The organism is Thalassococcus sp. BH17M4-6, from assembly GCF_049323015.1.
GTDB lineage: Bacteria > Pseudomonadota > Alphaproteobacteria > Rhodobacterales > Rhodobacteraceae > Puniceibacterium.
On sequence record NZ_JBMPGU010000003.1, the window covers coordinates 163621 to 220169 of the forward strand.

General features: G+C 65.3%; 52 protein-coding genes (2 of these 52 only partly in view). 28 read left to right on the forward strand and 24 right to left on the reverse strand.

Features of this window, described 5'->3' with window-relative positions:
* From ACOXXX_RS05655 to ugpC, 7 genes are all read left to right on the forward strand, one after another.
* Positions 1-3768 carry the 3' portion of a CheR family methyltransferase gene (locus tag ACOXXX_RS05655; protein ID WP_422825580.1) on the forward strand. Its footprint begins 120 nt before the window's first position, so 3768 of the gene's 3888 nt are visible here — the last part of the coding sequence; the start codon falls outside the window, past its left edge; its stop codon occupies positions 3766-3768.
* Positions 3768-4121: a response regulator gene (locus ACOXXX_RS05660; RefSeq protein ID WP_422825581.1), complete on the forward strand. Its 354-nt coding sequence runs from the start codon at positions 3768-3770 to the stop codon at positions 4119-4121. Before ACOXXX_RS05655 ends, ACOXXX_RS05660 begins: the two co-directional genes overlap by 1 nt.
* Before the next feature lie 151 nt (positions 4122-4272).
* The gene (gene ugpB, locus ACOXXX_RS05665; protein WP_422825582.1) at positions 4273-5586 is read left to right on the forward strand and encodes a sn-glycerol-3-phosphate ABC transporter substrate-binding protein UgpB; all 1314 of its coding nucleotides are present in this window, start codon (positions 4273-4275) and stop codon (positions 5584-5586) included.
* Between the two features lie 70 nt (positions 5587-5656).
* Positions 5657-6061 carry a hypothetical protein gene (locus tag ACOXXX_RS05670; RefSeq protein ID WP_422825583.1) on the forward strand — a complete coding sequence of 135 codons (405 nt, stop codon included), beginning with the start codon at positions 5657-5659 and terminating at the stop codon, positions 6059-6061.
* 18 nt (positions 6062-6079) lie between these two features.
* Complete coding sequence (ugpA, locus tag ACOXXX_RS05675; protein WP_422825584.1) at positions 6080-6961, forward strand: sn-glycerol-3-phosphate ABC transporter permease UgpA; 882 nt, start codon at positions 6080-6082, stop codon at positions 6959-6961.
* A 20-nt stretch (positions 6962-6981) separates the two neighbouring features.
* Positions 6982-7818, forward strand: coding sequence for a sn-glycerol-3-phosphate ABC transporter permease UgpE (ugpE, locus tag ACOXXX_RS05680; protein WP_422825825.1), 837 nt, complete (start codon positions 6982-6984; stop codon positions 7816-7818).
* A 3-nt stretch (positions 7819-7821) separates the two neighbouring features.
* A complete protein-coding gene (gene ugpC, locus ACOXXX_RS05685) occupies positions 7822-8874 on the forward strand; it encodes a sn-glycerol-3-phosphate ABC transporter ATP-binding protein UgpC (RefSeq protein ID WP_422825585.1) in 1053 nt (350 codons plus the stop codon).
* 12 nt (positions 8875-8886) lie between these two features.
* Here the strand turns inward: ugpC and ACOXXX_RS05690 are convergent, their stop codons facing one another.
* From ACOXXX_RS05690 to ACOXXX_RS05710, 5 genes are read right to left on the reverse strand one after another with little or no spacing between them, the layout of a single operon-like run.
* A complete protein-coding gene (locus ACOXXX_RS05690; protein WP_422825586.1) occupies positions 8887-9762 on the reverse strand; it encodes a prephenate dehydrogenase/arogenate dehydrogenase family protein in 876 nt (291 codons plus the stop codon).
* Positions 9763-9766: 4 nt separating this feature from the next.
* Complete coding sequence (gene pabB / locus ACOXXX_RS05695; protein ID WP_422825587.1) at positions 9767-11806, reverse strand: aminodeoxychorismate synthase component I; 2040 nt, start codon at positions 11804-11806, stop codon at positions 9767-9769.
* Positions 11787-12134, reverse strand: a complete 348-nt coding sequence (locus tag ACOXXX_RS05700) for a chorismate mutase (RefSeq protein ID WP_422825588.1) — start codon at positions 12132-12134, stop codon at positions 11787-11789. Before ACOXXX_RS05700 ends, pabB begins: the two co-directional genes overlap by 20 nt.
* On the reverse strand, positions 12131-13024 hold the full coding sequence (locus ACOXXX_RS05705) for a N5-glutamine methyltransferase family protein (RefSeq protein WP_422825589.1): 894 nt from the start codon (positions 13022-13024) through the stop codon (positions 12131-12133). The genes ACOXXX_RS05700 and ACOXXX_RS05705 overlap by 4 nt, the downstream gene beginning before the upstream one ends.
* A complete protein-coding gene (locus ACOXXX_RS05710) occupies positions 13021-13773 on the reverse strand; it encodes a B3/4 domain-containing protein (RefSeq protein ID WP_422825590.1) in 753 nt (250 codons plus the stop codon). Before ACOXXX_RS05710 ends, ACOXXX_RS05705 begins: the two co-directional genes overlap by 4 nt.
* 325 nt (positions 13774-14098) lie before the next feature.
* Between ACOXXX_RS05710 and ACOXXX_RS05715 the strand changes: the two genes are divergently transcribed.
* Positions 14099-15439 (forward strand): SidA/IucD/PvdA family monooxygenase, encoded by a 1341-nt coding sequence (locus tag ACOXXX_RS05715; RefSeq protein WP_422825591.1) that lies wholly within the window; start codon positions 14099-14101, stop codon positions 15437-15439.
* Entirely contained in the window at positions 15418-16032 is a 615-nt protein-coding gene (locus ACOXXX_RS05720; protein WP_422825592.1) for a LysE family translocator, read from the forward strand. The genes ACOXXX_RS05715 and ACOXXX_RS05720 overlap by 22 nt, the downstream gene beginning before the upstream one ends.
* 381 nt (positions 16033-16413) lie before the next feature.
* Here the strand turns inward: ACOXXX_RS05720 and ACOXXX_RS05725 are convergent, their stop codons facing one another.
* The 5 genes from ACOXXX_RS05725 to ACOXXX_RS05745 all read right to left on the reverse strand — a co-directional run bounded on the left by ACOXXX_RS05725 (position 16414) and on the right by ACOXXX_RS05745 (position 21137).
* Positions 16414-17694, reverse strand: a complete 1281-nt coding sequence (locus ACOXXX_RS05725) for a TRAP transporter large permease (protein WP_422825593.1) — start codon at positions 17692-17694, stop codon at positions 16414-16416.
* Entirely contained in the window at positions 17691-18245 is a 555-nt protein-coding gene (locus tag ACOXXX_RS05730) for a TRAP transporter small permease subunit (RefSeq protein WP_422825594.1), read from the reverse strand. The genes ACOXXX_RS05725 and ACOXXX_RS05730 overlap by 4 nt, the downstream gene beginning before the upstream one ends.
* 25 nt (positions 18246-18270) lie before the next feature.
* Entirely contained in the window at positions 18271-19308 is a 1038-nt protein-coding gene (locus tag ACOXXX_RS05735) for a TRAP transporter substrate-binding protein (protein WP_422825595.1), read from the reverse strand.
* Between the two features lie 37 nt (positions 19309-19345).
* Positions 19346-20161, reverse strand: a complete 816-nt coding sequence (locus ACOXXX_RS05740; RefSeq protein WP_422825596.1) for a putative hydro-lyase — start codon at positions 20159-20161, stop codon at positions 19346-19348.
* A gap of 88 nt (positions 20162-20249) precedes the next feature.
* Positions 20250-21137, reverse strand: coding sequence for a LysR family transcriptional regulator (locus tag ACOXXX_RS05745; RefSeq protein WP_422825597.1), 888 nt, complete (start codon positions 21135-21137; stop codon positions 20250-20252).
* 124 nt (positions 21138-21261) lie between these two features.
* Here ACOXXX_RS05745 and lepA point away from each other — a divergent pair, with 124 nt between their 5' ends.
* On the forward strand, positions 21262-23064 hold the full coding sequence (lepA, locus tag ACOXXX_RS05750) for a translation elongation factor 4 (protein WP_422825598.1): 1803 nt from the start codon (positions 21262-21264) through the stop codon (positions 23062-23064).
* Positions 23065-23303: 239 nt separating this feature from the next.
* Here lepA and ACOXXX_RS05755 read toward each other — a convergent pair whose 3' ends face one another.
* Positions 23304-23726: a hypothetical protein gene (locus tag ACOXXX_RS05755; protein ID WP_422825599.1), complete on the reverse strand. Its 423-nt coding sequence runs from the start codon at positions 23724-23726 to the stop codon at positions 23304-23306.
* A 100-nt stretch (positions 23727-23826) separates the two neighbouring features.
* On the opposite strand from ACOXXX_RS05755, the gene ACOXXX_RS05760 reads away from it, so the two are divergent.
* Positions 23827-24138, forward strand: a complete 312-nt coding sequence (locus ACOXXX_RS05760; protein WP_422825600.1) for a hypothetical protein — start codon at positions 23827-23829, stop codon at positions 24136-24138.
* A 323-nt stretch (positions 24139-24461) separates the two neighbouring features.
* Here the strand turns inward: ACOXXX_RS05760 and ACOXXX_RS05765 are convergent, their stop codons facing one another.
* Positions 24462-24923, reverse strand: a complete 462-nt coding sequence (locus ACOXXX_RS05765) for a low molecular weight protein-tyrosine-phosphatase (RefSeq protein WP_422825601.1) — start codon at positions 24921-24923, stop codon at positions 24462-24464.
* Between the two features lie 24 nt (positions 24924-24947).
* On the opposite strand from ACOXXX_RS05765, the gene ACOXXX_RS05770 reads away from it, so the two are divergent.
* Positions 24948-25649, forward strand: a complete 702-nt coding sequence (locus ACOXXX_RS05770; protein WP_422825602.1) for an NAD-dependent deacylase — start codon at positions 24948-24950, stop codon at positions 25647-25649.
* A 7-nt stretch (positions 25650-25656) separates the two neighbouring features.
* Here ACOXXX_RS05770 and ACOXXX_RS05775 read toward each other — a convergent pair whose 3' ends face one another.
* From ACOXXX_RS05775 to meaB, 4 genes are all read right to left on the reverse strand, one after another.
* Positions 25657-26136: a copper chaperone PCu(A)C gene (locus tag ACOXXX_RS05775; RefSeq protein WP_422825603.1), complete on the reverse strand. Its 480-nt coding sequence runs from the start codon at positions 26134-26136 to the stop codon at positions 25657-25659.
* A 38-nt stretch (positions 26137-26174) separates the two neighbouring features.
* Positions 26175-26525 carry a hypothetical protein gene (locus tag ACOXXX_RS05780; RefSeq protein WP_422825604.1) on the reverse strand — a complete coding sequence of 117 codons (351 nt, stop codon included), beginning with the start codon at positions 26523-26525 and terminating at the stop codon, positions 26175-26177.
* Between the two features lie 102 nt (positions 26526-26627).
* Positions 26628-26918, reverse strand: coding sequence for a 50S ribosomal protein L28 (gene rpmB / locus ACOXXX_RS05785; protein ID WP_422825605.1), 291 nt, complete (start codon positions 26916-26918; stop codon positions 26628-26630).
* Between the two features lie 132 nt (positions 26919-27050).
* Positions 27051-28028: a methylmalonyl Co-A mutase-associated GTPase MeaB gene (gene meaB / locus ACOXXX_RS05790; protein WP_422825606.1), complete on the reverse strand. Its 978-nt coding sequence runs from the start codon at positions 28026-28028 to the stop codon at positions 27051-27053.
* Between the two features lie 124 nt (positions 28029-28152).
* On the opposite strand from meaB, the gene hrpB reads away from it, so the two are divergent.
* The gene (gene hrpB, locus ACOXXX_RS05795; RefSeq protein ID WP_422825607.1) at positions 28153-30591 is read left to right on the forward strand and encodes an ATP-dependent helicase HrpB; all 2439 of its coding nucleotides are present in this window, start codon (positions 28153-28155) and stop codon (positions 30589-30591) included.
* Positions 30592-30670: 79 nt separating this feature from the next.
* Here hrpB and argF read toward each other — a convergent pair whose 3' ends face one another.
* Positions 30671-31597, reverse strand: a complete 927-nt coding sequence (gene argF / locus ACOXXX_RS05800; protein WP_422825608.1) for an ornithine carbamoyltransferase — start codon at positions 31595-31597, stop codon at positions 30671-30673.
* 103 nt (positions 31598-31700) lie between these two features.
* Positions 31701-32870 (reverse strand): aspartate aminotransferase family protein, encoded by a 1170-nt coding sequence (locus tag ACOXXX_RS05805; RefSeq protein ID WP_422825609.1) that lies wholly within the window; start codon positions 32868-32870, stop codon positions 31701-31703.
* A 302-nt stretch (positions 32871-33172) separates the two neighbouring features.
* Here ACOXXX_RS05805 and ACOXXX_RS05810 point away from each other — a divergent pair, with 302 nt between their 5' ends.
* Together ACOXXX_RS05810 and ACOXXX_RS05815 are read left to right on the forward strand one after the other, a co-directional pair.
* Positions 33173-33649 (forward strand): GAF domain-containing protein, encoded by a 477-nt coding sequence (locus ACOXXX_RS05810; protein WP_422825610.1) that lies wholly within the window; start codon positions 33173-33175, stop codon positions 33647-33649.
* 63 nt (positions 33650-33712) lie between these two features.
* Entirely contained in the window at positions 33713-34693 is a 981-nt protein-coding gene (locus tag ACOXXX_RS05815) for a membrane dipeptidase (protein WP_422825611.1), read from the forward strand.
* 7 nt (positions 34694-34700) lie between these two features.
* Here the strand turns inward: ACOXXX_RS05815 and ACOXXX_RS05820 are convergent, their stop codons facing one another.
* Positions 34701-35900 carry a hypothetical protein gene (locus ACOXXX_RS05820; protein ID WP_422825612.1) on the reverse strand — a complete coding sequence of 400 codons (1200 nt, stop codon included), beginning with the start codon at positions 35898-35900 and terminating at the stop codon, positions 34701-34703.
* Positions 35901-36002: 102 nt separating this feature from the next.
* Between ACOXXX_RS05820 and ACOXXX_RS05825 the strand changes: the two genes are divergently transcribed.
* Together ACOXXX_RS05825 and ACOXXX_RS05830 are read left to right on the forward strand one after the other, a co-directional pair.
* Positions 36003-37658 (forward strand): hypothetical protein, encoded by a 1656-nt coding sequence (locus ACOXXX_RS05825; protein WP_422825613.1) that lies wholly within the window; start codon positions 36003-36005, stop codon positions 37656-37658.
* Positions 37655-38173, forward strand: coding sequence for a DUF3726 domain-containing protein (locus ACOXXX_RS05830; RefSeq protein WP_422825614.1), 519 nt, complete (start codon positions 37655-37657; stop codon positions 38171-38173). Before ACOXXX_RS05825 ends, ACOXXX_RS05830 begins: the two co-directional genes overlap by 4 nt.
* A gap of 14 nt (positions 38174-38187) precedes the next feature.
* Here ACOXXX_RS05830 and truA read toward each other — a convergent pair whose 3' ends face one another.
* Positions 38188-38955, reverse strand: coding sequence for a tRNA pseudouridine(38-40) synthase TruA (gene truA / locus ACOXXX_RS05835; RefSeq protein ID WP_422825615.1), 768 nt, complete (start codon positions 38953-38955; stop codon positions 38188-38190).
* Positions 38956-39064: 109 nt separating this feature from the next.
* Between truA and ACOXXX_RS05840 the strand changes: the two genes are divergently transcribed.
* From ACOXXX_RS05840 to ACOXXX_RS05860, 5 genes are all read left to right on the forward strand, one after another.
* Entirely contained in the window at positions 39065-40480 is a 1416-nt protein-coding gene (locus ACOXXX_RS05840; RefSeq protein WP_422825616.1) for a YcjX family protein, read from the forward strand.
* Complete coding sequence (locus ACOXXX_RS05845; RefSeq protein WP_422825617.1) at positions 40477-40932, forward strand: GNAT family N-acetyltransferase; 456 nt, start codon at positions 40477-40479, stop codon at positions 40930-40932. Before ACOXXX_RS05840 ends, ACOXXX_RS05845 begins: the two co-directional genes overlap by 4 nt.
* On the forward strand, positions 40929-41930 hold the full coding sequence (locus ACOXXX_RS05850; protein ID WP_422825618.1) for a YcjF family protein: 1002 nt from the start codon (positions 40929-40931) through the stop codon (positions 41928-41930). The genes ACOXXX_RS05845 and ACOXXX_RS05850 overlap by 4 nt, the downstream gene beginning before the upstream one ends.
* Before the next feature lie 93 nt (positions 41931-42023).
* Positions 42024-42746, forward strand: coding sequence for a VIT1/CCC1 transporter family protein (locus ACOXXX_RS05855; protein WP_422825619.1), 723 nt, complete (start codon positions 42024-42026; stop codon positions 42744-42746).
* Between the two features lie 204 nt (positions 42747-42950).
* Positions 42951-43220, forward strand: a complete 270-nt coding sequence (locus ACOXXX_RS05860; protein ID WP_422825826.1) for a CBU_0592 family membrane protein — start codon at positions 42951-42953, stop codon at positions 43218-43220.
* On the opposite strand, the gene ACOXXX_RS05865 is transcribed toward ACOXXX_RS05860, so the two are convergent.
* The gene (locus ACOXXX_RS05865; RefSeq protein WP_422825620.1) at positions 43205-44392 is read right to left on the reverse strand and encodes an FAD-dependent oxidoreductase; all 1188 of its coding nucleotides are present in this window, start codon (positions 44390-44392) and stop codon (positions 43205-43207) included. The genes ACOXXX_RS05860 and ACOXXX_RS05865 overlap by 16 nt on opposite strands.
* A gap of 271 nt (positions 44393-44663) precedes the next feature.
* On the opposite strand from ACOXXX_RS05865, the gene ileS reads away from it, so the two are divergent.
* The gene (ileS, locus tag ACOXXX_RS05870) at positions 44664-47666 is read left to right on the forward strand and encodes an isoleucine--tRNA ligase (RefSeq protein WP_422825621.1); all 3003 of its coding nucleotides are present in this window, start codon (positions 44664-44666) and stop codon (positions 47664-47666) included.
* A 70-nt stretch (positions 47667-47736) separates the two neighbouring features.
* On the opposite strand, the gene ACOXXX_RS05875 is transcribed toward ileS, so the two are convergent.
* Positions 47737-50613, reverse strand: coding sequence for an eCIS core domain-containing protein (locus ACOXXX_RS05875; RefSeq protein ID WP_422825622.1), 2877 nt, complete (start codon positions 50611-50613; stop codon positions 47737-47739).
* A gap of 76 nt (positions 50614-50689) precedes the next feature.
* Positions 50690-51412 (reverse strand): hypothetical protein, encoded by a 723-nt coding sequence (locus ACOXXX_RS05880; RefSeq protein ID WP_422825623.1) that lies wholly within the window; start codon positions 51410-51412, stop codon positions 50690-50692.
* A 156-nt stretch (positions 51413-51568) separates the two neighbouring features.
* On the opposite strand from ACOXXX_RS05880, the gene ACOXXX_RS05885 reads away from it, so the two are divergent.
* Positions 51569-52057, forward strand: coding sequence for a histidine phosphatase family protein (locus ACOXXX_RS05885; protein ID WP_422825624.1), 489 nt, complete (start codon positions 51569-51571; stop codon positions 52055-52057).
* 1 nt (position 52058) lies between these two features.
* Positions 52059-52511: a methylated-DNA--[protein]-cysteine S-methyltransferase gene (locus ACOXXX_RS05890; protein WP_422825625.1), complete on the forward strand. Its 453-nt coding sequence runs from the start codon at positions 52059-52061 to the stop codon at positions 52509-52511.
* Positions 52512-52600: 89 nt separating this feature from the next.
* Here the strand turns inward: ACOXXX_RS05890 and ACOXXX_RS05895 are convergent, their stop codons facing one another.
* Positions 52601-53434 carry a prephenate dehydratase gene (locus tag ACOXXX_RS05895; protein WP_422825626.1) on the reverse strand — a complete coding sequence of 278 codons (834 nt, stop codon included), beginning with the start codon at positions 53432-53434 and terminating at the stop codon, positions 52601-52603.
* 130 nt (positions 53435-53564) lie between these two features.
* Here ACOXXX_RS05895 and ACOXXX_RS05900 point away from each other — a divergent pair, with 130 nt between their 5' ends.
* The 3 genes from ACOXXX_RS05900 to ACOXXX_RS05910 all read left to right on the forward strand — a co-directional run.
* Positions 53565-54083, forward strand: a complete 519-nt coding sequence (locus ACOXXX_RS05900) for a c-type cytochrome (protein ID WP_422825627.1) — start codon at positions 53565-53567, stop codon at positions 54081-54083.
* Positions 54084-54244: 161 nt separating this feature from the next.
* Entirely contained in the window at positions 54245-56197 is a 1953-nt protein-coding gene (locus tag ACOXXX_RS05905) for an extracellular solute-binding protein (protein WP_422825628.1), read from the forward strand.
* A gap of 7 nt (positions 56198-56204) precedes the next feature.
* A protein-coding gene (locus ACOXXX_RS05910; protein ID WP_422825629.1) for a microcin C ABC transporter permease YejB crosses the window boundary here: on the forward strand, positions 56205-56549 show its beginning. Its footprint extends 741 nt past the window's final position; the window shows 345 of its 1086 coding nt (coding positions 1-345); its start codon is at positions 56205-56207; its stop codon lies beyond the right edge, outside the window.

A 56549-nucleotide genomic window follows, 5' to 3' on the forward strand; every position in this document is an offset into this window, starting at 1 on the left:
GTGCAGCACCTGTCGCCCGATCATCCGTCGATCATGGACGAACTGCTTGCCTCTCACACGGCGTTGCCGGTCCGCAAGATCAAGGACGGGATGCAGATCGCCCCCGACTGCATCTTCGTCATTCCCGCCGGTCCGTCGCTGGAAATCGCCGACGACCGCTTTCGCCTTGTCCCCCGCGACACGCGCAAGGGCGTGCGCACCCCCATCGACAACTTTCTGACCTCGCTGTCGCAAGCCTATGGCGAAACGGCGAGTTGCGTGATCCTGTCGGGCACCGGCACCGACGGAACACTGGGCCTGAAGGCGATCAAGACCGGCGGTGGCATCGCGCTGGTGCAGGAATCCGCCTCGGCACGGTTTCCCGGCATGCCCGACAGCGCTGCGGCCACAGGCGTGGTCGATGCCCGGCTGCCCCCCGGCGATGTGCCCGCCAACCTGATCTCCTTGCTCAACCACCGTGACGACTTACGCAACGGGCACCGCGAGGACCGCGCCTTTGCCTCGATCGAGTCGCGGCTTGGCGACGTGCTCGACCTGCTCAACACCCAGGACGGCCAGGACTTTTCGAGCTACAAGCCCGGCACGCTGGTGCGCCGGATCGAACGGCGGATGATGCTGCAGCTTCAGCCCGACATCGACGGCTACCTGTCGCGGCTGCGGCGCGAACCCGATGAACGCACGCGCCTGTTGCAGGATTTCCTGATCGGCGTCACACGCTTTTTCCGCGATCCTGACTCCTTTGCGGCGCTCACCGATGAGGTCATCGCACCGCTGCTGGCCCGCGATCAGGACAGTTTCCGCATCTGGGTGCCCGGATGCGCAACCGGAGAGGAAGCCTATTCCATCGGCATCCTGTTTTCCGAGGCGCTGCGCAAAGCCGACGACCGGCGCGAATTGCAGATTTTCGGCACCGATATCGACCTCAACAGCCTGCGGCACGCGCGGTCGGCCATGTATTCGGATGCCACGCTTGAAAAGATGCCCGAAGAGTTGATCGAACGGTATTTCACAGCGCACCAGGGACATTACCAGATCAGCACGCGGCTGCGCGAAAAGGTGGCCTTTGCGCCGCACAATCTGCTGCGCGACCCGCCGTTTTCGCGGATCGACTTCATCTCCTGCCGCAACCTGCTGATCTATCTCAATGCTGACGGACAAAACGCGGTGATGCCACGGTTCCATTACGCGCTGCGCCGCTCCGGGTTTCTGTTTCTCGGACCGTCGGAGTCGGTCGATGGTCGGGGCAACTTTTTCACACCCGTGTCGCGGGATCACCGGATCTACCGGCGCAACGATGCCGTCACGGTCGGGTTTTCGGCGCTGACCGGGCGCCGCCCGCCGCAAAGCCTGATGCCGCAAAGGCATATCGACACCACCGACACATCGCAGTTCGAGGCCCCTCCGATCATGCCGGACTACGAGAGCCAGATCGACCAGTTCTTTCTCACGCGACATTCGCCGCCCTATTTTGTGGTCAATTCCGCCGACGAGGTCAGCTATCTTTCGGGAACGCTCGGGCCCTACATACGTCCGGCCAAGGGTGTGCTGTCGGCCCGGCTCGAGGATCTGCTGTCGCTCGAGATCCGGTCGGTGGTCCGGCCGCTTCTGGCGCAGGTCCGCGACGACGGGGGATCGGCCGCCGACGTCGTGTCCTTGACGCTTGAAGGCGCGGCGCCCACCGTGCGGGTTACCGCCGAAGCGCTGCCGTTTTCCCAGGGCGACACGATGATCGTGATCCAGCCTGTCGAGCGCGCAGACGTCGATGCGGGCCGCGGCGCGTCCGCAACCTCAGATACCGTTCAGGCGGCAGAGGACGAGCTTGCCAAGGTCCGCCGACGGCTCAACGTGTCCGAAGCCGGGCACGCGGTCGCCGAGCAGGAATTGCGCAGCGCCAACGAAGAGCTGCTGTCGATGAACGAGGAACTGCAAAGCTCGAACGAAGAGCTCGAGACGTCTCGCGAAGAGCTGCAGTCCATCAACGAAGAGCTCGAAACCATCAATGCGGAGCTGACCGAGAACAACACCCAACTCAACGAGGTGAATTCCGACCTTAAGAACGTGCTCGACAGCACCGATATCGCCAAGCTGATCCTGGCGCCGGGCCTGATCGTGCGGCGGTTCACGCGCACCGCGCAAACCATCCTGCATATCGACGACCGCGATATCGGGCGCCGGGTCACCGACCTGAAATGGCAGCTCGACTATCCCGAACTGGTCGAGGACGTGGCCCGCGTCGAAGAGACGTTGCAGGTCGTCGACCGGGAGATTCCCAAACCCGCCACCGGTGAATGCTTTCAGGTGCGCGTGCGGCCCTATCGCCGCATCGACGACCGGCTTGACGGCTGCATCATCACCTTTTTCGACATCACCCGGCGCAAGCAGGCCGAACTGGACCTGCGCGAAAGCCAGGAGCGGCTGACCGCGGCGCTCGAGGCTGGCAAGCTTGGCGTGCATGTCTTTTATCCCCAGAGCGGCAAGATCGTCTGGGACGACCGGATGCGCGAAATCTGGAGCGTGGCCGAGGGGCGCGAGGTCGATTACGACCTCTTCATGGACCGGCTGCACCCGGACGACCGTGCAGCCACGCAGGCGGCCGTCGATGCCGCCCTGGACCCCGACGGCGACGGGAAATACGTCGCCGAATACCGCGTCATGCAACCAGACGGATCGCCGCTTTGGGTCCGCGCCGACGGCACGGTCACCATCGAGGATGGCAAGGCCGTGCGGCTGGTCGGCACGGTCAAGGACATCACCGAACGGCACCGGGCCGAACAGCGGATGCAGGAATATGCCGCGCGGCTGGAATTGACCTACGAGGTCACCGGTATCGCCGCCTGGGAATGGCAGGTCAGCGGCGACGAATCGCGCTGGACGCCGAACATGTTCGATCTTCTGGGCGCGCCGCTCGACGCGAAACCGTCGCTTGCCACCTTTGCAAGCTACGTCGTGCCCGAGGATCGCGACCGGGTGCTTCAGGAACTCGACAGCGCGATGGAAAGCGGCAAGCTTTTCGACAGCCAGTTCCGGATCCGCCGTGGTGATGGCGATGGTGATGGCGACGAGCGGGTGTTCGTCGGCAAGGGGCGCATCATCTACAACCGCAGCGGTGAGCCCACGTCGATGATCGGCATCAACTACGATGTGACATCCGACGTTGAGAAGGAAGAGCGCCGCACCCTGCTGACCAGCGAGCTTAATCACCGTGTGAAGAATTCGCTTGCCACGATTCAGGCGATCGCCTCGCAGACCGTGCGCCACGCCCCCGACATGGACAGTTTCAAGCAAAGCTTCATGGGCCGTCTTCGGGCGATTTCGCGCGCGCATGACCTTCTGGTCAATCTCGAAAGCCGCGACGGCACCGTGGCCGAACTGGTCGCGTCGCAGGTCGGCCCTTACGCGTCCCAGGCGGACCGCCAGTTGCAGGTCACCGGCCCGCGCATCCAGGTCGGGCCCAGCGTGGCGCACGGGCTGGGCCTTGTGCTGCACGAATTGGCCACCAACGCGTCGAAATACGGCGCGCTCTCTGTCGAAGGCGGCCGGGTCGAGATCGACTGGACAGAGCGGCAGATCGACGGTGAACCCGGCCTGCGCCTGGATTGGCGCGAAATCGGTGGGCCGCCGGTCGACCCGCCCGATCAGACCGGCTTTGGCACAGTTCTGATCGCCGACTCGCTGTCGCACAGTCTTGGCGGCAGGTCGCGGATCGATTATGCGCGCGATGGTCTCGTGGCCGAGATCGAATGCAAGCTCCGTGGAGGCGAGGATTGATGGGAAAATCCGTTCTGGTACTGGAAGACGAAGCCATCGTTGCGATGGACCTTGCCGCCGAGCTTGAGGATGCGGGCTGGCGCGTGATTGGCCCCGCCGGATCGATTGCCGAAGCCGACCGGCTGATTGAGGTCGAGATGCCCGACACCGCGGTGCTTGACGTCAACCTGTCGGGTGCGCAATCCTTCGATCTGGCCGCACGTCTGCGCGCGCGCGGATGCCCCGTGCTGTTCCTGACCGGCTATGCCGAAGGCAGCCTTCCCGATCACCTGTCGGATACGCCCATCGTCTCGAAGCCGGTCGATCCGTCCCTGCTGACACGGCAACTGGCCAGTCTGTCCGCCCCGACCTGAGGCCACCGCCGGCGGCCGCCATTCGGCCGGCCGGTCTGCGCCCGCATCGCTTGCAAAGCGGTCACACCCCTGTAACCTGCCGTCACTAGGGAGAGGCAGCAGCCCCCTGGCTGCGTCGGAAAGGCACGGCCTACCGTGCAATGGAGGATTCATGAAAAAATCAATCATCACCACGCTTTTGGCCACCGGGACGGTCCTGTCGCCGTTGGCGGCACAGGCGCAGACCGAGATTCAGTTCTGGCACGCCTTCACCGGTCGGCTGGGCGAGCTTGTCGCCGCGCAGGTCGAGGAATTCAACGCCAGCCAAGACGCCTACACCGTCGTCCAGAGCCACAAGGGCAACTATTCCGAAACGCTGAACGCCGGGATCGCCGCGTTCCGCGCGGGCGAACAGCCGCATATCCTGATGGTCTTCGAAGTGGGCACCGCCACGATGATGGCCGCCGAGGGCGCCACCCGCCCGGTTTACGAGGTCATGGAGCAAAGCGGCGCGACCTTCGACCCCGACGCCTATATCGGCGCGGTCAAAGGCTACTACACCACCACCGACGGTCAGATGCTATCGCTGCCCTTCAACTCCTCCACCCCGGTGCTTTGGGTGAACCGCGACGCGTTCGAGGCGGCGGGTGTCGACCCCGACACGGATCTTTCGACCTGGCAGAAGGTCGGCGAAACGCTCGACGCGCTCAAGGCAGGCGGCGAGGATTGCCCGCTCGTGACCGCGTGGCAAAGCTGGATCCACCTTGAAAACCTGTCGGCCTATCACGACGTGCCGTTCGCCAGCCAGGAAAACGGCTTTGCCGGTCTGGATACCGAGCTGATGCTGAACGGCGAAACGCAGGTCGCGCATCTGGAGGCGATGGGCGAATGGGCCAAGGACGGCAAGTTCATCTACACCGGTCGCCGCAACGAAGGCGGGGCGAATTTCCGGTCGGGTGAATGCGCGCTCTTCACCGAAAGCTCGGCCGGCTATGCGGGCATCAAGGCCGAGGCAGAGTTCGATTTCGACGTGCGCCCCCTGCCCTATTGGGAAGGTGTCGACAACGCGCCGCAGAACACCATCATCGGCGGCGCGTCGCTTTGGGTGCTCGAAGGGCACGAGGCCGAGGAATACAAGGGCGTCGGTGAATTCCTGGCCTACCTGTCGTCCACGGATGTGCAGGCGCAGTGGCACCAGGACACCGGCTATCTGCCGATCACCGCCGCCGCTGGCGAAGCCACCCGCGAATCCGGCTTCTACGAGGAAAATCCCGGCACCGATATCGCGGTGATCCAGATGACCACGAATGAACCCACGGCCAATTCCAAGGGCATCCGCCTGGGGTCCTTCGACCAGATCCGCGGCATCATCGACGAAGAGCTCGAGGCGATCTGGGCGGGCGACAAGACCGCGCAGGAAGCCATGGACAGCGCCAAGGAGCGTGGCGACGCGCTGCTGCGCCGGTTTGAAAGCGCCAACCGCTAAGCCTGACCACAGCGCGCGCCCCGGGGGCCCGGGGCGCGCGTCATCCATTTCAGATCAGGGGATTGCTTCGATGCTTGCCGTATCCGTCGCTCTGTACAGCCTCGTCGGGATCGCGCTGATCTCCATGGGGTATCGCTACATCACAACGATCCCGCCGATCGACTACCATGCCGACATCCTTTCGGGCGTGTCGGTCACCGATGAGACGGTGCTGATCCTGGGCGCGCTTTACAAGGTCATGGGCGGGGCGTTCGCCGCCCTGGGCGCGGGCATGCTGGTGATCGCCGTCTTCGGCGTCCGCGCCGATCTGCTCTGGGCCAAGCTGGCGCTGCTGTTGATGTCGGGTGTCGTGGGCTATTTCGCGACCATGGTGCCGCGGCTCGTTGAGGCGGAAACGGATGTCCGCACCCCCTGGCGCATCGCCGCCGGGCTGACGGCGGTGAGCGCGCTGGCCTTCGTGCTGGCCTTCTTCTGACAGGGAGTACGGCGGCGCATGGAAAAACGTGTGAAATTCAAGGGCTGGATGCTGCCGCTGCTGCTGATCGCGCCGCAAGTGGTGATTTCGGCGGTGTTCTTCTTCTACCCGGCGGGCCAGGCGATCTGGCAATCGCTCTTCATCCCCGACCCGTTCGGCCTGTCGTCACAGTTCGTGGGCCTGGGGAATTTCGAATTCCTGCTGAGCGATCCGTTCTACCGCGCGTCCTTCGTGACGACGGCGGTGTTCTCGATCCTCGTCACGCTTTGCTCGATGATCCCGGCGCTGTTCCTCGCCGTCGTTGCGGACAGGCTGATCAAGGGATCGGGCGTCTACCGAACGCTGCTGATCTGGCCCTATGCGGTGGCCCCGGCGGTGGCGGGCGTGCTGTGGCTTTTCATGTTCAACACCCGGGTCGGCGTGATCTCGTGGTATCTGGGCACGCTGGGCTATGACTGGAACCACGTTCTGAATGGCAACGAGGCGATGGGCCTTGTCGTCGTCGCCTCGGCCTGGGGGCGGATCAGCTACAACTTCCTGTTTTTCTTTGCCGCGCTGCAGGCCGTGCCCCGGTCGGTGATCGAAGCGGCGGCCATCGACGGCGCGCATTTCTGGCGGCGGTTCTTCACCATCGTGCTGCCGCTGCTGTCGCCCACGACGTTCTTTCTGCTGGTGGTGAACGTGGTCTATGCGTTCTTTGAAACCTTCGGCGTCATCCACACCATCACCGGCGGCGGGCCGCAGCAGGCGACCACGATCCTGGTCTACAAGGTCTTTTCCGACGGCTTTGTCGGGCAGGATCTGGGGTCAAGCTCGGCGCAGTCGGTGATCCTGCTGATCGTCGTCGGGTTGCTGACGGTGGTGCAGTTCAAGTTCATCGAAAAGCGGGTGCACTACTGATGGCGCGCGACACGCATGGCATGGTCGAAAAGCGCGGCGCGGGGCTGTGGCTGACCCATGTGTTCATGATCCTGGGCGTGCTGGTGATCTTTTTCCCGATCTGGCTGGCCTTTGTCGCATCGACCGTCACCCAGTCCGAAATCATCCGCCCGCCGATGCCGGTCTGGCCGGGGGATCAGTTCTTCATCAACTACCGCAACGCGCTTTTTTCCGGTGTGAACGTGCCTGTGGCAACGATGCTGTTCAACAGCCTTGTGATGGCCGTGGGCATCGCCGTGGGCAAGATTGCCATATCGCTGCTCTCGGCCTTTGCCATCGTCTATTTCAAATTCCCCGGTCGCGGCCTCTTCTTCTGGATGATCTTCCTGACGCTGATGCTGCCGGTCGAGGTGCGGATCGTGCCCACGTTCGAGGTTGTGGCGGGATTCGGCATGCTCAACAGCTATTCCGGGCTGATCTTTCCGCTGATCGCAAGCGCCACGGCGACCTTTCTGTTCCGGCAGTTCTTCCTCACCATCCCGGACGAGTTGGCCGAGGCCGCGCGGGTGGATGGTGCCCGCCCGATGCGGTTCTTCTGGGATATCGTCGTCCCGATGAGCCGCACGAACATCGCCGCGCTGTTCGTGATCCTCTTTATCTACGGCTGGAACCAGTACCTCTGGCCGCTGCTGATCACCACCGATCCCGAGATGAATACCATCGTCATGGGCATCAAGCAGATGTTCCCGTCGGGCGACGACTTTGCCCACTGGCCGACGATCATGGCCACCTCGATCCTGGCGATGATCCCGCCGGTGATCGTGGTGGTGGGCATGCAGCGGCTTTTCATCCGCGGCCTTGTAGACAGTGAGAAATAAAAGATGGCGACAGTCACGCTTCAGGGCGTCAAGAAGAGCTTTGGCAGGACCGACGTGATCCACGGCATCGACGTGGACATTGCGGATGGCGAATTCATCGTCATTGTCGGCCCGTCGGGCTGTGGCAAGTCCACGCTGCTGCGCATGGTCGCGGGGCTGGAAACCGTGACCGACGGCAAGGTGCTGATCGGCGGCCAGGTGGTCAACGACAAGGAGCCGATGGACCGCGACATCGCCATGGTCTTCCAGAACTACGCGCTTTATCCGCATATGTCGGTGCGTCAGAACATGGGCTATGGGCTGAAGATCGCGAAACTGCCCAAGGACCGGATCAACGCCAAGGTCGAAGAGGCAGCAAAGCTCTTGCAGCTGGAGCCGCTGCTGGACCGCAAGCCGCGCGAGCTTTCGGGCGGCCAGCGCCAGCGCGTCGCCATGGGGCGGGCCATCGTGCGCGAACCGGCGGTGTTTCTGTTCGACGAACCGCTGTCCAATCTCGACGCCAAGCTGCGCGTACAGATGCGGCTGGAGATTCGCGAGTTGCAGGCCAAGCTGGGCATCACCTCGCTTTACGTGACCCACGACCAGGTCGAGGCGATGACAATGGCCGACCGGATGATCGTGATGAACGCCGGGATCGCCGAACAGGTCGGCACCCCGCTCGAGGTTTACGAGACACCGCGCACGCTCTTCGCCGCGCAGTTCATCGGCAGCCCGTCGATGAATGTGGTGGACGCCAAGGTGAAAGGCGGCAAGGTGCTGATCCGGGGCACGCCGGTTGCCGATGGTGCGGGCCCGGACGGGCCGGTCAGGTTCGGCGTGCGGCCCGAACACCTGGTCCCCGATGACGATGGCCCGCTGGCGCTGAACGTGCAGATGTCCGAACCGCTGGGCGCCAACACCTTGCTGCATGGCCGCCTGCCCGACCATCCCGACAGCTTTACCGTCAGCCTGCCGGGGGTGCACACGGTGCTCAGGACAGGCGCGCCGCTGCGGTTTTCGGTGCAGGACGGCCAGTCGCATGTGTTCGACCCGCAAACCGGTGTGCGCCGGATCTGACGCCTTCGGCGCCTATGACGTGACAGGCTCCGGCGCCTTTGACGCGATGAAAAGGCGCGCGGCGGTGTCGGCGCCCTTATCGACCCGCAACCGTGGATCGGTACGCAGCGCCACGATATCCCGGGCAAAACCCGCCTGATCATTTTCGAGGATCTGCGCGTCCAGATGTTCCAGCGTGTCGATCAACTGCCGCCGCGCGGCGTTTGCATAGGGGTTGTTGCGCTGGATCTCCCACGGGATATGCGGCGCGCCCGACACAAGCCGGGCAAAGATCGCCGCCGTGCAGCGATAAGGCGGCGTGGTCGCCGTATCGGGCGGCGGCCCCATCGCCTGAAGCGCCTGACCGAACGCCAGCGCGGTGATATGCGTCAGCCCCTGAACCGCGCCCATGATCCGGTCGTGCTGATCAAAGGACATGTCATCGACATCGCATCCATAGTCGCGGATGTGGTCGAACGCTTGCGCGATCCTGGCATCCGGACGGTAGACCGTGGCAAGTACCCGTCCCCCGGGCAGGCCCCGCTGCGGGCGGAAAAGCGGGTTCACCCCCGCAGCGCCTAGCCCCGGCAGACGCTCGGCCAGCCTTTCGGCAAAAAGGCTTTTGGTCGACAGCGTGTCGATCACCGCGCATCCCGTTTTCAGATGCGCGCCCCAACGGTCCAGCACCGCCAGCGCCACGTCCACCGGAACCGCGAGAACCAGCAGATCAGCGCCGGTGATGGCTGCGGCCGCCGCATCGCCCGGGTTCAGAACATCCACCGGCAGGACCGGCATGGGGAACCCGTCGGCCACCGGCCCCGGGTCCAGCGCCACGCGGTCCCGGGTTTCGGGCAGAATCTCTGCCAGCCAGGTGGCGACGCAGCCCGCGCCGACAAAGACGGTCTTCATCCTCTCACCCCACCCGCGCCGGACCGGTCTCGGGCGCGATGGCGCTGCCCAACGCCTCGACCGAGGTGCGCGCCTTGACCAGCGTTTCGGCATATTCCTCGTCGATGTCCGACAGGGCGATGATCGCCCCGCCGACCCCGAAGGTCGCCACGCCCTTGTCCAGCACGATGGACCGGATGACGATGTTGAGGTCCGCCGCCCCGCAAAGCGACAGATACCCCAGGCTTCCGGAATAGACGCCGCGCGCGCCGTCCTCGAGGCTGTCGATGATCTCCATCGTGCGCAGCTTGGGCGCGCCGGTCATCGACCCGCCGGGAAAGGTGGCGCGCAGCGCGTCAACCGCCGTCTGTTCGGCGCGCAGCTGCCCCCGGATGGTCGAAACAAGCTGATGCACATGCGAATAGGATTCGACCTCGAAAAGTTTTGAGACATGCACGCTGCCCACCTGGCAACACCGGCTCAGGTCATTGCGCAGCAGATCGACGATCATCAGGTTTTCGGCCTTGTCCTTGGCGTTGCTGCGCAGGTCGTCGATCATCGCCTGGTTTTCCAACGGGTCGGGTTTCACCGGGCGGGTGCCTTTGATGGGTTTGGATTCCGCCATGCCGTCGGCGGTGACCGACAGGAACCGTTCCGGCGACGCGCACAGGATCTGAAGATCGCCGAAGCGCATGAAGGCGCCGAAAGGCACCGGGCTTACGCTGCGCAACCGCCGGTAGACCGCGATGCCCGGCAGCTGGCAGGACGCCATCGCCATGTTGGTCAGGCACACCTCGTAGGATTCGCCCTCGTGAATCTTGTCGAGGCATTTGGAGATCCGGCTGTAATACCCTTCGCGGTCGTGACGGAAGGAAATGGCCCCCACCGCCCCCGGCGTCGCGCGCGCCAACATCGCCAGCCCCGATCCGCTGGCCGCCGTCAGCACGTTTTCGATCGTGTCCAGCCAGTCCGTCGCCTGCTGCCGATCCTGCGCGGTTTCGCTGAGCACCAGCAGCCAGTAGTCGCCGGTGATGTGGTCGAACCCGATCAGCCGATCGACAAAATAAAGCTGTGCATCCGGGACGGACGCCGGATGGCACGGTCGCGCGCCGGTCAGGGCCTTAAGCTCATACCCGAAATAGCCCGCGTAGCCCAGGTTGAACTGGAATGGCACGCCGTCCGGCACCGGCAGACGGCGCTGCGCCAGACGTTCCCTGAGGTAGGTAAAGAGGTCGACGCCCAGCGTCGTGTCCTGCTGCCCGCCCGCGCGCCGGGTCAGGGTGCGGCTGTGCACGCAATAGCTCAGGTGTTCGAAAAGCGGGCCGTTCTGATCGGCGATGAAGGAAAACCGGTGCTCGGCCGTCGGGCCGCCGTTATCGAGCCAGAGCGCGGTGTCGCTTTCCGAATAGAGCAGATCGAACAGCTCTTGCGGCTGGCAATCGGCGCGGACCCGGCGGGTCAGGATCTTGGGCGCGGCGGCGTGTGTGTCTGCCTGCCACGCGGCGGCCAGCGTCACGAAATTGCGGATGATCTCGGCCCCGAAGTCGCTGCAGATGGATTCGGGGTGGAACTGCACGCCCCAATGCGGGCGGTCGTTGGCGGCCACCGCCATGATGATCCCATCCTCGGCATGGGCGATCGCGCGGAAGTTAGGCGGCAGGTCCGTCACCGCCAGCGAATGATAGCGCACGGTGCGGAAGGGCGAGACGATGCCCTGCAGGATGCTGTCGCCGTCGTGATGCACCTCTGCGACGATGCCGTGGCAGGGCGTCGGCGCATGGCTCACCCGGGCGCCGCTTTCGTGACAGATGCCCTGATGGCCAAGGCAGATGCCGAGCACCGGAAGATCGCGGCGACGGGTGATGTCGCGGCAGATGCCGAAATCGCCGTCGTTCTTGGGATGGCCGGGACCGGGCGACAGGATGATCGCGTCAAAAGCGTCATAGTCCAGCGGATCGGGATGGTCGTTCTTGACCACAAGCGGTTCGACCCCGGTTGTCTTTGCGATGAGATCAAAGACGTTCCAGGTAAAGGAATCGTAGTTATCAACCAGCAGCAGTTTCATTTTGGGGGTCGCCTCCGGACTGCGAAAGACCGGCGATGTACCGATCCTCCAATCGGCATGCCTCGCCGATGATAAGGTCGTAGATGTTGATCAGCAGATCGGCCGAGATGTCGTTCTGCGCCGCATAGGTTCGCAGCTTTTGCTGAATCTCGTCGATCCGCCCGTGTTGCATGACGGCAATCTGGTGCGTGTGCTTGAGCTTTGAAATCGTGGCGATGATCGCCAACCGGTCGCGCAACGTGTCGAGCAGCACCGCGTCGCAGCGATCCAGCGCCACGCGGTGTGGCCCGAGGATTTCGGCGATCCGGCTGTCGCTGGGCGCGGTCATGGCGCAATGGCCCGGTCGGTGCGGGCGGCAAAGCTCCAGCGGGGCAGACCGTAGGCGTCGCGGTTGCAGCGGACCGCCTCGAACAGCCCCGCGCCGGTCAGCACCCCGTCGACCGAGTCGGCCTGTTCTTCGCCGTGTTCGACAAAATACCAGCCGCCGGGTTTGAGGGTCGAGGCCGCGACGACGGTCGCTGCACGCATGGCATCGAGCCCGTCCTCACCGCTATAGATCGCCTCGCGCGGCTGATATCTTGCGAATTCGGGGCGGATGATCTTGGCCAGCGGAACGTAGGGCGGGTTCGCCATCACCAGATCGCAGCTTTGCACAAGATCCGCATACCAGCCGTCGTCGAAGATATCGGCCTGAACAAGGTCGATGGGCGGGTCGCCCGCCAGCGCGCGGCGGCGGCGGTTGGTTTCGGCATAGACCAGCGCGTCGTCGCTCAGTTCAACCGCCGTGACGGCGGCATCGGGACGGTGGTGCGCCACGATCAGCGCAAGCGCCCCCACCCCGCTGAACAGATCCAGCACCCGCGGCGCCGCGACCGGGCGGATGCTGTCCAGCGCGCGCCGCACGTAATCCTCCGACTCCCGTCGCGGCACGAAGGCCCCAGGCCCTGCGGCGAACTCCAGCCCCAGAACGCGGGCGCTGCCCGTGAGGTAGCCCAGCGGCACCCGGCGCGCCCGTTGGTCCAGCAACGATGCCAGGCAGCGGTCGAAAACTTCAGGCGGGGCATCGGCGAATGCCGTGTCGGCATAGTCGAGGATCGCGGCGGCATCGGCCACCGGATCGGTCACACCGGCGTCGGTCAACAGGCGCACCGCTTTTGCCATCGCCGCGGTTTCGGAAAGGTGCGGAGCCAGGTCCGCCGCATATGCCAAGGCCGTCATTGTGCAGGTCCCTCAAAGTCATACCGGGGTTTGTCGGCGGTCAGAAAGGTCGGCGCGGCCATCGTCACGCCCAGTTCGGCGGCGCGTTGGGTCAGCCGGTCGCCCAGCTGCGCGAGGTCTGCCGGGCCGTCGGCGTGCATCGCCTCTGCCACGATCAGGACGTCGTCCGATGCGGCACCGACCGTGGAGGTGGCCGCCTGGCGGTAGACCCAGCGCCGCGCGTGCGCGCGGTTCTGCGCATCGACAAAGACAACCTCATCCTCTGCCGGGGTCTCGACGTCGCCTTGAAAGGTCTCGTAGGTCTCATTCCCGGTGGCGGGGCGGACGCAAAGCCCGTCGGCCACCCGCGCCAGATCGTAGACCGCGACGGGGATCGCTGCCCGCATCGATTCGGCGTTGAGCGAATCAACCACAGGGTGAAACCGCGGCAACTGCCCATCCTTGCGAAAGCGGCGCAGCAGCGCCTCTGCCGCACAGCGGTACTGCGTGGGCTTGAGTCCCATCTTCGAATAGGCCTGCCGCCACGCCTGGATCGCGGGCAATTGCCCTTCGGGCGAGGCGTCCAGCATGTCTGAAACCTCTGCCAGGATGGGCGCGAACGCCACTTTGCCATCCTGCGCCGAAGCGACGCCGCGGGCGGTCGTGACCATGACGCTCAGTTCGGGAAAGCGATCCCAAAGACTGTCTGCGTGATAGAAATACATGTCTCGAACGGGCTCGCTTACGTGGCGTTCAGCGCTGTCTTGCATCGGTTACCTTGCACTCATACAGTGAGTGAAATCCAAGTCAAACCCTTTAAGGTTGAGCGATACATGAAGCCCGAGCCACTTTGCCCCTGCACTTTTGAATTGATTCGATTATTTTTTATTCCCGTTAAGGGTGAGCGGACATTTCGGGAACTCGCGTCCCGCGCCAAGCCCCCCGAATCGCCCAGGCGCTGCGGATCGCAAAGCCTGAACTCACCTCATCCCGCCGCCGCAAGGGAACTGGCGCTCCAATAGCCATCTTTTGCCAGCCACAGCCCTTCGGAGCCGTCCGTACGCGGGTGGCTCGATCCCTTGAAATGGAACGAAAATGCGAAGCGTAACGACACTACCGCAGCTTCTGTGCATCGGCGCAGGCCCCGGCAATCTGGGCCTTGCCGCCTTGGCCCGGTCCCTGACGCCGGGACAGATCGACATCGGCATCATCGAGCGGCGGCATGACCTGACCTGGCACCAGGATCAGATTCTGCCGGGCACCACGCTGCAAAACAGCTGGTACCGCGATCTGGTGATGTCGGCCGATCCCACCAGCCATTTCACCTTTGCCAACTTTCTGCATCGACAGGGTCGTTTTCAACGCTTTCTCAGCAGCGGCATCACCGCCCCGTCGCGGGCCGAAATCAGCCAGTATTTCCAATGGGTCGGGGCCGAGCTTGGCGTGGTCGAAACCGGGACGCAGTGCACTTCGCTCCGCTATGACGCGGCGAGCGACCGCTTCGAGGTCGGGCTGAAAACCGGCCCGCTGGCCACCACCCGCACCGCCAGCCATATCTCGGTCGGCACGGGCACCACGATCAACCTCTTTCGCGATCGGAACTTTGCCGAGACCGACAGCATCGTCTACGCCGACGCGCTGGCCCGGTCGCGCCGCTGCCGCACTGCCGGGCGCATCCTGGTGGTGGGCGGCGGCCAGTCGGGCGCGGAATCCTTCCTTCACGCCATCACCGCGGCCTGGGATGGCGACACCCCGCGCGAAGTGGTGTGGATCACCCGCGACAGCTGTTTCCGGGGGCTGGACACAGGCCATTTCGCACGTGATTTCTTTGCCGCAGGCTTTCCGCAGCAGTTCTTCAATCTGTCCTGGGCCGAGCGTCAGCGCCTCAACGCGGAAAATGTCACAGCGGGCCGCGGGATTTCGCCCGGCACCCTTTCCCGGATCTGCGAAACGCTTTACAACGGCCAGCTTTCGTCCGGTCCGCAGGTGCAGACACGCCTGCGCCCCTTCACCGAAATGCTGGAGCTTGAGCTGCGCAACGATCAACCCGTTGCCACCCTGCGCCGCGGCACCGAGGCCGCGCCCGAGGTCGAGGCCTTCGACCTTGTCATCCTGTGTCTGGGCCATCGCCAGGGCGCGGGCGCCTTTGCGCAGGACATGCTGGACCTGGACGACATGGCCCTGAACCCCGACTATTCCGTCGCCTGCGAAACGGTGCCACCCGGGCGCGTCTTCCTGCAATCGGACGCGACCGGGTCGCACGGGTTGAGCGACACGAACTTTGTCGCCGCGCCGCATCGCAACGCCATCATTCTCAACAGCCTTCTGGATCATCCGCATTTCGACACCCAGCAGGACGATCTTTTTGCCGAATTCTCCCCCGCCGTTCCCCCGGCCCCGGCGCGAGGTGCGGCATGCCTGTCGAAGTTTGGCTGATTTTCGTCCTCTCCAGCCTCGGGATCCTGCTTGTGCCGGGCCCGACGATGCTGCTGGTCGTGGGCTATACGGTGATGTACGGGCGCACCTCGGCCTGGGTGACGGTGCCGGCGGTGACGCTGGCCGGGGGGCTGGCGCTGTCGCTGTCGATGCTAGGCCTCGACGCGATCAAGCAGATGTCGCCGGTGATCTTCTGGCTGCTGAAGATGGCCGGAGCGGGGTATCTGCTCTTTCTTGCGGCGAACCTCTGGTTTGCTGCGGGGGTGGAGGCCGGGCAGGAAAAGGTGGTGACGCAGGATGCCAGGCGCCGGATTTTCCTCAACGTCTTCACGGTGACCGCGCTCAACCCCAAGGGGCTGGTTTTCTTCATCGCCTTCATCCCACAGTTCATGGCGCGCAGCACCGAAGGACCGGTGCTGTGGATGACGATCGAGGTCACGTACATGAGCCTCGTCGCGCTGGTGTTTCTGGGTTATGCGCTGCTGGCGGCCAAGGCCGCGAGCCTGTTCAAGCGGCAGGCCGAAAGCGCCCTCATCCCCCGCTGCGCAGCGGTGATGCTGGCCACCGCCGCGGTCGCGACGGCCTGGATCTGAGGCCACTCTGAAGCGCGATGCAGGCAGATAGGTCGCACGCGACGGTGCTGTAACGGACCTTGTGCCACCGTGAGAAAAGCCGCGCCATTGCGGTCGCGCGCGGCTGCGATCCGACCTATGAGCTTAGGCGCTTTATGCCTGCCAAGTTCGCACACCACCCCGGCTATGCGCCAAGCTCAGCCAAATCGCAGACGCGTTGGGGCGCGACTGCGATGGCGCGGTGGCCTTCGGCCTCGATTCCGCGCCGGGTGCTTGGCTCGTACGTCGGCGCAATGCCGTTTCAAGCCAACCGCATCTCGCCATAGCTAGGGCAAAATGCGGCAGGGCATGGCGGGCGGCATCGCCCCGCCACGCATCGTTTCAACCAGAGCTCATCCCGCCCTACAGCACCCCCGGCAGCCAAAGTGCGATCTGCGGAAAGGCGATGAGCAGGCCCGCCATCAGCAGCATCATCGCCACGTAAGGCAGCGCGCCCAGCATCACGTCGCTCATGTTGCCGCTCTTGCGGGCGCCCTGCACGACGTACAGGTTCAGACCCACCGGCGGGGTGATCAGCGCCATTTCGATGAGCACGATCATCAGGATGCCGAACCAGATCGTGTCGAACCCCTGCGCCGCCACCAGCGGCACGATGATCGGGATCGTCACCACCATCAGCGACAGCGTTTCGATGAAGAACCCCAGCACGATATAGATCAGCACAACCACCAGGATCGTGCCCATCGCATCCAGCCCCATCCCTTCGAGGAAGCTGCGCAGCTGGTTGCCAAGCCCGGCCGAGGACAGGGTGAAGTTCAGGAACGCCGCCCCGATAACCACGAGCATGATCATCGAAGTAATCTTGACCGTGCCGGTCAGGCTGTCGCGCAACATGGGCAGATTCACCCCGCCCACGAACAGCGCGATCACAAAGGCCCCCGCCACGCCCACGGCGGCCGCTTCGGTCGGGGTGGCCCAGCCCTTGTAGATCGTGCCGATGATCACCGCGAACAGCAGGATGATCGGAACGAGATCGACAAGCCCGCGCAGCCGCTCGCCCATGCTGAATGATCGTGTTTCGCCGCCCAGGCGTGGCTTCCACAGGCACAACAGCGCGGTGATCACGACGAAGGACAGCGCCAGCAACAGCCCCGGCACCAGTCCGGCCAGGAACAGCCGCGGGATCGAGGTCTGCGTGAGGAACCCGTAGACGATGAGGTTGATCGACGGCGGGATCATGATGCCGAGCGTGCCGCCTGCGGCGATGGCGCCCGAAAAGAGCTTGGGATCATAGCCCAGCCGTTCGGCCTGCGGCATCGCCACGGTCGCGACGGTGGCCGAGGTGGCGACCGATGACCCCGAAGTGGCGGAAAACATCGTCGCTGTGGCGATATTGGCGTGGATCAGCCCGCCGGGGAGCCAGGAAATCCACTTGTCGAGCGCGGCATAGGTGCGCGTCGCCACGCCCGACCGCACGAGGATTTCGCCCAGCATCACGAACAGCGGAATCGCGATCAGGGTCGCCGAATTGGACGACGACCAGACGATATTGCCCATCCCGCGCAACAGCGGAAACGGGGTGAAAAACTGGTCGATGCCGATGCCCAGCAGGAAAAGCACGATCCCCACCGGAATCGACAGCGTGAGCAGGCCCAGCAGCCCGACAGAGACATAGGTGATCATTCCAGCAGCTCCGTTTCGGGGAAGGCGCCGATGGCGGCCTCGCTTTCGTCAAGGCGGCCGGTCACGACCAGCACACAGGCGGCAAAGAGGGTGATCCAGGAGGTCAGTGCGAACCAGATCCAACCGGCAAGCCAGGGGATCTGCACCCAAGCCAGCGGCGTTTCGAGGTTGGTGTTCGCGGTCGACCCGTTGGCCAGCGAATTGGCCAGCACCGGCCAGCACTGCCAGGCGATGAGCGTGATGACCGCCGACAGGATCAGCATCGAAAAGAGGTCCATCAGCGCGCGGCCCATCGCGGGCAGGCGCGTGCGCAGAAAGTCGATGCGCACATGCGCCAGTTCCATCAGCGCATAGGCCATGCCCCAGGACGTGGCCACCGCCATGACATAACCCGAGATTTCATCGGTGCCGCCAAAGCTGTCGCCCAGCTGCCGCAGCACGATATCGGCCAGGATGAAGACGGCGCAAGCCACAAGCAAAACCCCCACCAGAAGGGCGACGCCAAGGTTGAGGCGTCGCATGGTCTTGAGGATGGTATCGGGTGTCGTCATGGGCCTGCCCCTTTCGCCGGGTCGCTTAGTTGGTTGCCACGGTAACACCGACAACCTGACCGACGCTGTCGTTCCAGCGCTGCGCCCAGTCCGCCCCGGCGCGTTCGGCCCAGCCCGGCAGAACCTCGGATTTGAGGATTTCCGCCGCTTTGGCGAAATCGTCCTCTGACACCTCGACCAGGGTCATGTCGCGGACATCGCCCGCGCATTCGCCCGAACCCTGTCCGGTCAGACAGGCGATGTCGTTCTCAAGCGCGGTCTGTGCGGTGGCCCAGGCCGGATCCTCGAATTCGGTCTTGAGCTGTGACTGGATGGTTTCCTGCGTCGCGGCATCCAGGCTGTTCCACTTGTCCATGTTCATCGCGGTCACGACCGGATCCCAGCCGCCCAGCGGGATCGGCATCAGGTGGGTCGACACCTCCCACCAGCCCGCGCTGTAGCCCGACCCGGCCCCGGTGACGGCGCAGTCCACGACGCCCTTTTGCAGCGCGCCCGGCACTTCGGAAAAGGCGACGTTGATGCCTTCTGCGCCCAGCGCCTCGAGCAGTTTGGCGGTCATCCGACCCGAGGCGCGAACCTTCTTGCCCTCCAGATCGGCCAGGCTGCCGACCTCGGCGTTGCAAAAGACGACCTGCGGCGGATAGGGCGCGATGGCCAGTACCTTGGAATTGAAGGTGTCGGCATAGATGTCCTCGACCATGGGGCGGGCCGCTTCGATCATTTCACGGGCCGACGCCGCGTCGGTGGCGACCAGCGGCACGTCCAGCCCTTCAAGCTCTGGCGCGTCGGCCACGGCATAATCGGCGACGGTCATGCCAACGTCATAGACCCCCTGCCCCAGCAGCCGGTAGACGTCGGCGACGCCCAGGCCCATCTGGTCGTGTGTGGTCATCGTGACCGTGATGTCCGAATTCGCAGGCAGCGTTTCGGTCCAGAACGGCGTTTCATACTGCTGGTTGAGTGGCAGGCTCGACCAGCTTCCGACCACGTTCAGCTCCTGCGCGGCGGCAGGAAGGGCGGTCAGCGCGGTGGTGGCGGCAAGGGCTATGGCGACGGTTTTCATTATGGATTCTCCCGTGTTGATGATTTTTGTGATGGGTTCAGTTCGGGCGCAGGACGGGCACTTCGGCGTCCTCCGGCACGTCGGTGATCAGCATGTGGCCGGGCTTGTGCGTGATGCAGATATCAAGCCCGGCGTTTTCCAGCGCCACCTGCGGCGTGACCCCGCACGCCCAGAACATCGGCACCTGACCCGCGCCCACCGGCGCCGGATCGCCCCAGTCGGGGGTGGCCACGTCGGCGATGCCGATCCCGGCCGGGTCGCCCGCGTGCACCGGCGCGCCATGGGCCAGCGGATAGCGGGCCGCAATCTCGTGCGCGTGCTCCACCTGCGCGGCCGCGACCGCGCGCATAGACACGACCATCTGGCCGCCGAATGGACCCGCCGGAACGGTCTGGATGTCCGAGCGGTACATCGGCACCGTGGTGTCGTTGTCGATATGCCAAAGCGGGATGCCCGCCTCGGTCAGGGCCGCCTCGAAGGTGAAGGAACAGCCCAGCGCGAAAGCGACAAAATCGTCCTGCCACAGATCGGTGATGTCGGTCTCGGACCGGTCCAGCCGACCGTTGCGGTAGATGTTGTAGGCGGGCACGTCGCTGCGGATATCGATCTGCCGCCCCAGGGTCGTCATCATCGGAACGCCGGTGTCTGTGACCCCGACAAGCGGGCAGGGCTTGGGATTGCGCTGGCAAAAGCGCATGAAGTCCAGAGCCGCCGCTTCGCGCATGATGGCGATGTTGGCCTGCAGCTTTCCGGCGGCCAGCCCCGCCGTATGCGACCGATAGCGCCCGGCGCGGATCGCCGCGCGGACATCCGCAACGCTGGCCTTCTGCAAATCTCGATAGCTTTCCGACATGATGCACCCGTTTGCTTCTGCCAGACCATCACCCGGGGTGAGGCATCAGCGCAAATCGTATGAATCACTCGATATGCATCAGGTTTTTCTATAACGCGGCTGTTTCGGCCACCTCCTGCGCGATACGGGCGGCCTTTTCGGCCAATGGATCCGGCGGCTCTCCGATCCAGCTTGCGGTGAAGAGCAGCGGCTTGGGCCGCCAGCCGGGATCGAATTCGACGATGCGGCCCTGCGCCAGCGCCGTCCGCGACATGGCGCGCGGCAGGGCGGCGACGCCGATGCCGGATTCCACCAGCCGAAAGATCGCCGAGAGAGAGGACGAGGTGAAGATCCGCGCAGAGGGGCCCACCGCCTCGATCAGCCGCTGGCGCAGTTCGCGATAGGGACGGGTCTGCCGCACATATGTGACCACCGGCAGGGACAGAAGCGCATCTGGCGCGATCCGCGCGGCATGTTCGGACGATACGTACCAGGCCAGTTCGAAAGCCGGCAGATCCAGGTTCTCGACCGTCGGTTCCGACACGGGCCCCAGCAGAAAGGCCAGATCGATTTCCCGGGTCAGCAGACCGTCGCGCAGGTTCGGCGAGATATCGACGTTGATGTCCACCGTGATCGCGGGCAGTTCGCGGTGCAGCCGCAGGATGAAATCCGGCAGCCAGGTCTGTGTGACCGTTTCCGACGCCCCGATGCGCAAAAGCCCGCGGTGGGCGGCGGCATCGACCATGTCCCGCTCCACCAGGCTCGCCAGCAGTTCGAACCGTTCGGCATGGCCCGCCAGCAGTTCCGCCTCGCGCGTGGGCAACAGCCCTTTCGGCGTCCGTTCGAAAAGGGTCCGGCCCAGCGCCGCCTCGAGGTTCTTGATGCGTGCGGTGACCGCGGGCTGCGACAGGTTCAGAACCGTGGCGGCGCGGTTGACCCCGCCATGGCGGAGCACGGCCAGAAAGGTCCCAAGCTGGTCGAGGTTGAGCGATTTCATGCGCCACGTTAGCAATCCGGTCCGGCCCATGGCCAGAGCGAAACGGAAAGCGGGCACTGGTCCCGATTTCGCCCATGACAAGCGACCTTGACCGCCCCCCCAAACCGCATCATATCCTCATTCCATGACCCCCATTTCGCGCATTCGCAACTTCTCCATCGTCGCCCATATCGACCACGGGAAATCCACCCTGGCCGACCGGCTGATTCAGTCCACGAACACCGTCACCGAACGGGAGATGAAAGAGCAGTTGCTCGATTCAATGGACATCGAGCGTGAACGCGGCATCACCATCAAGGCCAACACCGTCCGCATCGAATATATCGCGCAGGACGGCGAGAAATACATTCTCAACCTGATCGACACGCCCGGCCACGTGGACTTTGCCTATGAGGTCTCCCGCTCCATGCGCGCGGTCGAAGGCTCGCTGCTGGTGGTGGACGCGACGCAGGGCGTCGAGGCGCAGACGCTGGCCAATGTCTACACCGCCATCGACGCGGATCACGAGATCGTCCCGGTCCTCAACAAGATCGACCTGCCGGCGGCCGAGGTCGACCGCGTCAAGGAACAGATCGAGGATGTGATCGGCATCGACGCATCTGACTCCTGCCTGATCTCCGCCAAGACCGGCGTCGGCATTCCCGACGTGCTTGAGGCGATCGTGAACCGCCTGCCCCCGCCCCATGGCGGCGATGCCGAGGCACCGCTGAAGGCCATGCTGGTAGACAGTAAATATGACCCCTACCTGGGCGTCGTGGTCATTGTCCGCGTCATCGACGGCGTGCTGAAAAAAGGTCAGCGCATCAAGATGATGAAAACCGGCGGCACCTACGACATCGACCGCATCGGCGTCTACCGTCCCGCGATGCAGGAGGTGAAGGAGCTTGGCCCGGGCGAGATCGGCTATATCACCGCCCAGATCAAGCAGGTCCGTGACACCCGGGTCGGGGATACGATCACGACCGAAAAGAAGGGCACAGAAACGCCCCTGCCTGGCTTCAAGCCGTCGATCCCGGTGGTCTTCTGCGGGCTTTTCCCGGTCGATGCCAATGATTTCGAGGATATGCGAGACGCCATCGAAAAGCTGGCGCTGAACGACGCGTCCTTTACGTCCGAGATGGAAACCTCTGCCGCGCTTGGCTTTGGCTTCCGCTGTGGCTTCCTGGGGCTTTTGCACCTTGAGGTGATCCGCGACCGGCTGGAGCGGGAATACAACATCGATCTGATCACCACCGCGCCGTCGGTGATCTATGATGTCTACCTCAAGGATGGCGAGTGCATCCAGCTGCACAATCCCGCCGACATGCCCGACCCCAGCAAGATCGACCACATTGAAGAGCCGCGAATCAAGGCGACCGTGCTGGTGCCCGACGACTATCTGGGCGACGTGCTGAAGCTTTGCCAGGACCGGCGCGGCATCCAGCTGGATCTGACCTACGCCGGGTCGCGCGCGATGGTGGTCTATGACCTGCCGCTGAACGAGGTGGTGTTCGACTTCTACGACCGGCTGAAATCGGTGACCAAGGGCTATGCGTCCTTCGATTACCAGATGATCGGCTACCGCACCGACAACCTGGTGAAGATGCAGATCCTGGTGAATGACGAACCGGTCGATGCACTCTCGACCATGGTCCACCGCGACCGCGCCGAGATGCGCGGCCGGGCGATGTGCGAAAAGCTCAAGGACCTGATCCCGCGCCACATGTTCAAGATCCCGATCCAGGCCGCCATCGGCGGCAAGGTCATCGCGCGCGAAACGCTGGCGGCCCTGCGCAAGGACGTGACCGCCAAATGCTACGGCGGCGATGCCACGCGGAAGAAGAAGCTGCTAGAGAAGCAGAAGGCGGGCAAGAAGAAGATGCGCCAGTTCGGGAAGGTCGACATCCCGCAGGAGGCGTTTATCTCCGCCCTGAAAATGGACGGCTAAACTTAACATTACCTGCTATTTGGCGCATTTCCTATCCCAAAGCGGTCGTTTCGGATCAGGAAAGCCCAAGCGCCCATTGGACCTGTTGCGGATTTTCAATTTACAGGGCGGATTGCCCAATCTCTTAGAGAAAGAGGGCAACCGCCTAGCTGCGTTATATCCACTTTAGGCTATCGGAAGCCTGCTTGAGGGCCGAACACGCAACCTCATCGCCCCCGTCCGTAAGAAAAGCGAGAACTTCAGCCGAGATTACAGTTATTTGGGGCGCCTTCCGCCACAATTTCCTGCCATTGCGGGCCGAGTATTTGTCGAGCCGACAATCCATTGGAGTACTCGGTATCCCTTGGATCTAGCAATTTCACAACCATGTCCTGCCTGTTGTCAGTGTAGGTTTGGAACCCGGCGTAGGGGTTATAGGTGAGGTTGGTCTGTCCCGGCCCACCTTGGTCAGCCAAGACAATGAACTTGTCCTTTCCCTTCTTGATGACTTCTATCGCGGCAGTGCGGAAGGCTACATCTCTTGCGCCCTTGGCACCACAGGCTGGTGCGGCGACTGTCGCAACCTTGAAAGTGTTTTGCGACAATGGCTGAACAGAGGTCTGCGCGCACGCCACGAGCGAAAGAAAGGCCAAGCTAATTACGAACTTTTTCAAGATTGTCACCTCTTTGGTTGTTTCACCCTAGCTCGACAAAAAAGAAGGCCGGATCAAGGCAGTAATTTGATTAACTAAAGATTTACTAATTTCTTAGCAGGATGGCCCAATGGAAAATTACCTCAAACCAAGACTTCTGATTTCCGTAGTTTTCTTGTCAGCACTCACAGGTTGCGCATCGCCGTCGCTCAGATTTACGGGATCAGAGAAAAGGAATGTCGCAATTGATGGCTTCTCCATCTCGGTCTTTTCATCTCAAACCGAAGCGCAAGCGATAAGAACCTCAAGAAGCAGTCTAGCAAAGAAGGGACTTGCAGAGAAAGCTCTGAAGAAAGCAATAATCGAAGTCACCGGTTGCGCAGAGTTATCAGCTAAGGATCCTAGTGACTGGGCGATCTTGACCGTCGACCTCGAGTGCTAAACTTCATGCTGCTCGGGGAAACCTACGATCGGTCATAGGGGCCTGGATTAATCACCAGACTCACGGGCTGGGGATCCGACTGTTCTGCAAGGCCCATTATCCCCACCAAATCCGCACGCCCGCTGAACGACGCACCAACACCGGCCAAATCGCCAGACAGTCACGCCGATGGCGCGCCGCATATGATTGACGCACCTCTGGTGCGACGGGCGGTCTGGCGATCCGCGGCGGCCGCGGCGGCCGCGAGCGGGCTTGATTCCGCGCGGCAATATGCTCCAACTGATCTTGGAACACCAACTTTACACCCCGCGTAGGGTGGGTTTTCAACCCGCCTTGCCGAGGTCGTCCAACAACCCCTCCGCCGCCTGTTCGACCAGGTCCAGACAGCCATGGAAATCGCGCGTGTAGTAAGGGTCCGGCACGTGGTCCATGCCCGCGCCGGGCGCATAGTCGGTCAAGAGCCGCAGCGCCGCCCCCGCCTCGCGCGGCTGCAAGCGGCTCAGGTTCGACAGGTTGTCGCCGTCCATCGCCACGATCAGATCGAAGCGGTCGAAATCGGCGCGGCGCACCTGCCGGGCGCGCAGGTCCGACGCGTTGTAGCCGCGTGCCGCGAGCGCCTCTTGCATCGGCCCGTAGGGCGGCGAGCCGACGTGCCAGTCACCGGTGCCGGCGCTGTCCACCTCGACCGTCACACCGCGCGCGGCGGCCTTGGCGCGCACCACCGCCTCGGCCGAGGGGGAGCGGCAGATATTGCCCAGGCAGACAAAGAGGATACGTTGGGTCATGCCCCACCCTAGCGAGCAAGCACCATGCACCGAAAGTCCAAAATCACCATCCTGACCGGCGCGGGGATCTCGGCCGAAAGCGGGCTGGGCACGTTTCGGGACCGAAACGGCCTTTGGACCCAGGTGAATATCGAGGATGTCGCGACGCCCGAGGCCTTTGCCCGCGACCCCGCCAAGGTCCACGCCTTCTACAACATGCGCCGCGCCAACGCCGCCGACGCCAGCCCCAACGCCGCGCATCACGCGCTGACAAAGCTGCAGAACGACTGGCCGGGCGACGTGGTGCTGATCACCCAGAATGTCGACGGGCTGCACGAACGGGCGGGGTCGGAAGTGCTGCACATGCACGGGCAGCTGGACCGCGCGCTGTGCGCCGCCTGCGGCCACCGCTGGGACGCGCCGCGCGTGATGGACCCGCAGGACCCCTGCCCCGATTGCGCGCGCCCCGCGACCCGGCCCGACATCGTCTGGTTCGGAGAGATGCCCTATCACATGGAGGAAATCGCGGAGCACTTGCGCGACTGCGACCTCTTTGCCGCCATCGGCACCTCGGGCGCGGTCTATCCCGCGGCGGGCTTCTGTGCCGAGGCGGCGATGGCGGGGGCCGAAACGGTGGAGCTCAACCTGGCGGAATCGGATGTCTCTGCCAGCTTCGGTCAGCGGATCGAGGGCCCGGCCAGCAGCGCCGTGCCGGACTGGGTGGCCGGGCTGCTGGCGGGCCGCTAGGGCTGGATCACTTGTCCGAGGACATCGCCCCGTGATCCATGCCGCCGTGATCGGGCATCCGCTCAAGATCTACGGGGATCTCGACCACGACATCGCCCGCCTCTTGGAAACTCAGCGTCACGGTCACCGTGTCGCCCTGCGCGAGATCGGTCTTGAGGCCCAGGAACATCACGTGGTCCCCGCCGCGCTTCATCATGTGGCTGGCCCCGGCGGGCAGGGCGATACCGCCCTCGATCTCGCGCATCTGCATCACGCCGTTGCCGTCGTCGATATGGGTGTGCAGTTCAACCCGGTCGGCGATGTCGGAGCTGGCCGCGACCAGCCGGTCATCGGCTGTGCCGGTGTTTTCCAGCATCATAAAGGCCGCGCCTGACGGCGCGCCGGGGCGCGAGGTGCGGGCATAGGGGTCGTGCAGCACGATATCGGCGAGCGCGGGGGTGGCACAGGCCAGCGCGAGCGCGCCCGCCAGAAGTCTTTGAAAGGTCATGTCTTTCGTCCTTTGATCTGAAATTCGGGAAAGTGGGATCAGATCAGAACGGGCGGCCCCCGGGCACGGGCGGCACGGGTCGTGCGCCCGACACGATGCTGGTGGGTGATGACATGGCTCAGGGCCACATAGGCCTGCGGGCGCGACACCGTCGGTGGCGTGTCGTCCAGCGCCACGATCAGCGACATTACGCAGTCGGGGCAGAAATGCACCGGCCCGGTCGGCTTGCCTTGGGCATCCACAGCGACGGTGACGACGCCCTGGCCCAGACACAATTCCATCATCCCCGCCGGGCCGCCTGCGCCGCGGGCCGCAGCCATCTGCAGGCTGGTCAGCGCCAGAACCAGCGCCAGCGCGCAGGCCGTCAGGGATCGGAAAAGCGACATCATGGCCCTGCGTAGCCCGGCCCGGACAGGCACGGCAAAGCGACAAAAGGAAACAGCCCCGTGCCAAGGGGCACGAGGCTGCATGTTCCGGAACACCGCAAGGTGTTACGCTTCGGCGGTCTGCGCCTTGGCGATTTCCTTCTTGACCTTCAGCGCGGTTGCCGAAAGCTCGGTATCCTTGGCCTTGGCCAGGTACTTGTCCAGACCGCCCCGGTGATCGACGCTGCGCAGGGCCGCGGCGGAGATCCGCAGCTTGATGCCACGGTTCAGCGTTTCGGACTGCAGCGTCACGTCGTTCAGGTTCGGCAGGAAACGCCGACGGGTCTTGTTGTTGGCGTGGCTGACATTGTTGCCAGTCATCGGGCCTTTTCCGGTCAGTTCGCACACACGCGACATGGGTTCATCCTCGTCTTGTTCGGGCAGGCCCGAATCGGCCCAACCAACTGATAAGGGCGCCGCCTGCGCTGCGCCCGGAATCTCGTCTGCTGTCCATAGGCAAAGGGGCCAAAGGCGTCAAGGGCCAAAGGGTCAGGCGTGCAGATAGTCCTGCAAGAGCTGCTCTGCCGCCGCCGCCGCTGTCAATTCGCCCTGTTCGACCCTTGCGGCCAGATCGCGCATCGCGCCCTTGACCGGTTCGCGCCGCAGCCGCGCCAACAGCCCTTCGCGAACCTCCGCCTCGAACCAGTATCGCGCCTGTTCGGCCCGCCGCGCCGCGAAATGCCCGGTCTCGCGGCGCCAGTCGGTCAGCGACTGCATCTCCTCCCATGCCGATGCCAGCCCGGTCTCCTCGACCGCCGACACCGTCAGCGCCTTGGGAAACCCGTCGGGGTCCTGCGGACGCTTGCGCAACAGACGCAAGGCCCCGCCGTAATCGGCGCAGGTGCGGTTCGCGGTGGCTTTCAGATCGCCGTCGGCCTTGTTGATCAGGATCATGTCCGCCATCTCCATGATGCCGCGCTTGACGCCCTGCAGTTCGTCCCCCCCTGCCGGCGCAAGCAACAGCAGGAACAGGTCCGACATCTCGGCCACGACGGTTTCCGATTGTCCGACGCCCACGGTCTCGATCAGGATGACGTCAAAGCCCGCCGCTTCGCACAGATCGATCGCCTCGCGGGTGCGGCGGGCCACGCCCCCCAGGTGGGTCTGGCTGGGCGAGGGGCGGATAAAGGCGTTGGGATCGCGGCTCAGTCGGTCCATCCGTGTCTTGTCGCCCAGGATCGACCCGCCGGACCGCGCCGAACTGGGATCGACCGCCAGCACCGCCACGCGCAACCCCTGACCCGTCAGCATCATGCCGAAAGCCTCGATAAAGGTCGACTTGCCAACCCCCGGGGTGCCCGACAGGCCGATCCGCAGCGCCTCGTGGCCGTGATCCTTCACCGCCTCCAGCAGGTCGGTGGCGCGGGCCCGATGCTCGACCTTCTGGCTTTCCACCAGCGTGATCGCGCGGGCCAGCGCCCGCCGCTCGCCCTTCATCAGACGCTCTGCCGTCTCGCTGATCTCCATGCAGTCCCGGCTCCCTTGTTGGCCTGCCCGTGATGCCCTTTGCCGGGGCGGATTGTCCAGACCCGCCGTGGCATCGCACAGGGCCACCTTGCCCGGCCCGCAGACATCGCCCATACCTGCGGGCATGACCCGCCTGCCCATCGACGATGCCCTGCCCGAGCTGCTGGAGGCGCTGCGCCGCACAGGCCGCGCCGTGCTGCAGGCCCCGCCCGGCGCGGGCAAGACGACGCGCGTGCCGCTGGCGATGCTTGATGCGGGCCTCTGCGACGGCACCATCTTGATGCTCGAACCCCGCCGCCTGGCCGCCCGCGCCGCCGCTGAGCGCATGGCCGAAACGCTGGGCGAATCCGTGGGCCAGACCGTCGGCTACCGCATCCGGGGCGAGGCCAAGGTCGGCCCCGCCACCCGGATCGAGGTGGTGACCGAAGGCATCCTGACCCGCCGCATCCAGTCCGATCCGGGGCTGGCGGGTGTGGGCGCGGTGATCTTTGACGAATTCCACGAACGGTCGCTCAACGCCGATCTGGGGCTGGCGCTGTGTCTGGAAATCGCGGGCGCCCTGCGCGACGACCTGCTTCTTCTGGCGATGTCGGCGACGCTGGACGCGGGGCCGGTGGGCGATCTGATGGCCGCGCCGGTGATCACATCCGAAGGGCGCAGTTTCGACGTGACAGCCCGCTGGCTCGACCGGCCCGTGCCAAAGGGGCAGCGGTTCGAACCGGCCCTGGCCGATCTGGTGGCGCAGGCAGCCTCCGAAACCACGGGGGGCGTCCTGGTCTTCCTGCCCGGCGAGGGCGAGATCCGCCGCACCGAGGCACTGCTCAAACCCCGCCTGCCCGCCGATCACCTGATCCGCCCGCTTTTCGGCGCGATGGAGTTCGCAAGGCAACGCGCCGCGATCCGGCCCGAGCCAAATGGCCGCAAGGTCGTGCTGGCCACAAGCATCGCCGAAACCTCGCTCACCATCGAGGATATCCGCGTGGTGGTCGACGGGGGCCGCGCCCGCCGCGCGCGGTTCGACCCCGGTTCGGGCATGTCGCGGCTGGTGACCGAACGGGTGACCCGGGCCGAAGCGACGCAGCGCGCGGGTCGCGCGGGCCGGGTGGCCGAAGGCACGGCCTACAAGCTCTGGTCCAGGGGCGAGGAAGGCGCGATGCAACCCTTCCCTCCGGCTGAAATCGAAGCGGCGGATCTGGCCGGTCTGGCGCTGGAGCTGGCGCTCTGGGGCGCCGGGGCCGCGGATCTGCCATTCCTGACCCAGCCGCCAGAGGGGGCGCTGGCCGAGGCGCAGCAGCTCTTGCAGATGCTGGGCGCGCTGGATGCCAGAGGCCTGATCACCGCTCACGGCCGCGATCTGGCCCGCCTGCCGCTGCACCCCCGGCTGGCCCATATGCTGGCGCTTGCAGGGCCGGACGCCGCCCCGCTGGCCGCGCTTCTGGCCGACCGCGACCCGCTCGGCAACGCGCCGTCGGACCTGATGCTGCGGCTCGAGGCGCTGCGCGATCCCGCGCGCTTTGCCGACACCCGTCCCCATACGGTGAACCGGGGCGCGGTGGAGCGCATCCGCAGCGAATCCCGCCGCCTGGCCCGCGCCGCACGGGGCGGCACCGCCGTCAGCCCCGCCGAGGCTGCGGCGCTGGCCTATCCCGACCGCATCGGTTTGCGCCGCAAAGGCGACGCGCCGCGCTTTCAGCTTTCGGGCGGCAAGGGGGCGGTCCTGCCCGAGGGCGACACGCTGGCAGGGGCCCGGCTGATCGTCGTGACAGACACCGACGGCAACCCGCGCGAGGCGCGCATCCGACAGGCCATCCAGATCACCGAAAGCGAGCTGCGGCATCTCTTTGCGGACCGCATCGCCTGGCAGCACCACTGCACCTGGTCGAAGCGCGACCGGCGGGTGGTGGCCCGCAGCCGGGAAATGCTCGGGGCCATCGCGCTCGAGGATCGCATCTGGAAGGAAGCGCCCGACGACGCGGTGGCGCGCGCCATGCTGGACGGCGTGCGCGACCTTGGGCTGGCGCTGCCGCCACCCGCCCGCCGCTTTGCCGCGCGGGTGGCGCTGGCGCGCGACGCGGGCCACGATCTGCCTGACCTCACGGATGAGAACCTGCTCGCCACGCTCGATCTCTGGCTGCTGCCCTACCTCGGCGGCGTGCGCAGCGCCGAGGACTGGAAACGCTTCGACCCCTTGCCCGCCTTGCGCGCCCTGCTGGACTGGAACCAGATGCAGACGCTCGACCGCGCCGTCCCGGGCCGCTTCACGACCCCGCTGGGGCGCGAGATCGCCATCGATTACACCGGCGACCACCCCGAGATTTCGCTGCGCCTGCAGGAAATGTTCGGCCAGACCACCCACCCCACCGTGGGCAAGACACCGCTGCGCGTGACGCTGCTGTCCCCGGCCGGGCGCCCGGTGCAGACGACGATGGACATCCCCGGGTTCTGGGACAGCTCGTACGACGACGTGCGCCGCGACATGCGCGGCCGCTATCCGCGCCACCCCTGGCCGGAAAACCCGCGCGAGGCCGACCCGACCCTGCGCGCCAAACCGCGGGGGCGGTGACCCGCTTCTATCTTCTCTGGTTCAAAAATACCTCGGAGAGCACGAGAGGCAGCGCCTCTCGTATCCCGCGTGCGGGATGTCAGGCCCCGAGACACCATCGCATGATCGCCTTTTGTGCGTGCAACCGGTTCTCCGCCTCGTCCCAGATCACCGAATTGGGCCCGTCCATCACCTCGGACGTGACCTCTTCGCCGCGGTGCGCGGGCAGACAATGCATGAAGAGCGTGTCGGGTTTCGCCGCATCCATCAGATCGCGGTTGACCTGGTAGGGCCGCAGCATGTTGTGCCGCCGCTCGCGCGCCGATTGCGCGTCATGCATGCTGACCCAGGTGTCGGCGACGATCAGATCCGCGCCCTCGACCGCCTTGAAGGGGTCGCGCTCGATCCCGATGGTGGCCCCGGCCTGGCGCGCCAGGCCGACGAATTCCATCTCCGGGTCCAGCTGCACCGGCCCGGTAAAGGTCAGATCGAACCCGAACTGCCCCGCCGCATGCAGCCAGGACGCGCAGACGTTGTTGCCATCCCCGGCCCAGACTACCTTCTTGCCCCTGATCGGGCCGCGATGTTCCTCGAAGGTCAGCACATCCGCCATGATCTGGCAGGGATGCGTGCGATCGGTCAGCCCGTTGATCACCGGCACATCGGCAAATTCGGCCATTTCGCTCAGCACCGCCTCGTCGAAAGTGCGGATCATGATCATGTCGACATAGCGGCTCAGCACCCGCGCGGTGTCGGCGATGGTTTCGCCGTGGCCCAGCTGCATATCGGTCCCCGACAGCACCATCGTCTCGCCGCCCATCTGGCGCACGCCAACGTCAAAGCTCACGCGTGTCCGCGTCGACGGCTTTTCAAAGATCAGCGCGACCATGTGGTTGGCCAGCGGCTGTTCAGCGTCGGGGGTGGCCTTGGGCGCGCCGTTGCGGGCGGATTTCATCGCCTGCGCGCTGTCGATCATGTGCCGCAGGTCGGCGGGGTCGGTTTTGTGGATATCGAGGAAATGGTGCATTTGTCTGTTCTTTTGGTGAAGGCCGGACCGGGGCGTTGCCCCGGACCCCGGAGGTTTGACCGCGGGTTTTGCACGGCAAAACCTGCGGATGGCACGGTGAAGATCAGGCCAGCGCCTTGGCGGCAGCATCGAGGCGGTTGACGGCCTCGGCGATCTCGTCGTCGGTGATGGTGAGCGGCGGCAGAAGGCGCACGACGTTGTCGGCGGCGGGCACGGTGATGACCTGCGCGTCATAGCCGGCCTTGACCACGTCGGCGGGCGCAAGCTTGCATTTGAGGCCCAGCATCAGGCCCAGACCACGCACGCCTTCGAACACGTCCGGATGCGACGCGACCAGCCCTTCAAGCTTCTGGCGCAGCGTCCCGGCCTTGCGGTTGACCTCGGCCAGGAACTCCGGATCGGCCACGTGATCCATGACCGCGCAGCCCACGGCGCAGCCCAGCGGATTGCCGCCATAGGTGGACCCATGCGTGCCCGCCGTCATGCCGCTGGCCGCATCCTCGGTGGCCAGCACCGCGCCCAGGGGAAACCCGCCGCCGATGCCCTTGGCCACCATCATGATGTCCGGGGTCACCCCCGCCCATTCATGCGCGAAAAGCCGACCCGTGCGCCCGACGCCGCACTGCACCTCGTCGAGGATCAGCAGGATGCCGTGGTCGTCGCAGAGCGCGCGCAGCCCCTTGAGGCACTGGTCGGGCAGCGGGCGAATGCCGCCTTCGCCCTGCACCGGCTCGATCAGGATCGCCGCGATCCGGTCGGACACCGCGGCCTTCAGCGCATCGTGATCGCCCCAGTCGAGATGGGTGAAGCCACCCAGGATAGGCGCGAAACCCTTGACCATCTTTTCCGACCCGGCGGCGGCGATGCCGGCCGACGACCGGCCGTGGAACGACCCGGAAAAGGTGATGATCTCGGTCCGCTCGGTCTGGCCCTTGTCGTACCAGTACTTGCGCGCCATCTTGACCGCCAGTTCGCAGCTTTCGGTGCCGGAATTGGTGAAGAACACCGTGTCGGCGAAGGTCGCCGCCACCAGCTTGTCCGCCAGCGCCTGCTGCTGCGGGATCTGGTAGAGGTTCGACACGTGCCACAGCGCGTTCGCCTGATCGGTCAGGGCCGCGACCAGCGCGGGATGCGCATGGCCCAGGGCGTTGACCGCGATGCCCGACCCGAGGTCGAGAAAGCGTCGCCCGTCCGCCTCGATCAGCCAGCTGCCTTCGCCCTTGACGAAGTTCAGCGGTGCGCGGTTGTAGGTCGGCAGAACAGACGGGATCATCTGCGGTCTCCTTAGATGGAAAGCCCGATTGGTGCCAAGCGCACCGGGGCGAGTCAAGGTTTCAACGGGATGGAGAGGTTTGGAAACGGAAAACGGACAGGCCAGCGCCCTCCCCTTCAGGGGTGGCGTCGATGGGGCGCTCAGGCGCCTCGTCGGATGGGGGCGTGCGTTTTCATACCTGCCCGATAGGCGGGTCGCCGCACAAAGGCAAGCGGAATAACGCGCAGAGGCCGCCACCGGCTCGCCCCTTAAGCTTTCGTTAACCCGCCGACTTGACCCTTGGTCAAAAGAGGGGATCCGCCATGATGGAACAATCCATTTTGCCTCGTTCATCCAGAGACCACGAACTGTCCTGCGACCAACTGGCCGCCTGCGCCTGCCATTTGCTGCACAGCGAAATGGCGGTGATCACCCAGGTCACCGGCAAGACGCAGCGCATGCTGGGCAGCCACGGCCTTTCGGGACCGCTGGTGCAAATCTGCCAAGGGCCGCTGGCCCAGTCGATCTGCGGCCATGCGGCGGAAATGGGGGTGCCGCTGGTGATCGGCAACGGCTTGACCCATCCGCTGGTCAACCGCCATCCGGCGGTGACGGACCTGGGCATCGTCAGCTATATCGGCCACCCGCTCAGGGACGGGCGCGGGCCGGTCCGGGGCGTGATCAGCGTCTGCAACACCCGCCCGCGCGACTGGTCCGAGGATGACTCGCGGCGGCTGGCCGTGCTGGCCAGGCTCGCTGTTCAGGTGCTGCGGCACGCGCGCTTCGCCCCAGCGGCCTGATCGGTACCAGCGGCGCGGCATTTGACGTTTGCCGCGCGGCATCCGGTCGGCTAGCGTCGGCGCATGACCGCGCCCCTGATCGACAACCTGCAATACGCCAACTGGTCCGAAAAGGTCTTTCGCCAGCTGCGCGCGGGCCGGGTCGATGCGATCCACGTCACCATCGCCTATCACGAGGGCTTTCGCGAGATGGTGCTGAACCTCGAGGCCTGGAACCGCTGGTTCGAACGATATCCTTCGCTGATCTTCAAGGGCACGGAGGCGGCGGATGTGACCCGCGCGCAGGACACCGGGCGCACGGCGGTGTTCTTTGGTTTCCAGAACCCCAGCCCCATAGAGGATGACATCGGCCTTGTCGAAATCGTGCATCAGCTGGGCGTGCGGTTTATGCAGCTGACCTACAACAACCAGTCGCTGCTGGCGACGGGCTGCTATGAGGACGAGGATACCGGCCTCACCCGCATGGGCCGCGCCGTCGTGGCCGAGATGAACCGCGTGGGCCTTGTCATCGACATGAGCCATTCCGCCGAACGTTCGACGCTCGACACGATCGAGCATTCGACCCGGCCCATCGCCATCACCCACGCCAACCCCGACTGGTGGCACCCGGCGCTGCGCAACAAGTCAGACCAGGTGCTGCGCAGCCTGACAAACGCGGGCGGCATGCTGGGTTTTTCACTCTACCCCCATCACCTTGCGGGCGGCAGCCAGTGCACGCTCAGCGATTTCTGCGAGATGATCGCAGAGGCCGCCAGCCGCTACGGCGCCGAAAACCTCGGGATCGGGTCGGACCTGTGCCAGGATCAGCCCGACAGCATCGTCGAATGGATGCGCACCGGCCGCTGGAGCAAGGAAGTCGACTACGGCGAAGGCTCCGCCAGCGCGCCGGGCTTTCCGCCGATGCCCGACTGGTTCCGCGACAACCGCGACTGGCCCAACATCCGCGACGGCCTGCGCGACGCGGGCTTTTCCCGGGACGAGACCGAAGGCCTCCTTGGCGGCAACTGGCTGCGCTTCTACGCGCAAAGCTTTGGGCCGGCCTAACCGCTGGTCATCGCAGCGGCAGATCGCCGTAGACCAACAAGAGGGTTTCCTTGTCCAGTTCGCTCAGGACCCCGTCATTGGCGAATTTCGGGTTGCAGAAATTCATCACCGAATGCGGATCGTAGGGAATGCGGGACACGAAATAGGGATCGTCCGTTCCCTGCGGCGGCGATGTGCAATCCGCGGGGCGGTCGGGGCGATTCTGTTCATGCGTGAAGCCAAGCACGTGGCCGAATTGATGCACTGCATAGGTGCGAATGCAATAATCAAGGCGTGCGGCGCAGGATTGGCTGAAGCGTTCGAACGACAGGTTCAGCACCACCCCGTCCGGTAGTCCAGCCAATTTGCGGCCAAGCGCCTTGGTATGCGGTGGCTCGTCGGCGATGCGGATGCGCACGCCGGTGTCGAAACCCGTGCAGGCCACCCAGCCGGTGAATTGTAGCTGCGAATGGGCCTCCCAAGTGTCGCGAACCGTGGCCTGTACGAGCGCCATACCGCTGGCGAACTCTGCGCTGGGATTTTCCCAGCAGACCGGGATCAGGTCCTGCGTCCACATCCAGGTGGGAAACCCGTCGCGCGTCGCCGAGGAGAGTTGCGGGATGATCGTGTCGCCTGGATTGTCCTGCTGCTCCTTGGCCATCTTGGCCAATTCCTCTCCATCCAGCGCGTTCAGGACGCCTGCGCGGACAAGAAAAAGCAGCACGGCAGCCCGGTCTGCATTGCTCTTGCCTTCCTTTTCCAGTTCGGAGCGGACGATCTCATACTGGAATTCCCTTTCCCGCGCTTCGGCCTCCAGACGCGCCAGGTTCCTGCTCGATGCGGTCTCAAGCTCCTGCTTGAGCCGCGTCTCACTTTGCTGCAATTCGGTGCGCACCTGTTCAAGCGTGATGGCTTGTTCCGACGCATCCAACGCAGTGACCCGGTCGAAAACGAATGTCGCGGTGAGCGTTACCAGCCCCGCCAAAGCAGCAACCAACGGCGTGTTCCAGACAGCCCTGCGCTGCTCGGCCTGCAATTGATCTTGCGCCTTCTGAAGATCAGCCTCGATCTGTCTGTTCTGAGGCTCTATCTGCGCCATCCGTTCGGGCGCGCCGAGCAGCTGTGCTGCAATGCTCGAACGAACGGATTCAGGAATATCCGTATCCTTCAATAGGTCAACATCGGCAGCGTCCATGGCGAACTCAAAATGGTTTGGTTTAATGGTCACAAGAATATGGCAGATCCCGTTTTCGGGCAAGTGACGCAGACTGCGGATCTCGGGTCGAGTAAGTCCCTTTCCAACCCGGCGGCGGAATGCCAATCTGCGGCAATGCGCGATAAACCGCCCGTTCCACATACCGCCCTGCGCCCGCCGTCCGAGGTGATGCGCCTGCGCCGTATGGGCGCGGCCTTTCCGACGCGGCTCAGCTTTCTGCGCACGCTCTTGCGGCGGCTCTCGGGCGAAGGGGCGGAACTTCGGCGTCCGGTCTGGAACATCGACGCGCAGGGGTATGGCCACGCCGTCTACAGCATCACATTGGGCGGGCGCGATTACGGCCTTGTGGCTGTCGCCACGCATCTGCCTGACGACATGCGCACCGACCGGGTGATTGCCACCGCCTGGGACAGCTCTTACGTTCTTTACGATGGCATTCCCGATGCAGCAGAGGTTGCCCGCATCGCCGCCGCGGCACCCCGCCAAGAGGCCGCGCGTTTCACCGAACGCGATCTGGTACTGAGCCGCGCAAACAAATCCGTGCGGCTTTTCGATCATGTGGTGACGGCCTTGCGGGCGGGCCGTCAGCCGGATGCGGCGATGATCCAGCAGGTCGGATACCTCATGCGGACCACAGCCGTTTACGGCAACGGCAAGTTCGGCATCGCCGACCGTGGCCTGATCGCGGACCGCCCCGGCCTTTCCGGCCCCTTTGCAGCAGAGATGCTGACCGTCTGGATGATCCGCAGCTTTACCCATGATCTTGTCGAACACATCGGCGGCGCGCCGCTGGAGCCAAGCCTGAAGCGGCATCTAGGCATCGGCAATTCCACCGGGCTGGGCATGGCGCCGTTCCTGGTGTCGCATCCGGTGCTGCTCAACAACTGGATGATGGTGCGCGAAACGGCGCTCGCGCGGGTGCTGGCCCAGCCGTCTGTCCCGCATGACGCACAGGCGCGGTTGCGCCAGCTGGCCGACCGGGCCGCGCGGCATTTGCAGGCCTGGCAGGTGGACGACCCCGCGAGCCAGGCCCGCATCGACACGCTGCGCGCGGAATGGCCGCAGGTGGCCAAGCTGTTGTCGGCGGAAACCTTTTCCCAGGCTCAGCCGTTAACCCGTGTGATGACCGAGACACATACCCTGTCCTGCGACGCGCAGGAACTGACCGCGGCGCTGCTGATCGAACCTTTCGGCGATCTGGTCGACGGGCTAACCGAGTGCATGGACGATCCTTTCGGCCCCGGCCCCGTGGGCTTTGCCGACACAGGCGCGTTGCGCGATGCGATTGACGCCCAGTATGGCTGGGCGCTCGACATCGATTTTGCCGATCCCGAGCAAACCCGCCAATTCTGGTATGTGTCCGAGGAAAAGCTTGAACCGCGGCTGGGCGACCGGCATCTGGAGCCGGGGGCCGAATTGGAAAGCCCGCTCGACATCGCGCGGCGCGTACAAGCGCTGTGGCAGGTGCTGCCCGAAGCGCCGCAGCAGCTGCGGGCATTTCGGGAAGAGCATCCCGAGCATGAACTGGCGCTGGTCCGCGTTGCAACCGCGCTGCGTCATCCTTATTCCGAAATACGCGACAACCTCATCGCCGGGTCTTGCCTGCCCATCGACATGCTGCGCTGCAAGCTCGCGTTCTTCGGCGCCTCCAAATTCGATCCGAAGTCCGACCGCTGGACGCGGATCACCTTGGCGCAAGGTGCTCCCCTGCCCGACGATCTGGGGCAACCCGACGCGGACGACTGGTGGCTTCCGGTCTTTGACGCATGAAACTTTCCGCAAACGAAATTCAGGGCCTCGCCACCAAAGCGGCGCGCGGGGCGGGTTTTCCCCCCGGCCAGTCCGAAACCTTCGGGCGGGCAACTGTGGTGCATCTGGCCGCCGCGCGCGATGCCAAGGCGATCAGTTCGGCCCTTCAGAACGCTGGCAACAGCCCGATCCTGCGGCTGTCGCTGCTTGTGGACGATATTCTGTTGGCCTGCGCGGCGATGAAAGGCGAGGCGGAAATCACGCTCCACCCGCACGACGCACCGATGGCGCTGAGCTATGCTCGGCTGACCCCGGTTCGACTGACCGACTGCGCGCTCATCGACCGTGATGACCAGCCGCGCCTGCGGGTCAGCGCCGATCTGGGCACGCCAAGCCGCCCGTCCCTGCCCCCGCGCATCGACATGCCCGAACGGTTGCACGACGAACTTTCGACGCTCGCCGCCAAGACCTATGTTCCCGCGACCGCCGCGTCGCGCCTGCGCGGTGCCGGGGCCGGTTTGCGCGACAACGACTGATCCAACACAATTCGTCAGTCAAAGACCGGTTCGGGATAGCCCACACCCATCAGATAGAGACCCTGCGGTGGCGCTACCGGGCCGCAGGCCGCCCGGTCCCGGGCTTCGAGCGCAGTTTTCACTTCCTCCGGCGACCAGGCCCCGGCCCCGACCCGCTCAAGCGTACCGATCAGGCTGCGCACCTGGTTGTGCAGGAACGACCGGGCGCGAAACCGTGCCTGCACCTCTGCCCCGGCGCCCGTGTCGACGACCTCGAAAGAGATCTCGTCCAGCGTCTTTATCGGCGATTGCGCCTGGCACATGGTCGACCGGAAGGTGGTGAAATCATGCCGCCCGACCAGATGCTTTGCTGCCTCTTGCATGGCTGCGACATCCAGCGGAGCTGGCACTTTCCAGACCTGGCCCGCCTCCATTGTCAACGGCGCACGGCGCGGCAGCAGCCGGTAAAGGTAGCGCCGTTCCGTCGCGCTGAACCGCGCGTGCCACTCCTCGGGCACCTCGGCGCAGGCGGTGATCGCGACGGGCTGCGGCTTCAGATGATAGTTCAGCGCCTCGGACAGCCGGAACGGCGTCCAGCTTTTTTGCAGGTCACAATGGCAGACCTGCCCGCGCGCGTGCACGCCCGCATCCGTGCGCCCGGCGGCGGCGATGGTGTGCGGGCCAGACTCCAGCCGGGCAAGCGCCACCTCGATCGCGCCCTGCACCGAGGGCTGGTCGGCCTGCCGCTGCCAGCCCGCGAACGGGCTGCCATGATATTCGACTTTGAGGGCAAAGCGGGGCATGGCGTGTCCTACCCCATGGCCTGCGCGCGCCACAATCCCCCATGAGCACTGGAACCCGGCCCAAGCCGTGGCTATCTTGCCCCCTAGGCCGGAAGAAGGAGAGCAGCCCGTGGTCCTCGGAACCATCGCCGATACGCTGACCCGCGGGGTTGAAAACGTCACCGGCACGGTGTCCGAGACGTTCTTTGAACCGGTGATCCGGCTGGGCGTCACCGGGTTGGCGCGGTCCGGCAAGACCGTGTTCATCACCTCCCTGGTGGCCAACCTGATGGACCGGGGGCGAATGCCGGGGCTTCTGGCGGCGGCCGAGGGGCGCATCGCCTCGGCCTATCTGCAGCCGCAACCCGACGATACGGTGCCGCGGTTCGAATACGAAAATCACCGCGCGGCGCTGACCTCGCGCACACCGCACTGGCCGCAAAGCACCCGCGCGATCAGCGAATTGCGGCTGTCGCTGCGGGTCAAGCCGTCGGGTCTACTGGCCGGGTTTCAAAGCCCGCGCACCGTGCATCTGGACATCATCGACTACCCCGGCGAATGGCTGCTGGATCTTGCGCTGCTCGACAAGGGCTATGCCGACTGGTCCGCCGACGCGCTGGCGCGAATGGAAACGCGCCCCTCGGGGGCAGAATTCCGCGATCTCGCCCATGCCGAGGACAGCACGGCAGAGCTGGACGAGGTGCGCGCCCAGACCCTGACCCGAACCTTCACAGCCTACCTTGAGGCCGCGCGCGATGCCGGGTTTTCTGACCTCACCCCCGGCCGGTTTCTGCTCCCCGGCGATCTGGCGGGCAGTCCGGTGCTGACCTTCGCGCCCCTGCCGCCACAGACCGGCGCCCCGCGCCGGTCCCTCTGGCGCGAGATGGAGCGCCGGTTCGAGGCCTACAAATCCCGCGTCGTCAAACCCTTCTTCCGCGATCACTTCGCCCGGATCGACCGGCAGGTGGTGCTGGTCGACGCGCTGGGGGCCATCCACCAGGGCCCCGCAGCGGTCGAGGATCTGCGCCGCACCATGGCCGATATCCTGTCGGCCTTCCGGCCTGGACGAAACGCCTTCCTGACCCAGCTGCTCTTGGGCAAACGGGTGGAAAAGATCCTTTTCGCGGCGACCAAGGCCGACCATCTGCACCATTCCCAGCACAAACGCCTGGCCGCGGTCATGGAGGCGCTGACCCGCGACGCCCGCGACCGCGCGCGCTTTGCCGGGGCCGAAACCGCCGCCATGGCCATCGCCGCCCTGCGCGCCACCACCGAAGAACAGCGCCCTCACAACGGCAGCACGCTCGACGTGGTGCGCGGCACGCTCCTCGACAGCGGCAAACAGGCCGCCTTCTATCCCGGGGAACTGCCGGATGATCCCGCGCACTTGCTCAACCCGGCGCGGAACGGGGCGACGAAGTGGCTCGACCAGGATTACCAGGTGATGCGCTTCGCCCCCGCACCGCTGTCGCTGAAACCCGGCGAAGGGCCGCCGCACATCCGGCTTGACCGCGCCGCGCAGTTCCTTTTCGGGGACCGGCTATGAGCTTTTTCCTGCGCCCCGCCCGGTCAACCGATGCCGGCAAGATCGGCGCGATCCTGACCGAAGCGGTGACCGCACAGCCCTGGAAACCGCGCCTGCATACCGGGGCCGAAGATATCGCCCATGCCGCCACGATGATCGACCGTGGCTGGGTCACGGTGGCCGAACATCTGCAAAAGCCGCTGATCCTGGGTCTTCTGGCGCGCGAGGACGATTTCATCCACGCGGTTTTCATCAGCCCGCAGGCCCGCGGCGAAGGGGTGGGCCGCGCGCTGATGGAGGACGCCAAGGCACACGCCGACACGCTGCGGCTCTGGACCTTCGAGGCGAATTCCGGCGCGCAGCGGTTCTATCAGCGCGAAGGCTTTGCCGAAGTGTCGCGCGGCGACGGGTCGGGCAACGAGGAAGGCCTGCCCGACATCCAATTCCTCTGGCAACGGAAGGCCAAGACATGAGCGACCGCAAGGGCCCCGTTCTTTTCGATCTCGATCTCGATCAACCGGTGCAGAGTCCCGCCGACGCACCACCGGTGCCCGATATCGACCAGCCCCTGCCCAAGGGCCAGGCCATGGCCACCGCCGCCGCATTGGCCGCGCGCAAACCGTCGCGGCTGGCGCGCTGGTTCTGGGCGCTGCTGACCGCGCTCATCGGCACGCTTGTGTCGATCGCGGCCTGGGAATTCGTCACCGGCCTGATCGCCGGCACGCCGCTGCTGGGCTATGCCGTGGCGCTGATGATGGTGCTTTTCGCGGGCGTGATCGTGCTGATCGCGATCAAGGAACTGGCGGCATTTTCGCGGCTGGGCCGGGTCGACAGGCTGCACCGCGCCGCCGCCAAGGCCCGTGCCGAGGATGACCTGACCGCCGCCCGAACCGTCACCGCGCAGCTTGTGTCGCTGTACGGCGGGCGCGACGACACCCGTTGGGGCCGCGACCGGCTGGCCGAACGGCAGGCCGATGCCTTCGACACCGAAACCCTGTTCGATCTGGTCGAGACAGAGCTTCTGTCACCGCTCGACCTTGCCGCCCGGCGCGAGGTCGAGGCCGCGGCGCGCCAGGTCGCAACGGTCACGGCCCTGGTACCGCTGGCGCTTGCGGATGTGGCGGCGGCGCTCACCTCGAACCTGCGGATGATCCGGCGCATCGCCGAGATTTATGGCGGCCGGTCCGGCACCTTGGGCAGCTGGCGGCTGACGCGGGCGGTATTCTCTCACCTTGTCGCCACCGGCGCCGTGGCCGTGGGTGACGACATGCTCGAACCGATCCTGGGCGGCGGACTGCTGGCCAAGCTGTCGCGCCGGTTCGGCGAGGGGCTGGTCAACGGCGCCCTGACCGCCCGTGTCGGCGTCGCCGCGATGGAGGTCTGCCGCCCGCTGCCCTTTTCGCGCGGCAAACGCCCCTCGGTGCGCGGCATCATCTCGTCCGCGCTTGGCGGATTGTTCAACAAGGGCTGAGGGCGCTGCCCCGCACCGGCCCGATCACGGCTGGCCCCCTTTACCGCCCCGGTTCGCCTGCGATATCCTGACGATCAACCGCAAAGGTCTGCCATGCCCGACAGCATCCCCGAACACGGCCACTCCCAGGACGAGATCGAGGACCGCATCGGCACCCCGCCCGGTCGCGGCTATCTGCGTGATATCGTCTATGGCGCCATCGACGGGTCGGTCACGACCTTCGCGATCGTCGCCGGGGTCGCGGGCGCGGGCCTGTCGCCGCTGATCATCGTCGCACTTGGCATCGCCAATGTGCTGGCCGACGGGTTTTCCATGGCCGCGGGCAACTATTCCGGCACCAAGGCCGAACTCGACGACATCAAGCGCCTGCGCCGGATCGAGGAACGTCACATCGCCAAGGACCCCGAGGGCGAAAAGCGGGAATTGCGTCATATCCTTCACCTGAAGGGCCTGTCCGGCTCCGCGCTGGACGAAGCGGTAGAGCAGATCGCCTCGGACAAGGATCTGTGGATCCAGATGATGCTTGAGGGCGAATACGGCCTGGCGTCGGTCGATCCGCACCCGATGCGCGCCGCGATCACCACCTTCCTGGCGTTCCTGGTGGCGGGGATGGTGCCGCTCTTGCCCTTCATCTTCGGCGTGCCGAACGCCTTTCCGGTCTCGACCGTGCTGACCATGGCCACGTTCTTTGCCATCGGCACCTACAAGAGCCAGTGGTCGCTGGCGTCATGGTGGCGGTCAGGGCTCGAGACGCTGACAATCGGCGGCGTCGCCGCAGCCATCGCCTATTTCGTCGGCACCCTTTTCAGCGGCTGAGCGGGCCGCTTGTCCCGTGAAAAATGCGTAAGTCGGGTATTCCGGACTGTGTTGCCGGACGGTTTTCCGGCATGAAGAGGGCAAGCGCAATTTTCGCGCTTCGGGGCGCAGTCCCTGACCGAACGACCCTTTATCCTTTGACGAAAGCGATTTCTCATGACCGATGCCTTTCCCGATTTCCACGCGTTGACCTTGCATCAATGGATGGGGCTCCTGGGGTTTTGCACATACGTGATAAACTACTGTTGCCTGTCATTCCGGCTGATGAGCAGCGAAAGCGCGCGCTACTTTGCCATCAACATCGTCGCCGCGTCGCTGGTGCTTTTCAGCCTGATGACCGATTTCAACCTCGCCTCGGCGTTGATCCAGACGTTCTGGATCCTGATCGGCGTCTGCGCGATTGTCCTGCGCACGCACCGCACCCGACGCGCACGCAACGCGGCCTTCAGAGCGCCGGTTCAGGACCCCACCTGAAGCGTGCCCAGCGGCGGCAGCATGTCACCGCAGACCAGCCGGGTCAGAAGGCGCGGCACCGGCGGAACCTGTGACAGCGGAAACAGCAATCTGTCGCGCAGGACCGGCAGCCAGCGGCTGTCGGACTGGTACTGCGGGGTGAAGGCGCGGCTCATGCCCTGGTAGACGCGCACATGCCAGCGGCGCGCGCGGCGGTACTGCGACAAGGCCAGCGGCACGTCCCCGCGTGAGTGGTCCAGCGCCAGAACCAGCGCCTGGGCATCCAGCAGCGCCATGTTCGCACCCTGCCCCAGCTGCGGGCTGGCCCGGTGGGCGGCATCCCCGATATGCGCCAGGCGGTCAGCAACCGGATTGGCCAGCGTGCCATGCGAATAGCGCGCCATTGTCATCTGGCCCGGATCGGTGATCTGCGCGGCGAAGGGGGCGAAGTCGGGCCAAAGCGACGCGGCCTCGGCCCGCCAGACGTCCAGCCCCCGGGCCAACCAGGCATCATGGCCCTGCGTGGGCAGCGACCAGAAGATCGCGGCCTTGCGGCCCGCAGCACCCGGCACCTGGCCGATCGGCAGCACGCCGATCATCCGGTCAGCGCGGCGGTAGACCTGCCGCAGGGCATCGCGCGGTAGGGTCGTATCCGGCCAGTCCACCGTCGCCCAAACCGCGCCGTAGGGCAGCGGCTTTGCCACCAGCGGCGACAGGACAGACCCCGCGCCGGTCGCGTTGACCACCAGATCGAACGGCCCCGCCGCTGCTTTGTTTTCGAACCACAACCGCCCTCCCTGCGTGCGTGTCACCGAATGGCCCGGGCGCAGATCCGCGCCCGCTGACCGCGCAGCCGCCAGCAACGCGTCGAAAAGCGCCGCCCGGTGGATCGCCAGACCGAACCGCCCGCCGCCGTGGGGGCCGTAGCGCACGTTCAGAACCGGGCGTCCGTTCTCTGCTTCGTGGCCGCGCATTTCATATATCTGCGCCCCCATGGCGCGCGCGGGTGTCATTGCCCCAAGCCAGTCCAGAACCGCCTGGCCGACCGGCTGGATCACTAGGCCCGACCCCACCGGGGCGGGGGCATCGAAGCGGTCAAAGACCGTGACCTCGTGCCCGGTCCATGCGCAGCCCGCCGCCACCGCAAGCCCGCCGATCCCGGCCCCGGCCACCGCTATCTTCAATTCCCGCATCACACACTCCGCACCCGATGATCCTCATTTCACGGCAAACGCCCGCCCCGGCAATGAGACAAAGCGCACCCCAGCCCCACACTGCGGCACAATCGGCCACTGGACGCCCCGCCAGCGCTTGCCTATAACCGCGGCCATGATGCCTCGTTTCGCGATCATCCTCCGAATTATATGCCCGGCGCCGTAAAGACACGTTGCGCCGGGATAAGGCGTCTGGACTGCCGCGCCGCCCCTCATCCATTACCCAAGCCGAATTCCGAGGACGCCCCAAATGTGCGCCGACACCCCCGACACGACCGTTGACTACAAAGACACGCTGAACCTGCCCAAGACCGATTTCCCGATGCGCGCGGGCCTGCCCAAGCGCGAACCCGACTGGCTGGCCCGCTGGGACAAGATCGGTATCTATGACACGCTGCGCGCCCGGGCCGGAAACCGCACGCCCTTCACACTGCATGACGGCCCTCCTTACGCCAACGGGCATCTGCACATCGGCCATGCGCTCAACAAGACGATCAAGGACATGATCGTGCGGTCGCACCAGATGATGGGGCATGATGCGCGCTACATCCCCGGTTGGGACTGCCACGGCCTGCCCATCGAATGGAAGATCGAGGAAAAGTACCGCGCCAAGGGCATGGACAAGGACAAGGTGGACGTCGTCGATTTCCGCCAGGAATGCCGCAAGTTCGCCGAAGGCTGGATCGATGTGCAGCGCGACGAGTTCAAGCGGCTGGGCATCACCGGCTGCTGGGACAAGCCGTACCTGACGATGGACTACCGCGCCGAGCGCATCATCGCCGAGGAATTCCAGAAATTCCTGATGACCGGCACGCTCTACCAGGGCTCCAAGCCCGTGATGTGGTCGCCCATCGAAAAGACCGCCCTGGCCGAGGCCGAGGTCGAGTATCACGACAAGGACAGCTTCACCATCTGGGTGAAATTCCGCGTCGCGTCCTTCGATCTGCCGGATGTGGAGCTGTCGGACGAGGAAGCGTCGGACGAGGATCGCGAGGCGGTGGCCTCTGCCGTGGCCGATACCGCGGGCGACCTTGTCGGCGCCTACGTCGTGATCTGGACCACCACGCCCTGGACCATCCCGTCGAACAAGGCCGTCGTCTTCGGCGAAGACTTTGCCTATGGGCTTTACGAGGTCACCGACGCGCCCGAGGGCGCCTGGGTAGCCAAGGGCGACCGCTTCATCCTCGCCGACAAGCTGGCCGAGCAGACGCTGACCAAGGCACGGCTCGAGACCAGCCAGTGGCGGCGCGTGCGCGACGTGACCGCGGCGCAGCTGTCGGGCATGACCCTGACGCACCCGCTGGCGGGGGCCGAGGGATCGAACGGCGAATGGGACCAGCCCCGCGACTTCCGCGCCGCCGATTTCGTCACCGACGAGGAAGGCACCGGTTTCGTCCATTGCGCGCCCAGCCACGGGATGGAGGAATACGAGCTTTACCGCGATTTGGGGATGCTCGCGGACGTCATCACCTACAATGTCGAGGATGACGGCAAATTCCGCGACAGCCTGCCGTTCTTTGGCGGCACATACATCCTGAACCGCAAGGGCAAGGAAGGCGATGCCAACACGGCCGTGATCAACAAGCTGGCCGAGGTCGGCGGCCTGCTGGCGCGCGGCAAGATCAAGCACAGCTATCCGCATTCCTGGCGCTCCAAGGCGCCGGTGATCTACCGCAACACGCCGCAGTGGTTCGCCGCCATCGACCGCCCCGTGGGCGACGGGCAGGACACCTATGGCACCACGATTCGCGAACGCGCGCTGACCTCGATCGACGAGTTGGTGAAATGGACGCCGCAAAAGGGCCGCAACCGCCTCTATTCGATGATCGAGGCGCGGCCCGACTGGGTGCTGTCGCGCCAGCGCGCCTGGGGCGTGCCGCTGACCTGCTTTACCAAGAAGGGCGCTTTGCCCACGGACCCCGATTTCCTGCTGAAGGACGAGGGTGTGAACGCCCGCATCCTCGAGGCCTTCGAGGCCGAAGGCGCGGATGCCTGGTACAAGCCCGGTGCGAAAGAGCGGTTCCTCGGGTCCGACCATGACCCCGCCGACTGGGAGCAGGTGTTCGACATCCTCGACGTTTGGTTCGATTCCGGCTCGACCCATGCCTTCGTCCTGCGCGACCGCGAGGACGGGACCGAGGACGGCATTGCGGATGTCTACATGGAAGGCACCGACCAGCACCGCGGCTGGTTCCATTCCTCGATGCTGCAGGCCTGCGGCACGATGGGCCGCGCGCCCTATCGCAACGTCGTCACCCACGGTTTCACGCTGGACGAGAAGGGCAACAAGATGTCCAAGTCCATCGGCAACACCGTGGCCCCCGACGATGTGGTCAAGCAATACGGCGCCGACATCCTGCGGCTTTGGGTGGCGCAGTCCGACTATACCGCCGACCAGCGCATCGGGCCGGAGATCCTCAAGGGCACGGCGGACAGCTACCGCCGCCTGCGCAACACCATGCGGTTCCTTCTGGGCGCGCTGTCGTCTTTCGAGGAAAAGGACCGTGTCGACCCCGCCGACATGCCGGAACTGGAACGCTGGGTGCTGCACCGTCTGGCCGAGCTCGACCACAAGGTCCGCACCGGCTATGCCGCGTTCGATTTCCAGGGCGTGACGCAGGCGCTGTTCAACTTCGCCACGGTGGAGCTCTCGGCCTTCTATTTCGACATCCGCAAGGACGCGCTGTACTGCGACGGCGACACGCCGCGCCGCCGCGCCGCGCGCACCGTGCTCGATCTGCTCTTCCACCGGCTGACCACCTGGCTGGCGCCGGTCATGGTCTTCACGATGGAGGAGGTCTGGCTCGAACGCTTCCCGGGCGACGACAGCTCCGTCCACCTGCAGGACATCCCCGCCACGCCCGCCGACTGGCTGGACGAGCCGCTGGCGGCCAAGTGGTCCAGGGTCCGGCAGGCCCGCCGCGTGGTGACCGCCGCACTCGAGGTGCAGCGTACCGACAAGGTCATCGGCGCCTCGCTCGAAGCGGCCCCGGTGGTGCATGTGGAGGATGCCGACACGCTGGAGGCGCTGAAATCCGTGGCGTTCGAGGATGTCTGCATCACCTCCGATATCGCGCTGACCGCCGACCCCAGCCCGGCCGAGGCCTACCGCCTGCCCGACCTTCCGGGCATCGGCGTCGTCTTCGAACGCGCGCAGGGCGACAAGTGCCAGCGCTGCTGGAAGATCCTGCCGGACGTGGGCACACACACGCACGAGGGCGTCTGCGGGCGCTGTGATCAGGCGGTGGGCTGACGGTCAAGGGGGTCGGCGCCGAAGGATCCGGCCCCTTGTAACGTTGCGCAGGTGCGCATCACCACGGCGTCTAGGGATGGGCGTTGATGAACGCCTGCGTGGCCATGGCAGTTGGGAACACCCGCCCCTCGCGCAGAATAGGGACGCCCAGATGTGCCTGGCCGGGTTCGATCACGCAGCGCCCGTCCGCGAATATATAGTAGGTCACGTTGTTATGGACCGCCGACCCGACCGCCAGAACGACAGGCGGCGGCGGTGACAGCATGAAGAGGACATCATAGGCGGTTCCATTGCCGATGGCCCAGGTGTGGGACTGGAAATACCACGCGCTGCCCTCTTCGGTATTCGATGTCGTATTCCGCCCATGGATCGGCAGTGGTGCGACCAGTTGGCGCTGATTGGACGAACCGACCGCGAAGGGAACGGCGTTGAACAGGGCAACCTCCTGATAAAGCCCGACCAAGGTCTGGCAGTCGCCCTGATGGGTGGCGAAGGCCGCCCGCGGCCCGACGAAATTACCGATATACCTGAAGCGAAAATTGTTTACGTTTTCAAATATCTGCGCTGCTTTGGCGGCGTTTCCGACAGCCGCCGCGACACCTGCGTTCAACTCTGCGGGGATCGGCGTTGCGGCCAGGTTGCCGCTCAGGAAGTGCTGCGCCAGCATCTGGTCCTCGCGCCGGTCGCGCAGATAGTCGTAGGTCAGCTTGGCCAGATAGGCGAAGCCGGCCAGTGCGACCACCCCGCCGGCGATCACGGGGCCTGACACCCGTTGAGCCACCTCTGTCGTCGCACCGGTGCCGGCAACCGTAACGGGCGGCGCGTCCGACACCTCCTGCTCAAGCATCCTGCGCAAACCGGCCTTGGCCACCGCATCGTCGCCCTTGGCGATGGCCAGGGCTTTGGCGATCAAGGGGCTTTGCGCCGACAGCGGCGCGGACGGCCCGCCACCGCGCGTGATGGCATCCGCCGTTTCTGCGGCGCGGACAATGTCCTCGACCATCTGCAGCAATGAGCCGTCATCCGCAGCGCCGATTTCCAGCCTCTGCAGAGGGGCCCGCGGCACGATTTTGCCGCTCTGCAGGCCATTATGTCCGAAGACCTTCATCGGCGGGTCGCGGGTAGACTGCGACCGTACCGAGCCGCCGGGTGCCGCCTTTCCCTGCACCGGCACCGCGCCAGAGGTGCCGCCGCCGCCACCGCCGCCGCGCTTGCCGCCGCCCCGTTTCCCGCCTTTGCCGCCCTTACCTCCGCCGCCATCGTCGTCGCCGCCGCGTCCGGCCAGCCAGGCCACGAAACGGTCGATGCCCGCCTTCGTCGCGGCGTTCATCCTGCCGCCGCGGCTGCCCGACGCATGGCCGGGGATGCCCTTGTCGTAGCCGCTCAGGTATTCGTCGACGATGGCATATCCCTCCGCCTCGGTGCGCTGGCGGAACAAGGCCCGGTAGGTGTCGGGGCTGTAGGCAGCGAGATTGCGCAGAAAGGTATCGCGGTCCTGCAGTTGCATCACGCCCGCCATCTGAACCACCGGCGCGCGTTTGAACTGGAACGATCCGCTTTCGCCGCCGCTTTCCACATCGGCCTCATAGCCGCCGTGATCGGCGATCAGCGGCTGCCGTTCGGGATTTGCGGCCCTCATATCCTTGACCGCCGCCCCCGTCTGCAGACCGGCGCGCACGCCCTTGCTGACGCCGATCCCGGTGCTGATCGCGCCGCCCAAGGTCTCGGACGTCGCTGTTGCCGCCTCGATCCCGCCGATGCCCGCCACCATCAGGGCCGCCCCTTCGAGCAATTGCAGAAACGCGGCGAGGAATGACAGGAAGGTGCGCGCCCCGGCCCAGCTGTCGTTCCATTTCAGGAAGTCGGTCAAGGCCTGGATCGCCGAGCGCACGAGCTTGATCGCCGCGTAGACGATCAGCGGCAGTTTCTTGATCGCCGCCGGATCGGAGAGACTCAGCGCGCCCCACAGGGCCAGACCGCCCTCGACCCCGCGCAGGGTGTCCATGGCGATGATCTTCCACCCTGCCGCCGGCCGCTCGGTGCCTTCTTCGGTTGTGCTGGGCCAGGTCACGATCGCCCGCAGGAACTTGGCCAGCCCCGACAACCCGCCAAGCAGCGCCGGGAACCAGGCGACACCACCGCTGAAGCTGAAGGCCGCAATCGCCGCGCCCATGGTCGCCAGCGCCTCGGCGAACAGCAGCAGGGAGGTCGCCTGGCGCAGTGACGGCAAACCGAAAGCCTGCGTCACCGCACCGGCGTATTGGGTCACGATCATCCGATCGCCGCTGGGCACCGCGCCATGCGGAATGCCGCGACGCTGCAAGGCGGCGCCCCAATGCGCGTAGTCCCCGGCGGGCATCGACACGGTCTGCAGGCCCGCCGCCTGTGCCCCCGCAGGCAGGGCAAGCGCGGGATAGGCGCGCAATCCGATCATCTGTGCGGGCGCCCGCTGCCCGCCCGCCGTCAAGGCCGGGGTGGCGGCGCTGACGCGGAACTGCGCCGCCTTCGCGCCCATGGTATCGGCCTCTGACTCCAGCGCGGGGTCGTCGTTGATCGCGACGCCCTTGCTTTGCAGCGTCGGTTTCACCCGGCCCTGCGCCTGCTGCGCGACGTGCCAGGCTTCGTGCGGAAGGTGACGATCCTGACCGGGGCCAAGGTGGATGGTGCGGCCCTGCGCATAGGCCAGCGCGCCGACCTTCGCGGGCTCGGCGGAATTGCGGTGCACCCGGACCCCGGCCATGGACACGCCCGACAGCTGTTCGATCCCGTGCGCCAGAGACTGCGGCAAGCCGCCATGCGCGGCGTCGGCCTTGCGTTGCAGGGCGTGCAGGCCCTGCAGCCGCGGGCTGTCGGCGAGGCGGCGCTGCAACGGCCCGGCGGGATGCGGCACGCGGGGCGGCATGACGCGCGGGATATCCATGCTGGCTGCGGGTTTTGTCTCTTTCATCTCGATCTCCTGCCTCTCTGAGGGCCGGGTTCCGGCCGCGCGCCCACCCGGTGGTCACGCGGCGCTGACATGCGCGTCAGCACGGCCACCAGCTGCGCAGCCAACCCACGAGCCCACCGCCTTGCGCCGGGGCGGGTGCCGGCGCCGGGGCGGCGGCGCGTTTGATCTTTGGCTTGCGCTTGCGTTTCGGGGGAGGGGCAGCGACCGGGCTTGGCGCCTCGTCGCCGCTGCTGTCACTGTCCGGGGCCAAAATAGCGAAGCGATTCGCGGGTGGAGCGGACGCCGCCGCTGCCGCCGAGGGCGCTGGTTGGGCCGCGCGAGGGCGCCGCGGCATTGCCGCCTTTGCGGTTCGCAACCGCTGAAGCTGCTGCTGCTCGAACGCGATCCGCGCTGCGTGACTGGCATACTCGGAGGTGCCGGACGGATGCTGACGCTGTTCGTGCTGGCGCTGCTGAATGGAGGCTTCGAGCGTCGCGATATCTCGGCTCGCCTCGTCCCGGTCGTTCGACGCTATCGTGGCGGTGACCTGCGCCGCAAGTGCCTGCTGATTGCCTGTGGTCTTTCGCCCAAAGCCGTCGCCGGCAAGTTTGGTGCTGATCACCCGCTGCAGCGGTCCCCGGTCAGAGCGGCCGACAAGCTGCACCAGTGCCCGCTGAGGGTCGAGCCGAAGGGTGGTGTCGATCCGGTCGCGCAGGTCGGTCAGCCGGTCGGCTTGCGGCCCGCCGGTCGGGGCCAGGGCCGCACGCGCCTGTCGCGGAGCGGGCGCCGAATCCAGACGGGCGTCGCGGCTGGCTTTCATCAATCGACCTTTTTCAAATCCCGCACCTATGGCGCGCATCCTTCATCAATGCGCCTACCTTAACACGAAATGCCGCGCTGATCTGCTGAATTCTGCTTGGGCCGGATGGGGGTGAGGGGTTAATCTGTGACACATTACCATGACGGAGGAATTTCCATGCAACGCAGAGATTGTGTGCTTCTGACACTGGCGGCATTGACCGCCGGCTGTGCGGCGACCGGCACTGTGTCAGGGCTGGCGCCGGACACGACGCTGATCGTGATCCGACATGCCGAACGCACCGGTGAGGACCTGACCAAGCGGGGGCGGGCACAGGCGCGGGCGCTGGTCGGGGCGCTGGACGGCATGCCGCTCGACGCGATCTACAGCCCCGGAATTCAGCGCAACCTCGATACCGCGGCCCCGCTTGCCGCCGCGCGGGGGATGACGGTGGAACGCCGCCCGGCGGAAAATCCCGCGCCCCGGCTGGTGCGCGAAAGTGCCGGGCGCACGGTGCTTTGGGTCGGCAACAAGGGTAACATCGCCGCGATCTGGGAGGCGCTGGCCCTGCCCGACCCGGCGCCGCTGGACTACGGCGATCTGTTCATCGTGCGCAGCGATGCGGCGGGGGTCATGACGGTCACGCGGCAAAGCTACGGCCTCTGACATGCCGGAGCGCACGGTTGCCTCGCCGCTTGGGCCGCTCACCCTGACCGAGAGCGAGGGCGCGATCATTTCTTTGCGGTGGGGCGACGGCGGGACGGACGACAGCCCGCTTCTGCGGCGGGCCGAGGCGCAGTTGCGCCGCTATTTCGACGGCGGCGACGAACCGTTCGATCTGCCGCTGGAGGTGGCGGGGTCCGATATCCAGCGCGCGGTCTGCGCGCTGATGCAGGCCATACCCTTGGGCGAAACCCGCACCTATGGCGACCTGGCCAGGGATCTGGGCGTGCCCGCGCAGGTGGTGGGGCAGGCCTGCGGCGGCAATCCAATCCCGGTGATCATCCCCTGCCACCGGGTTCTGGGCGCAAGCGGCCTGGGCGGGTTTTCCGCCCGCGGCGGGGTCGAGACGAAGGTCTGGCTGCTGCGCCATGAAGGTGCGGCGGGGCTGTTGATCTGAGCCTGCGCGAAGACATCGCCCCTTGGGCGATACGAGAGACGCTGTCTCTCGTGCTCTCAGGAGTTTCAGCCAAGAAGAAGGGGCGCGGATCAGACCCGGCGCGGGTCGCGCGGATAGGTGCCCAGGATTTCCAGCATGTCGGTGAAATATCCCAGCTCGTCCAGCGCCAGCTTGACGCCCGGATCGTCGGGATGACCTTCGATATCGGCATAGAACTGCGTCGCGGTAAAGGAGCCGCCGACCATGTAGGATTCGAGCTTGGTCATGTTGACGCCATTGGTTGCGAAGCCGCCCATCGCCTTGTAGAGCGCGGCCGGTATGTTCCTGACCTGAAAGACGAAACTGGTGATCATGCCGTGCGCGCCGCGGCGCGACATGTCCGCCTGCCGCGACATGATCAGAAAGCGCGTGGTGTTGTTTCCCTCATCCTCGATATGGCGGGCGAGCACGTCGAGGCCGTAGATCTCACCGGCCAGTTCCGAGGCCAGCGCGGCCAGGGCCGGGTCGCCTTTTTCCGCCACATGCCGGGCCGATCCGGCGGTGTCGGCGCCGGTGACCCGGTGGATGCCGTGTTCTGACAGGAATTTGCGGCACTGGCCCAGCAGGACGGTGTGGCTCATCGCCTGGGTCACGACCCCCAGCGGCGTGCCGGGCACCGCCAGCAGGTTGATGTGCACGCGCACGAACGCCTCGTCGATGATGTGCAGACCCGACTGCGGCAGCAGCGAATGGATGTCGGCAACCCGGCCATAGGTGGAATTTTCCACCGGCAGCATGGCGAGGTCGGCCTCGGACTGGCGGACCGCTTCGATCACGTCTTCGAAGGTGCGGCAGGCCAGCGCCTCGTGATCCGGGCGCGCCTCGCGGCAGGCCTGATGCGAATATGCGCCCAGTTCCCCCTGGAAAGCGATGCGATGTGTCATACCATCTGGTCCCCGCGGCCCGGAAAGGGCGTTTGGTCGCGGCTTCTACACCTTGCCTTGCACGAGGGGAAGCCGTAGATAACCGCCCGAAGGCACTGACATTCATCACGACAGATACGGACACGCACCCATGCTTGACACGATGACATTCACCAAGGTTCTCGGCGGCTTTTGCGGCGCTTTGCTGATCTTTCTGCTTGGCAAGTGGGGTGCCGAGACGATCTATCACGTGGGCGGCGGCCATGGCGAGGAGGGCCAGCAGGCCTACCTGATCGAGACCGGTTCGGACGACGCGGAAGGCGGTGGGGAAGAGGAAGAAGCGGATTTCGAGACGCTTCTGGCCTCGGCTGACGTGGGCGCCGGCGAGAAGGTGTTCGGCAAGTGCCGCGCCTGTCACAAGCTGGACGGCACCGACGCCACCGGCCCGCACCTCAACGGCGTTGTCGGCCGCGACGTGGGCTCGGTCTCGGGTTTCAACTACTCCGGCGCGCTGAGCGAGGCTGCGGATGTCTGGACGGCGGAAAACCTCAACGGCTTCCTGGAAAACCCGCGCGGCTACGCCTCGGGCACCAGCATGAGCTTCAACGGCATCCCCGACACCGAGGACCGCGCGAACCTGATCGCCTATCTCGACTCCACCGAGGGCTGATCGCCGCCGAACCACGAACACCGGAGGCCGCTGCACATCGCAGCGGCCTTTTTCATGTCCTCGCGGTCAATTGCGCGGAGGTTACATATTCTCAACTTGAATGTGGTCGGCACCGGACCGTAGCTTACATGAAGAGGAAACCACCCGATCGGAGGATCTTTATGAAGCCGACGCATGCCCGCACCCGGACCCGCGCCGCCGACCCCCGCCCCGCCTTTGTCACCGCGCTGATGGCACTGTCGATGGCGCTGCTGGCAACCGTCGCCTTCGCCCAGGACAGCGGAACTGAAACCGACGAGGTCGAGATCATCCGCTCGCACGGGTATTCCTACTTCGGCGATCTGCAGTATCCGCCGGATTATCCGCATTTCAGCTATGTGAACCCCGATGCGCCCAAGGGCGGGGAAATCTCGCTCGCGGTGAGCGGCACGTTCGATTCGATGAACCCCTACACCCGCAAGGGCCGCGCGGCGGGCCTCTCCTCGGTCATGTACGAAAGCCTTCTGGGCCAGGTTCTGGCGGGTAGCGGGGCGCTGCCGGCCGATAATATCAACGACATGTACGGGCTGCTGGCCGAAAGCCTGGAATACCCGGTGACAAAGGATTGGGTGATCTTCCACATGCGGCCCGAGGCACGGTTTTCCGACGGCACGCCGGTCACCGCGCATGACGTTCTGTTCAGCCACAACCTGCTGCTGGACGAAGGGCTGAAATCCTATGCCGACGCGGTGCGCAAACGCATCCCCAAGGCCGAGGTCATCGACGACCACACGATCAAGTTCTACTTCACCGAGGGCATTTCGCGCCGCAGCCTGATCGACCAGGTCGGGGCGGTGCCGGTATGGTCGAAGGCCTGGTACGAGGAAACCGGATCCGGACTGGATGAAAGCCGGCTCGAAGTGTCGCCGGGGTCGGGCCCCTACATGATCGAAAGCGTCGATGTGGGCCGGTCGGTCACCTATCTCCGCAATCCGGACTACTGGGGCTGGGATTTGCCGATCAACAAGGGGCGGCACAATTTCGATCGCATCCGCCTGGAATATTTCGCCGATCCTACCGCCGGCTTCGAGGCGTTCAAGGCCGGGACCGTCACCTACCGGACGGAAAGCGATCCCAAGCAGTGGGCCGCGCAATACGATTTCCCCGCCGTGCAGAACGGCTGGGTCAAGCAGGAGGCCATCCCCGACGGGTCGCCGCCGTCGGTGTCGGGCATCGTCTTCAACCTGGGCAGCGAACCGCTCAAGGACAAGCGCGTACGCGAGGCGCTGGCGCTGGGGTTCAACTTCGAATGGACGAACGCGTCGCTCTTCTACGGTCTTTTCGCGCAGCAGAAGTCGTTTTCCGATGGCACGCATCTCGAAGCCAAGGGAACGCCCAGCGGTGACGAGAAGGCATTTCTTGAATCGCTGGGCGACGTGGTCCCGCAAGAGGTCTTTGACGAGGAGCCCTGGCTGCCGCACACTTCGGACCCATCGAGCCTGAGCGACCGCCGCAACCTGCGCCGGGCGATGCGCCTGCTGGACGACGCAGGCTGGCCGGTCGGCGACGATGGTATCCGCCGCAACGACGCGGGCGAGACGCTGAGCCTGAATTTCCTGATGAACGCAAGCTCGGCCCCGACCTCCAAGGCGCTGGCCGAGAACTACGTCAAAAACGTCCAGGCGATGGGCATCGACATGACGCTGGAATCGGTGGACGCCTCGCAGTACACGCTGCGCGAGCGCGACCGCGACTATGACCTTGTGTTCGACGGCTATCCCGCCCTTCTGGGCACCGGTACGGGCCTGGCGCAGCGGTTCGGGTCCGAAGCGGCCAGCTACAGCCTTTTCAACCCGGCGGGGCTGGCCAGCCCGATGGTCGACGCCATCATCGAACAATCGCTGCTGACCGAAAGCCAGGACGAGGAAGACATGACCATGCGCGCGCTCGACCGTGCGCTGCGCTACGAATTCTTCGTCATTCCGGACGGCTACGCCCCGGATCACTGGGCGGCCTACTGGGACATGTACGAGCACCCCGAGACGATTCCGCCCTATGCGCTAGGAACCCTCGATTTCTGGTGGTACAACGCCGAAAAGGCCGAGGCGCTGAAGTCCTCGGGGGCATTGAGGTAACGCGCAAATGGGCGCCTATATCGCGCGGCGACTGCTGCTCATCATCCCGACTCTTCTCGGGATCATGATCATCAACTTCACGCTCGTGCAGTTCGTGCCGGGCGGCCCGGTCGAGCAGATGATCGCCCGCATCCAGGGCGAGGGCGATGTCTTTGGCGGGTTTGCCGGGGGCGGTGCCGACGCGACGCTGGGGGCCGGTTCCGAGAATGACCAGTACATCGGTGCGCGCGGGCTGCCGCCGGAATTCATCGAAGAGCTGGAGCGTGAATTCGGCTTTGACAAGCCGCCGGTCGAACGCTTTCTGAACATGCTCTGGGACTATCTGCAGTTCGACTTCGGAGAGAGCTATTTC

Coding starts and splice junctions, on each gene's coding strand:
- ACOXXX_RS05805 (WP_422825609.1), bottom strand. CDS start 32,870: ATGATCCCGTCTGTTCTGCCGACCTACAACCGCGCACCGCTGAACTTC.
- truA (WP_422825615.1), bottom strand. CDS start 38,955: ATGCCCCGCTTTGCCCTCAAAGTCGAATATCATGGCAGCCCGTTCGCG.
- ACOXXX_RS05825 (WP_422825613.1), top strand. CDS start 36,003: ATGCGCGATAAACCGCCCGTTCCACATACCGCCCTGCGCCCGCCGTCC.
- ACOXXX_RS05860 (WP_422825826.1), top strand. CDS start 42,951: ATGGGGCTCCTGGGGTTTTGCACATACGTGATAAACTACTGTTGCCTG.
- ACOXXX_RS05690 (WP_422825586.1), bottom strand. CDS start 9,762: ATGAAGACCGTCTTTGTCGGCGCGGGCTGCGTCGCCACCTGGCTGGCA.
- ACOXXX_RS05670 (WP_422825583.1), top strand. CDS start 5,657: ATGCTTGCCGTATCCGTCGCTCTGTACAGCCTCGTCGGGATCGCGCTG.
- ACOXXX_RS05745 (WP_422825597.1), bottom strand. CDS start 21,137: ATGAAATCGCTCAACCTCGACCAGCTTGGGACCTTTCTGGCCGTGCTC.
- ACOXXX_RS05660 (WP_422825581.1), top strand. CDS start 3,768: ATGGGAAAATCCGTTCTGGTACTGGAAGACGAAGCCATCGTTGCGATG.
- ACOXXX_RS05775 (WP_422825603.1), bottom strand. CDS start 26,136: ATGACCTTTCAAAGACTTCTGGCGGGCGCGCTCGCGCTGGCCTGTGCC.
- ACOXXX_RS05880 (WP_422825623.1), bottom strand. CDS start 51,412: ATGAAAGCCAGCCGCGACGCCCGTCTGGATTCGGCGCCCGCTCCGCGA.
- ACOXXX_RS05765 (WP_422825601.1), bottom strand. CDS start 24,923: ATGACCCAACGTATCCTCTTTGTCTGCCTGGGCAATATCTGCCGCTCC.
- hrpB (WP_422825607.1), top strand. CDS start 28,153: ATGACCCGCCTGCCCATCGACGATGCCCTGCCCGAGCTGCTGGAGGCG.
- ACOXXX_RS05815 (WP_422825611.1), top strand. CDS start 33,713: ATGACCGCGCCCCTGATCGACAACCTGCAATACGCCAACTGGTCCGAA.
- ACOXXX_RS05900 (WP_422825627.1), top strand. CDS start 53,565: ATGCTTGACACGATGACATTCACCAAGGTTCTCGGCGGCTTTTGCGGC.
- ACOXXX_RS05715 (WP_422825591.1), top strand. CDS start 14,099: ATGCGAAGCGTAACGACACTACCGCAGCTTCTGTGCATCGGCGCAGGC.
- ACOXXX_RS05890 (WP_422825625.1), top strand. CDS start 52,059: ATGCCGGAGCGCACGGTTGCCTCGCCGCTTGGGCCGCTCACCCTGACC.
- ACOXXX_RS05720 (WP_422825592.1), top strand. CDS start 15,418: ATGCCTGTCGAAGTTTGGCTGATTTTCGTCCTCTCCAGCCTCGGGATC.
- ACOXXX_RS05760 (WP_422825600.1), top strand. CDS start 23,827: ATGGAAAATTACCTCAAACCAAGACTTCTGATTTCCGTAGTTTTCTTG.
- ACOXXX_RS05710 (WP_422825590.1), bottom strand. CDS start 13,773: ATGCAAGACAGCGCTGAACGCCACGTAAGCGAGCCCGTTCGAGACATG.
- ugpE (WP_422825825.1), top strand. CDS start 6,982: ATGGTCGAAAAGCGCGGCGCGGGGCTGTGGCTGACCCATGTGTTCATG.
- ACOXXX_RS05780 (WP_422825604.1), bottom strand. CDS start 26,525: ATGATGTCGCTTTTCCGATCCCTGACGGCCTGCGCGCTGGCGCTGGTT.
- ACOXXX_RS05855 (WP_422825619.1), top strand. CDS start 42,024: ATGCCCGACAGCATCCCCGAACACGGCCACTCCCAGGACGAGATCGAG.
- ACOXXX_RS05700 (WP_422825588.1), bottom strand. CDS start 12,134: ATGACCGCGCCCAGCGACAGCCGGATCGCCGAAATCCTCGGGCCACAC.
- ileS (WP_422825621.1), top strand. CDS start 44,664: ATGTGCGCCGACACCCCCGACACGACCGTTGACTACAAAGACACGCTG.
- ugpA (WP_422825584.1), top strand. CDS start 6,080: ATGGAAAAACGTGTGAAATTCAAGGGCTGGATGCTGCCGCTGCTGCTG.
- argF (WP_422825608.1), bottom strand. CDS start 31,597: ATGCACCATTTCCTCGATATCCACAAAACCGACCCCGCCGACCTGCGG.
- ACOXXX_RS05875 (WP_422825622.1), bottom strand. CDS start 50,613: ATGAAAGAGACAAAACCCGCAGCCAGCATGGATATCCCGCGCGTCATG.
- ACOXXX_RS05730 (WP_422825594.1), bottom strand. CDS start 18,245: ATGACGACACCCGATACCATCCTCAAGACCATGCGACGCCTCAACCTT.
- rpmB (WP_422825605.1), bottom strand. CDS start 26,918: ATGTCGCGTGTGTGCGAACTGACCGGAAAAGGCCCGATGACTGGCAAC.
- ACOXXX_RS05895 (WP_422825626.1), bottom strand. CDS start 53,434: ATGACACATCGCATCGCTTTCCAGGGGGAACTGGGCGCATATTCGCAT.
- pabB (WP_422825587.1), bottom strand. CDS start 11,806: ATGAAACTGCTGCTGGTTGATAACTACGATTCCTTTACCTGGAACGTC.
- lepA (WP_422825598.1), top strand. CDS start 21,262: ATGACCCCCATTTCGCGCATTCGCAACTTCTCCATCGTCGCCCATATC.
- ugpC (WP_422825585.1), top strand. CDS start 7,822: ATGGCGACAGTCACGCTTCAGGGCGTCAAGAAGAGCTTTGGCAGGACC.
- ACOXXX_RS05770 (WP_422825602.1), top strand. CDS start 24,948: ATGCACCGAAAGTCCAAAATCACCATCCTGACCGGCGCGGGGATCTCG.
- ACOXXX_RS05740 (WP_422825596.1), bottom strand. CDS start 20,161: ATGTCGGAAAGCTATCGAGATTTGCAGAAGGCCAGCGTTGCGGATGTC.
- ugpB (WP_422825582.1), top strand. CDS start 4,273: ATGAAAAAATCAATCATCACCACGCTTTTGGCCACCGGGACGGTCCTG.
- ACOXXX_RS05725 (WP_422825593.1), bottom strand. CDS start 17,694: ATGATCACCTATGTCTCTGTCGGGCTGCTGGGCCTGCTCACGCTGTCG.
- ACOXXX_RS05905 (WP_422825628.1), top strand. CDS start 54,245: ATGAAGCCGACGCATGCCCGCACCCGGACCCGCGCCGCCGACCCCCGC.
- ACOXXX_RS05810 (WP_422825610.1), top strand. CDS start 33,173: ATGATGGAACAATCCATTTTGCCTCGTTCATCCAGAGACCACGAACTG.
- meaB (WP_422825606.1), bottom strand. CDS start 28,028: ATGGAGATCAGCGAGACGGCAGAGCGTCTGATGAAGGGCGAGCGGCGG.
- ACOXXX_RS05850 (WP_422825618.1), top strand. CDS start 40,929: ATGAGCGACCGCAAGGGCCCCGTTCTTTTCGATCTCGATCTCGATCAA.
- ACOXXX_RS05885 (WP_422825624.1), top strand. CDS start 51,569: ATGCAACGCAGAGATTGTGTGCTTCTGACACTGGCGGCATTGACCGCC.
- ACOXXX_RS05865 (WP_422825620.1), bottom strand. CDS start 44,392: ATGCGGGAATTGAAGATAGCGGTGGCCGGGGCCGGGATCGGCGGGCTT.
- ACOXXX_RS05735 (WP_422825595.1), bottom strand. CDS start 19,308: ATGAAAACCGTCGCCATAGCCCTTGCCGCCACCACCGCGCTGACCGCC.
- ACOXXX_RS05830 (WP_422825614.1), top strand. CDS start 37,655: ATGAAACTTTCCGCAAACGAAATTCAGGGCCTCGCCACCAAAGCGGCG.
- ACOXXX_RS05705 (WP_422825589.1), bottom strand. CDS start 13,024: ATGACGGCCTTGGCATATGCGGCGGACCTGGCTCCGCACCTTTCCGAA.
- ACOXXX_RS05845 (WP_422825617.1), top strand. CDS start 40,477: ATGAGCTTTTTCCTGCGCCCCGCCCGGTCAACCGATGCCGGCAAGATC.